This window comes from Catellatospora vulcania (genome assembly GCF_009720385.1).
Lineage (GTDB): Bacteria > Actinomycetota > Actinomycetes > Mycobacteriales > Micromonosporaceae > Catellatospora > Catellatospora vulcania.
In genome coordinates this window covers 57672-113423 of record NZ_WARX01000035.1, presented here as the reverse complement: position 1 = coordinate 113423, position 55752 = coordinate 57672, and the positions used below count along the sequence as shown (strand labels likewise).

Genomic DNA, 55752 nt, shown 5'->3' with positions numbered 1-55752 from the left:
GTCGCGGTGAGCGCGTCGGCGATGCCGCCGGCCCAGCCGCGGATCGCGTCCCAGTCCCGGAAGTCGCCCTCGGGCGCGCGCAGCGCCACGACCAGGGCCTGCTCGGCGATGCTGAGGCGGCTGTGCTCCAGCCGCCCGGCGAACACCTTGTGCTCGCGGGCTCCGGTGGCCTCGGCGATGGCGGTGACGTCGACCGGGTCCTCGTCGGGCATCGGCGGGTCGCCGACCGGGCCGCTGGAGAACAGCCACACCGGCCGCGCCGCCAGCACCGCGGCGTGGCTCTGCACGAACCAGCGGGCCGGTTGCAGCCAGTGCCCGGAGTACACCGCGCTGCCGATGACGAACGCGTCGAAGCCGTCGACCTGCACCGACGGGTCGATCTCCACCGCTTCGGCCTCGAACCCGCGCTCCTGGAGCACCTTGGCGACGGCGTCGGCGATCTCGGCGGTCGCCTCGTACTTCGACGCCGCGGCCACCAGTACGCGGCGCGGCGGGCCGGTGTGGCCGGTCAGCGCCTCGGGCAGCTCCTCCAGCTGGGCCATGACCAGGCGCTGCAAGGGCGGCTCCAGCAGCGGCGGCGCGGTGGTCGGGGCGGTGGCGGGAGCGGGAGCGGTGGTCATGCGGGAGTCCGCTCCAGGTCGGCGTCGGCCTGCGCGAGCAGCCGCTGTCCCAGCTCCACCAGGGCACGGCCGGCGGCCAGTTCGTCGCCGATCTCCGGCACGTCCTCGTCGAACCGGTTGCGGGCCGCGCTGCCGTCGCCGCGCAGCGTGGGCGTCGCGTCGGTGGTGAGGAGGGCGTGCGCCCGCGTACGGCCGGAGCCGTCGTCGTCGATGGCGATGTCGACGGTCCAGTGCTTCGTGCTCATCGGTCCGGCCTCCCGGCAGTGACGTGCCGACACGCCGTCAGGTCGCGTGCCGCCCCTGCCATTGTCGCCCTCGCGGCGCTCGGCTTGGGCCGGTTGGCCTGCACAAAGGCGTTTCGGGCGGATCGGTGCCGCCGCGCCCGGCCGCGTGGTGGCGGCGGAACGGGCCCGTGCTCACTATGGTGGGCGTGTGTCCAGCGAACAGGTGTACGCCGGCGTGTTCGGCACCGTCCTCGGCATCGCGCTGCTTGTGGCCGCCATCCGCTGGATGTTCGGCAGACGGTGACGCGGCCCTGGTGAGGTAAAGAATGGCTGACATCGGCTACGCTCGGTCGTGCCCGGTGGTGTCAAGAATTCTTTACATCACGGGCCGACCGGGAGGGACCCCGCCATGACCTCGTGCAAACCCGCGCCCACGGCCGACGACGACCGCGTCCCGACCACCTTCGAGGAACGCAACACCTGGTGGATGGCGGTCCTGGTGCCCGTCACGACCCTGGCCTACTTCGCCGTGGTGGTCCCGCGGCTGTGGCGGCAGCCCGCGGCGGAGATCGCCTGGGTGACGCCGATGCTGTGGGCCATCGGCGCGACCATCGTCGGCTCGATCCTCGGCTCGATCGTGTCGGCCATGCTCGCCCGGGACAACCACACCGAGACCGATGTCCGCGACCGGCAGATCGTCCGCCACGGCGACCGCATCGCCCAGGCCGTGCTCGGGGTCGGGGCCGGCGCGGTGCTGGTGCTGGCCATGGTGCGGGCAGACCAGTTCTGGATCGGCAACGTCCTGTTCCTGCTCGGGGCCGTCGGCACGACCTGGGGCGCCGTCGCGAAGATCCGTGCGTACCGCGGGGCGTTCCATGGTTAAGCCCACCCGCGTCACCAACCGCATCCGGGTGCTGCGCCTCGAACACGGCGAGATGACCCAGGCCGAGCTGGCCGAACGGGTCGGCGTCACCCGGCAGACCGTGATCGCCATCGAGCAGGGGCGCTACTCGCCGTCGCTGGAGATGGCGTTCCAGATCGCCCGGGTGTTCAAACTGCCGCTCGACGACGTGTTCCAGTACCCCGGGGACGCCGACTGACGGTGGCCGTGGCCTGCGGCGTGCCGGGTGGTGGCATCATGGCCCGATGGCTGCTGAGGATCCCGCGGAACGACGCTGGCGTTTCATGCGCGGCTGCGACCGGATCCTGTCCGGGCACCGCACACCGTCCCTGCGGGAAAGGCTCGCGGACCTCGCCGCCGTCGACTACGACGGCCTCGACGGCCGCCCCGACTTCTACGGCGGCGGCCCGGTCACGGCGCTGGAGCGGCGGGTCGCCGGGCTGCTCGGCAAACCCGACGCGGTGTTCTTCCCGACCGGCACCATGGCCCAGCAGGTGGCGCTGCGCTGCTGGGCCGAGCGCACCGGCAACCGGGCGGTGGCCCTGCACCCGCTCGGGCACCTGGAGGTGCACGAGCGCAAGGCGTACCAGACGCTGACCGGGCTGCGCGGCGTGTGGCCGACCACCGAACCGCGCCAGCCCACCGCGCAGGAGGTACGCGACCTCGACGAGCCCTTCGGCACGCTGCTCGTCGAGCTGCCGCTGCGCGACGCCGGTTTCGTGCTGCCCACCTGGGACGAGCTGAACGCCCTGGTCGCGGCGGCCCGCTCGCGCGGGGCGAAGGTGCACTTCGACGGGGCCCGGCTCTGGGAGTCGGTGTTCCACCTGGGCCGCGACCTGCCGACCGTGGCGGGGCTGGCCGACAGCGTCTACGTCTCGCTGTACAAGACGCTCGGCGGGCTGTCCGGCGCGCTGCTGGCCGGGACCGAGGACTTCACCGCGCAGGCGCGCGCCTGGCGGCACCGCTACGGCGGGCAGCTCTTCCAGCAGTGGCCCATGGTGCTGGCCGCGCTCGCCGGGCTCGACCGCGAGCTGCCCCGCCTGAGCGAGTACGTCGCCCACGCCAAGACCGTCGCCGCGGCGCTGGCGGAGCTGCCCGGCGCGCGGGTGTTCCCGCACGAGCCGCACACCCACCAGTTCCAGCTGTGGCTGCCCGGCCCGGCCGCGGCGCTCAACCAGGCCGTGCTGACCCTGGCCGAGCAGCAGAAGACCTGGTTCGCCAACTCGTTCACCGACCGGTCCCCGGGCCTGGCGATGACCGAGGTCACCGTGGCCGCCCCGGCGCTGGAGTGGACCGCCGCCGACGTCACCGCGGCCGGGCTCGCCCTGCTCGAACTCGCCGCCGCGGCAGAGGGCTGAGAGACTGGCCGTGATGCTCACGACGCTGCTCGACGAAGTGGCCCGGCTGCGCGCGGCCCGGCCGGGCCGGCTGCTGGTCGGCATCGCCGGCGCGCCCGGCGCGGGCAAGTCCACCCTCGCCCTGGAACTCGCCGCCGAACTCGACCACACCGTGGTCGTGCCGATGGACGGGTTCCACCTGGCCAACACGGAGCTGCGGCGGCTCGGCCGGGCCGACCGCAAGGGCGCGCCGGACACCTTCGACGCGGCCGGCTACGCCGCGCTGCTGCGCCGCCTGCGGGAGACGACCGGCGAGACGGTTTACGCGCCGACGTTCGACCACGTGCTCAACGAGCCCGTCGCCGGGGCGATCCCCGTCCCGCCGGACACCGAGGTGATCGTCACCGAGGGCAACTACCTGCTGCTGGACACCCCGCCCTGGGAACGCGTCCGGCAGCTGCTCGACCTCGCGGTCTACCTGTCGGCTGACGACGGGCCGCGGGTCGACGGCCTGCTCGCCCGCCAGCACGCCAAAGGCCTGGACCCCGCCGCCGCCCACGACTGGGTGCACCGCAGCGACGAGGCCAACGCCCGCCTCGTAGAGGCCACCGCGCACCGCGCCGACCTGCGCCTGCACCGCACCTGACCGGCACCGCGCCTGACCGGCACCGCGCGCGCCAGTCCGGCCACGGCCCGATGATCGTCCGACTTGCCCGGCAGGTGTGCGTATCTCGACTCCGCATACGACCGTCTGCCTGGGAAGTCGGACGATCGCGGAACCCGGAGCCGATGCTCAGGCGACATTCAGGGTGGGTCGACGGTTCGCCGAGGTAGCGCTGCCAACGTGGTCCCATGACCACCATGGAGCAGGACTTTTCGCAGGCAGGACCCGGCGTGGGGGTGGAGCCCGGAGCCGCTGCGCGAGCTGCCGAGCCGTACGACGCGGAGCCCGCGACAGCGGAGCCTGAGGCCGCGTCGCACGACGGCGCCGGGCGTACGGCGCCCTGGCGGCAGTGGGGGCCGCCCGCCCTGCTGCTGGTGGCGACGGCCGCGCTGTACCTGATCGGGCTGTCGCGGTCGGGGTGGGCCAACCCGTACTACTCGGCCGCCGCGCAGGCCGCGTCCGCCGACTGGAAGGCGTTCTTCTTCGGCTCGCTGGACGCGTCGAACTTCATCACCGTCGACAAGACCCCGGCCGCGCTGTGGCTGATGGGCCTGTCGGCCCGGGTGTTCGGGGTGAACTCGTTCGCGCTGCTGCTGCCCCAGGCGCTGTGCGGCGTCGCCGCGGTCGGGCTGCTGTACGACACCGTGCGCCGCTGGGCCGGGCAGGCGGCGGGGCTGATCGCGGGCGCGGTCATGGCGACGACGCCGGTCGCGGTGATGATGTTCCGCTTCAACAACCCCGACGCGCTGCTGGTCGTGATGCTGGTGCTCGGCGCGTGGGCGCTGTCGCGCGCGATGGAGCGCGGGCAGACCCGCTGGCTGCTGCTCGCCGGGGGCGCGGTCGGCTTCGCGTACCTGGCCAAGATGCTCCAGGCGGTGCTGGTGCTCCCCGCGTTCGGCCTCGTCTACCTGCTGTTCGGGCCGCCGAAGCTGGGCCGGCGGCTGTGGCAGCTCGCCGCCGCGGCCGGGGCGATGGTCGCCGCCGCCGGCTGGTGGGTGCTGATCGTCGAGCTGTGGCCCGCGGACTCGCGTCCCTACATCGGCGGCACGCAGGACAACAGCATCCTGGAGCTGACCCTGGGCTACAACGGCGTCGGCCGGCTCACCGGCGAGGAGGTCGGCAGCGTCGGCGGCGCAGGCGGCTGGGGCGAGACCGGCTGGCTGCGGCTGTTCGGGACGGATTTGGGCGGCCAGTCGACGTGGCTGTTCCCGGCCGCGCTGCTGCTGCTCGCGGCCGGGGTCTACGCGACGTGGCGGCGCCCGCGCACCGACCGGGTGCGGGCCGGGTTCCTGCTGTGGGGCGGCTGGCTGCTGGTCACCGCGGCGGTGTTCAGCTTCATGGCCGGCATCTTCCACGCCTACTACACCGTCGCGCTGGCCCCGGCGATCGGCGCGCTGACCGGCGCGGGCGCGGTGCTGCTGTGGCGGCTGCGCGAGGCGGCCTGGGCGCGGGCGGTCGCGGCGCTGGTCGTGGCGGGCACCGGCTGGTGGTCGTACACCCTGCTGGGGTTCAGTCCCGACTTCGTGCCGTGGCTGCGCTGGGCGGTGCTCATCGGCGGGCTGGCCCTGGGCTGCCTGATGCCGGCGGCGACACTGCTGCCCGCGACGCTGCGGTCGGTCTGGGCACGCCGGGCCGTGGTCAGCCTCGCGCTGGCGGTGGGTCTGGCCGGACCCGGGGCGTACGCGCTGCAGACGGCGGCCTCGGCGCACACCGGCGCGATCCCCACCGCGGGACCGGCGGTGACCGGCGGCACGGGCGGATTCCCCGGCCGGGGCGGCAATCCGGGTGGCTTCGGCGGCGGTCCCGGCGGCATGCGTGGTCAGAACGGCGGCGTGGCACCCGGTCAGACCGGCACCGCACCGGGCGGGTCCGCTCCCGACGGCGCCGCGCCGAACGGCACCGGCCAGCACAGTGCGGGCCAGAACAGTGCCGGCCAGAACGGCACGGGCCAGGCCGGCGGTGTCACCGGGCAGGCCGGGCGCGGGCAGCGGCCCGGTGGCACGGGCGGTCGCGGCGGCATGGGCGGGCTGCTCGGGGCGAGCACGCCGAACGCCGAGCTGAAGCAGGCCCTGGTGGCCGATGCCGACCGCTACGACTGGGTCGCCGCGACCGTCGGCGCGAACAACGCCGCCGGGCTGCAGCTCGGCACCGGCCTGCCGGTGATGGCGATCGGCGGGTTCAACGGCTCCGACGACGCCCCGTCGCTGGCGCAGTTCCAGCAATGGGTGGGCCAGGGCCGCATTCACTGGTTCGTCGGCGGCTCCGGGTTCGGCGCGGGCTCCGGCAGTGCGGTCTCGGCGCAGATCGCGACCTGGGTGACCGGGCACTACCAGGCCTCCACCGTCGGCGGGCAGACCGTGTACGACCTCACGAAGCAGGCGTCATGACCGCCCCGACACTGGCCCGCCGCGCCCCGGTCACGCCCGGCCCGGCCGCCCCGCTGCTCGACCTGGTGGTGCCCGTCTACAACGAGCAGACCGATCTCGAACCGTGCGTACGGCGGCTGCACGACTACCTCGCCGCGCACCTGCCCTACCGGTTCCGCATCACGGTGACCGACAACGCCAGCGTGGACGCCACCCCGCAGGTCGCCGCGCGGCTCGCGGCCGAACTGCCCGAGGTCAGGGTGGTCCGCCTGGAGCAGAAGGGCCGCGGCTGGGCGCTGCACCACGTCTGGTCCACCTCGGACGCGGCGGTGCTGGCCTACCTCGACGTGGACCTGTCCACCGACCTGGCGGCACTGCCGCCGCTGCTCGCCCCGCTCGTGTCCGGCCACTCCGACCTGGCCATCGGCACCCGCCTGGCCGCCCAGTCCCGGGTGGTACGCGGCGCGAAACGCGAGGTCATCTCCCGCTGCTACAACCTGCTGCTGCGCGGGACGCTGGCCGCGTCGTTCTCCGACGCGCAGTGCGGGTTCAAGGCGATCCGCGCCGACGTGGCCCGTGAGCTGCTGCCGCTGGTCGAGGACACCGGCTGGTTCTTCGACACCGAGCTGCTGGTGCTGGCCCAGAACGCGGGGGCTCGCATCCACGAGGTGCCGGTGGACTGGGTCGACGATCCGGACAGCCGCGTCGACATCGTCGCCACCGTGCTGGCCGACCTGCGCGGGGTGGCCCGGCTGGGTCGGGCGCTGCTGACCGGCTCGCTGCCGCTGGCCCGGCTGCGCGAGCAACTCGGCCGCACACCGTCGACCCCGCCCGCCGACCCGCACGGCCGCCTGCTGCGGCAGGTGGTGCGGTTCGGGTTGGTGGGCCTGGCCAGCACGCTCGCGTACCTGCTGCTGTTCGCGCTGGCCCGGCCGGGGCTCGGGGCGCAGGCCGCGAACCTGGTGGCGCTGCTGGTGACCGTGGTCGCGAACACCTCGGCGAACCGGCGGCTGACGTTCGGCATCCGCGGGTCCGCCGACCGGTTGCGCCACCAGGCGCAGGGCCTGCTGGTGTTCGGGCTCGGCCTGGTGCTGACCAGCGGCTCGCTGGCCCTGCTGCACCTGGCCCCGGGCCCGGCCGGATCCGGGGTCGAGGCCGCCGTGCTGGTCGGCGCGAACCTGGCCGCCACGCTGGCCCGGTTCACCCTGCTGCGGGCATGGGTGTTCCGGGCCCGGTGACTACTGGCCGAGGCGGGCGCGTTCCAGGGCGTACTGCTGGTCGGTCAGCTCGTCGCGGTGGTGCCGCCGGCTGAGCATGGCGGCCTGGTCGGCGGCCCGCCCGGTGGACAGCATGGCGCGGCGCGCGGGCCAGCCGCGCGGGTTGAGGGTGGCGGTCGAGGCCGGGCGGACGTCCACATGGTGCGGCAGTGCGCGCACGCGGCGGCGGTGGAGCTGGGCGATGGCTACGACGAGCAGCGCGGCGGTGGCGATGATCAGGGCGGGCATCGGTCCTCCTGTCGACGTGTCTCTCACGGTAACAACGAAAGGAATACGCCGCGGCCCGCCGATGCGGTGGTGCCGTACGCGCGGTCCGCGCCGAGGCCGAGGGTGATATGCGGCTTATGCCTGGCTGATCCGCTAGCCTGCCAGGGTGCATTCGAAGCTCAGCGAGCGGCAGCGGCGCATCCTCGAAGTGATCTCCGACGGCGTGGCCGGCAACGGCTATCCGCCGACCCTGCGCGAGATCGGCCGGGCGGTGGGCCTGTCGGCGTCCTCATCGGTCGCCTACCACCTGCGCGAGCTGGAGGAGAAGGGGCTGCTGCAACGCGACCGGGGACGGCCGCGGGCGCTGCGCCTGCGGCTGCCGCTCGACGACGACGGCATCCCCCGCCAGCGGGGGGCTGCGGTGCAGGTGCCGCTGCTCGGCACGATCGCCGCCGGCGGGCCGATCCTGGCCGAGGAGTCCCTGGAGGAGACGCTGACGCTGTCGCGGGACCTGGTCGGCCACGGCACGCTGTTCTCGCTGCGGGTGCGCGGCGACTCGATGGTCGACGCGGCGATCTGCGACGGCGACGTGGTGGTGATCCGCCAGCAGCCGACCGCGTACAGCGGGGAGATCGTGGCGGCGATGATCGACGGCGAGGCGACGGTGAAGGTGTACCGGGTCAGCCGCGGGCATGTCGAGCTGGTGCCGTGCAACCCGGCGTACGACCCGATCCCCGGCGACGACGCGGTCGTGCTGGGCAAGGTGGTGGCGGTCGTACGCCGGGTGCGGTAGTCAGCCGTTCAGGCGGGCGCGCTCGGCGGCGTACTGCTCGTCGGTCAGCTCGCCCCGCTGACGGCGGCGTTCGAGGGTGCTCAGCGCCTCCGCGACCTGCTCGGGGGTGAGCGCAGCCGGTGCGGCCGGGTACTGGCCGCCCGGGTGGGCGGGGTATCCGACCGGGGCGCCGTAGGGGCCGGTCTTGAGGCGGGGCACGCGGCGGAACCAGGCGTTGGCTGCGGGCATGGCCAGCAGCACCGCGACGGCGATCATGGCCAGCATGCCGAAGGTGAACAGCGCCAGGCTGGTGTGCCGGTACCAGTCCGGGTACGCCTCGGGCAGGCGCTGTGCGAACACGTGGACCCCGGTGCGGTCGCGGCTGTTGGCGTTGACGTAGGCGACGCTGCTGAACGACGGCGTGCCCGCCGAGCCGAGCCCGCACACGTTGCACAGCAGCGCGAAACCGACGGCGACCCAGGTCAGGATCCGGCCGACGAAACTGCCGCGGGCGACCGCGGCGGCCATCGCCAGCACCACCACGGCCGAGACGATGGTCAGACCCGCGGCGACGACCGGCATCACGCTGACGATCCCGCTCAGGAACGACCAGGCCGCGGGGGAGACACCGGACTCCTCCATCGCCGCTCGCACCCGATCCGGGTACTCGCCGGACCCGGCAATGATCATGATCGCGTCGATCAGGTAGGCGGCGGCCACGGCGGCCAGCAGCCAGGTCGCCGCGGTCACCGCCGCCGGTCGGAGCCTGGTGGCGGGCGCGGGGTGGGGCGCGGCGGCGTCGGTCAAGGTTTCCTCCCGTGGACAGGGCCGCGACAGTAACAGCCAACCACCAGCCGGGATGCCCTGCCGCCGGGACGCATCCATTGTGTTAACTGTCGAGATGCGAGCCTGGGAGGACGAGTACGCCGAGTTCGCCACCGCGCTGGCCCCCGCGCTGCGGCGGCAGGCGCGCCAGCGGTGCGGCGACTGGGCGGTGGCCGAGGAACTCGTCCGGCGTACCCTGCTGCGGCTGTACCGGCGCTGGCCCTCGCTGGGGTTCGAGCCGCCCGAGGCGTACGCCCAGCGGACCCTGCTGCGGGCGCTGCGCCGGCACCGGCCCGGCGAACCGGCCGAAGGTCTGGAACCGCCGCTGGGCTTGGCCACGGCGGAGCTGGTCACCGCCGGACGGCGGCTGCGCCGCCGCGACCTCGCGGTCAGCGCGCTGCTGACGGTCGCGCTCGCGGCCGGGGTCGGGTTCGCGGTGCTCGTGCTGCGGCCCGATCCGGGCGGCACGCCGCCACCCGAGGAGGTCGACTGCATGGCCGGGGTGCCCGGTCCGACCCCGCTGCCGTCGCTGACCCGCTCGCCGGTGCCGCCCGCGCCGCCGCAGGCCGGGGGTCGGGCCGGGGTCGACCGGTTCGCGGTGCTGTCCGGCGCGATGCCGCTGGCCCAGGCCGAGCCGGTCACCACGGACAAGGAGCTGACCGAGCGTTTCGCCTGCCTGGCCGCCGAACTGATGCTCACCCGGGTCAACCCGCTCGGCCTGCGCCGCAGTGACCTGGGCCTGGCCGACGGCGGGGACACCCGCGAACTAGCCCCGCTACCCGACCCGGCGCTGGCCCCCGGCGCGCTGACGGTGAGCCTGCAACTGGTCAACGGCAACGGCTATGGCACCCTGACCATCTCGGTGGCGCCGACCACGTACGTCCCCGACCTCAGCCACTGCGAACGCCTGACCTGGTGCGGCTTCAGCACCGAACTGGACAACGGCGCGATCCTGGAGCAGTACGGCGTCCGCGAGCAACCCGAGGACCGCCGCGCCGGCTTCGCCCTCGGCCCCGACGCCCAACTCTGGACCGTGACCGTCTACACCGGCCACTCCCTGGTCATCGTCACCATCACCAACACCCCCGACCCCTTCGCCGCCCAACCCGCCAGCCAGCGCAACCCCGCCCTGGGCATGTCCATCACCCAATTCGCCGCCGACCCCCGCCTAGCCCTCTTCGACACCCCCATCACCCGCTGACCCGCCGCATCGCGGCGCGTTGATCATGAACTTATGGCACGGCTCGACGGCGTGTCATGGCCACAACTTCATGATCAACTAGTCAGCGGGTGGGCCAGTAGGGGTCGGGGGAGTGGATGAGGGCGGCTGCGCCGACGAGGCCGGCGTCGCCGCCGAGGTGAGCGGGGCGTACGGCGATGTCCTGGAGGAAGCCGAGGCGGCCGTAGCGGGCCAGGGCGTCCTTGAGCGGAGGGAAGAGCAGGTCCGCGGCGTTGGCGACGCCGCCGCCGATGACCACCTGGTTCAGGTCGCACATCGCGGCGGCCGAGACGATGCCGGCCGCGAGCGCGTCCGCGGACCGGGTGTACGCCCGCAGCGCCACCACGTCCCCGGAGCGCGCCGCGCCGGCCAGGTCGCGGGCGGTGCCGTCGCCGGTCGGCCGCCAGCCTTCCCGCAGCGCGTGCCGCACCATGCTCGGCCCGCTCGCGATGGCCTCCACACAGCCGCGGCTGCCGCACGGGCAGTCGTCGCCGTCCAGGTCGACGACCATGTGACCGACATGCCCGGCGTTGCCGGACCTCCCGGTGAAGGGCCGCCCGCCGTGCACGAGCCCGCCGCCGACGCCGGTCGACACCACGAGTACCAGCAGGTCGTCGTGGCCCCGGCCCGCGCCGCGCCAGTGCTCGCCGATCGCCGCGCACACGCCGTCGCCGGCCAGCCGCACCGGCACCCCGGGCACCTGCGCGGCGAGTCGGTCCACCAGCGGGAAGCCGCGCCAGGCCGTGATGTTGACCGGGCTCACCGTCGCCCCGGCCAGGTCGAACGGCCCGGCGGTGCTGGTGCCGACCCCGATCACGGGACGGTCGGCGGCCGCCTTGAGCAGTCCGTCGAGCATCGCCGACAGGCCGGCCCACACCTGCTCGCCCGCGTCCGGGCCCGGGGCCGGGCGCGGGGTGGGGATGCGGTCGGCGGCCAGCACGGTCCCGTCGGCGTCGACGAGCCCGGCGGCCATCTTGGTGCCGCCGATGTCGACGGCGAGAGCGAGCGGTCCGGCAGCGCGGTGCGGCATGGGGGCTCCTGGAGGAGGCGGGCGTTGAGGAGAGTATGACAACGTTGTCCAAGGTTCGCCGCCCCGCCCTCGACAACCAGGTACCGTTCCTGCCGTGACGAGCGAGCGCAACGAACCCCCGGCGCGGGCCGGCCGGCGCCCCACCATGGTCGACGTGGCCCGGCTCGCCGGAGTCAGCCTCAAGACCGTCTCCCGGGTGGTCAACGGCGAGCCGCACGTGCAGCGCGCCATGGCCGATCGGGTCCTCGCCGCCGTCGCCGAACTCGGCTTCCAGCGCAACCACATGGCCAGCGCGCTGCGGGCCGGCCGGGCCAGCGCCACCATCGGCCTGGTCATCGAAGAGCTGACGAACCCGTTCTACTCCACCATCGCCCACGTCACCGCCGAGATGGCCCGCGACCGCGACACCCTGCTGCTGTCGGCCTCCTCCGAGGAGGACCCCGTCCGCGAGGAGCAGCTGCTGCGCGACCTGTGCTCACGGCGCGTCGACGGGCTGCTCGTCGTGCCCGCCGGCTGCGACCACTCGTTCCTGAACTCGCAGGTCGAGATGGGCATCCCGGTGGTGTTCCTGGACCGGCCCGGCACCAACATCGAGGCCGACGCGGTGCTGCTGGACAACCGCGGCGGCGCGCGCAGCGGCGTACGCAGACTCGTCGCCGACGGCCACCGCCGCATCGGCGTGCTGCTGGACTCCGTCGACGTGCACACCATGCGCGAACGCCTGGCCGGGGCGCAGGACGCCCTCGCCGACGCCGGCATCGGCTACGACGGCGCGCTGGTCCGCGGCGGCGTACGCGACCCGGCCACGGCCGCGACAGCCGTCGCCGACATGCTCACCCAGCCGGACCCGCCGACCGCGTTCCTCGCCCTGAACAACCGCATCACCGTCGGGGCCGTCCAGGAGCTGTGGCGGCGGGGCAGCGACGCGGGCCTGGTCGGGTTCGACGACTTCGAGCTGTCTCACCTCATGCCGCGGCCGCTGACGGTCATCGGGTACGACACCCGTGAGCTGGCCCGCCGGGCCACCCAGCTGCTGTTCGCCCGTATCGACGGGGACCGCTCACGGCCGCGTACCGTCGTGCTGCCCACGGAACTGCTCGAACGTGGTCTGACCCCGGCGCGTACGCCCCGCTGAAGGCGCGGCGCCTGCTTCGGCCGGGATCATGTCCCGTTCCCGCTGCTCGCGCCGCCCTGTGCGTTAGGAAGGGCACCTTCTACAACGCGGAGCGTCAAGACGGTGCCCTTCCTCCGATCGGTCAGGCGGCGGCGGTGCGGAAGACGGGGTAGTAGCCGCCGGAGTGGCCGGTGGCCATCGGGTGGTACGAGATGCTGAGGCTCGCGAAGTTGAGGGCGTGCAGCCACTTGTCGCCGCTGCACAGCTGGTGGCCGACGAAGATGGAGCGCACGTCGGCGAAGACGAACCCGTGCCGCCCGGCGGCGGTGCGGGTGAGGTCGTCGACCAGGTTGATGCCTTCGTTGATCTTCGCGTGGGAGGTGGCGCTGAGCCCGACGCACGTGGTGCCGAGCTGGTAGAAGACCGGGTAGCCGAGGACCACGACGCGGGCGTTGGGCGCGCGGGCGCGGATCGCGTTGTACACGGTGTCGAGCAGGCCGGGCAGCGACGAGCGCGCCTTGTCCTCGGCGGCCTGCACGGCGGCGACGCACTGCGTGGTGCCCTGGAGGGCGCAGGTCTTCATGATGTTGGCGAAGCCGACGTCGTTGCCGCCGACGGAGATGCTGACCAGCGTGGTGGAGCTGCTGAGGGCGGACAGCTGCGAGCTGGTGACGCTGGTGGTGGTCGCGCCGGAGCAGGCGACGAAGGCGTACGAGGCGGGGGCGTTGGCGGCGGCCCAGAGCGCGGGGTAGGCCTTCGTGCTGCGCTGGCACGCGCCGCTCTCGGACGTGTAGCTGCCGGCGCCGACGCCGGAGGCGTAGGAGTCGCCGAGGGCGACGTAGCGGACGGTGGAAGCTGCCTGGGCGGGGGTTGCCGCCAGGGCGACCATCACGGTGAAGGCGGTGGCGAGGCTCGCCGTGAAGGTCAGTAGGCGCGATCGGGTCAAGTCGTCCTCCGGGTCAGGGGCGATCGATCGCATATGGATATCAGCTGAAACGGCTGTTGTGAAGATCTCAATTCGCAAGTGTTGCAAGATGTTTCGAGGGTCTGGCGCGAGTGCCCATCGATGGCTACATTGGATCCGTTTGCCCAGCCAGTGAGCGTGTTCGAGGGCTTGGCCACCGGCGTGCCACGGAGCGTCACGGTGCTCCACTCATGAGCCTGTGGCGTGCTGGGGCGGCCGCCGTCGGTCAACTTCTTGCAGAATGCGGCGAGCGGGTGAGGCCGATGCGTGTGTACGGCGGATGGTTAGGCTGGCCGCCATGCAGATCATCGAAGGGGCCGGACGGTGGACGCCGCCGCCGGCCGGCACGGCCAACGACTGGGTCGAGCACCTGAAGGTGCCGGACCTGTCCGTGGGCACCTATTGCATTCCGGCGGGCGGGGTCGACGACCAGAGCCCGCACACCGAGGACGAGGTCTACGTGGTCACCGCGGGCCGGGCCCGGATCGTGACACCGGGCGGCGAGGCCGCGGTCGGCCCCGGTTCGGTCGTTTTCGTACCGGGGCTGGAGGAGCACCGGTTCGTGGACGTCACCGAGGACCTGACCCTGCTGGTGTTCTTCGGCCCCGCCTACGGCTCGCGCGGGGACGGCACGCGGGTATGACCGCTGCGGGGCCGCGCGGTCCTGCCCGCCCGTGGTGTACTGCCACGCATGTCTCGGGGGCGTCTGGCGGTCTGTGCGGCGGTGCTCGTGGTGGCTCTGGCGGCTGGGTTCGCCGTCTACCGCCGGGGACACGAGCAGCCCCCGTACGGTCCTGAGGGGCTGGGATTCGCCGTCACCGCGGAGCTGCTGCCGTCCGGCGAGCAGCCCGACGGCGAGTACCACGGCGTGCAGTTCTCCACCGGTGAGGGATGGATGGCTGTCGGTGGGCGGCTCACGTGGCGGCCCGCGCCGGAAAGCAGCACCGACTGGCACGACAACGGCTGGTTCATGATCTTCGTGGTGGACAAGCGCGTCCAGCTCAAGCCGAACCACGTCTGGGGTGTCTCCTCGACCGGGATCCGGGTCGTCGCGGGTGGCGACGCTGTGCAGAACCGGGTGGCGGAGGAGTATCCGTGGCTGCGCGCTGCCGGCGACATCAAGGTCGACGACAACACCTGGCTGGGAACCGGGACCTGCCTGTCGACCTCGCCCGCCACGGGGGAGGTCACGTTCGTCGCGGCCTTCCCGCCGGTCCCGGACGGCGAGCCGGAGCGGCGGCCCGTGGCCGCCGCCCCGATCGCGTTGTCCGACATCATGATTGCGGTGGCTTACATCGGCACCGGCCGGCAGGTTTACTGGGCCGAGCGGGTGTACGGCTGACTACAGCCCCACCTCGGACTCGGTAAGCGGCGGGCCGGGCTGCACGGGCACCTGCGGTCCGGCGGCCAGCGCCGCAGCCAGCTCGTCGACCTTGCGCCACACCGCCGGGTCGTCCCAGTAGCCGGTGTGCCGCCGGGCCAGCGGCAGCGGCTGGCCGTAGATGTACCAGCAGGTCTCCGGGTCGGGCAGCAGCACGTCCACGGCGGACTCGGGCTTGGCGGCCAGCGCCGCGCCGCCGATGAAGTCGGTGTCGTAGTAGAAGTTGCGCCAGGCCCGCAGCCGCGGCTCCAGCGAGCGCAGCACGGAGTCGGTGAAGTACGCCGGGAACGCCCATCCGTACAGGGTGCGCAGCGGCGAGCCGAACGTGACCAGCGCGTACTGCCCCTCGGCGGGCAGGTTGTCGCGTTGCAGCAGGGCCGCCGCGGCGATGATGCTGCCCTGGCTGTGCGCCGCCACGACGACCTTGCCGCCGTTGCTGTGCAGCCGCCACAGCCGCCGCTGCACCTCGGGCACGGCGCGCTCGGCGTACGACGGCGGGGCCAGCGGGTGGAACGCGCGCGGCCAGAACGTGCACACGTCCCAGATCACGCCGATGCGGCGGCGGCTGGCCAGGTTGGTCCAGCCGCGCCGCAGCAGCAGCACGACCAGGATCGGCAGCGCGGCGGTCAGGTAGCTGCCCGCGGTGACCGTCCACTGCGTGCCCCAGGGCAGCCGGTGGAACACCCAGTAGCGGACCTGGATCGCGATCAGCAGGATCAGGCCGACGATCGCCATGGCGGTGAGCAGCCGGTCGATGTGGCGGGGCATCTGCGCGACCACCCGGGCCCGCACCACGCTCGCGATCCAGCGCCGCTGCCCGGCCGCGTTGTCGTACCAGTCGGGCTCGGCGCCGGGCTGCGGATAGCGGTCGACGGCGTAGAACTTCTCGGCCTGCGCGCGGGCCTTGCGGCTCGCGCCCGCGCGCCAGTACGCGATCAGCTCGAAGACGCCGAACAGCACGATGATGGCCAGCGGCACCAGGGTCAGGTACTGGTGCAGCGTGGTGATGATCGGGTACACGTACAGCTCGCCGGGCTGCGGCGCGACCACCGGGATCAGCGTCAGCGAGTTCACCTCGCCGAACAGGTCGGTGATGCGCAGCATCGCGCCCAGCATCACCGCGTTGAGCAGCGCGATGCTGACGGCGAGCACCACGAACGGGCCGAAGATGAAGAAGATGCCCCGCTTCCAGCCGCCCAGCAGCGTGGACACCAGGGTCAGCCCGAGCGCGCCGAAGATGCCGCCGAAGGCGAAGTTGATGGTGTACCGCATGTTGGGCAGGTAACCCCAGGGCCGCCCCATCTCGGGCTGCGCCAGCAGGAACACGGCCGCGGTGACCAGCGCGCCGACGGCCAGGGCGATCAGCAGCCCGGCCGCCCACCGGCGGCACTCGTCCAGCGCGGTCACCACCAGCGCGCCGAGCACGGCCGCGCCGCCGAGGACGAGCGTGGCGTACATCGCCCACCGGGCCTCCATCCTCGGAATGTCACCGTCGTAGAACATGCCGTGCCCGGTGTAGCCCAGCGCCAGCGCGATGAACGCCAGCGCCGCCGCGACGTGCGCGCAGCCCAGGTCGAACGCGCTGCGGCGGCCGTCCCAGAAGGCGCGGTCGGCCAGGGTCAGCTTCGGCTGGGCGGCGCTGGTCGCGGCGCGCGGCGGCTTGTTCCCCACCTGGTACGGCGGGTCCACCTCCTCGTACCGGTTGATGCTGCGCAGGGTCAGCACCGCCAGGAAGGCCACGAACAGCACCGGCACCAGCGCGCCGATCAGCACCCGCCGCCCGGCGTGCTCGGCCAGCAGCGGGCTGCGCAGCCAGCTCAGCAGCCAGTTGTCACCGGCGCAGTCGTCGCGCCCGCCGCACTGGTAGGCCAGCAGCTCCATGGTGCCCATCGCCATGACCAGCACGACGTTCACGGTGATGCCGAGCGCGGTCCAGCGCACGAACGTGCGGTGCAGCCGGAACCGCCAGCCCGAGCCGTGGGTCTTCGGCGTGCACATCCACCCCGCCAGGTTCGCCATCGCGAACGGCAGCAGCAGCAGCCACAGCACCCGCGACCCGCTGCGCGAGGTGAGCCCGCCCCACGAGTACGCCTCGACGTGGCGGGCGGGCAGGTCGGCGGTGCGGTAGAAGCCGGCGATGCGGTCGCCGGAGACCTGCTGCGGGGCGAGGTCGCCGAGCAGGTCCTCCGCGGTGGTGCCGCCGACGCCGTGCAGGCGCAGCTCGGTCACCCCGGACAGGTCGACAGGAGGAGGGATCAGGCCGGACGGGCGGTCCACCGGCGCGGCGTCGTAGCGGGGTACGGGCATGGGGACACCTTGTTGCGGGGCAACGGGTCTGGCAACCGTCCGAATCGGCATACCGCGGGTCGCGAGCGCGACAGGTCGGCGGCCGATCACCCGATGGGGGAGGATGGCGGCATGGCACGCGCTGTGGCGATCGACTGCGATCCCGGTATCGACGACATGATGGCGCTGCTCACCGTCTGCGCCAGCCCCGAACTCGACCTGCGCGGCGTCACCACCGTCGGCGGCAACGTCGGCATCGAGCTGACCACCCGCAACGCCCGGTCCGTGCTGAGCCTGGCCGGGCGCGGCGACGTCCCGGTCGCCGCGGGCGCGGCCCGTTCGCTGGTACGCGTACCCGTCAGCGAGAAGCGGGGCGCCCACGGCGACGGCGGGCTCGGCGGCATCACGCTGCCCGAACCGCCCGGCACGGCCGATCTCCGCCCCGCCGCCGAGTTCCTCGCCGCCACGGTGGCCGCCGCACCGGGACCGCTGACCCTGTTCGCGGTCGGTCCGCTGACGAACGTGGCCCTGTTCTACGCGCTGTACCCGCAGGTCGCGGCGCGGCTCGACCGGCTCGTGGTGATGGGCGGGTCGATCGGCGCGGGCAACATGACCCCCGCCGCGGAGTTCAACGTGTGGTTCGACCCGGAGGCCGCGCACCGGGTGCTGACCGATCCCGGCGTGCCCGTGCCGACCACCCTGGTGCCGCTGGACGTCACCCGCCGCACCGGGCTCGTCGACGCGGACATCGCCGTGCTCGCCCGGTCCGGCCCGATCGGCGCGCTCACCGCGCGGGCGCTGGGCGGCTACCGGCACGGCCTCGGCGCGGTGACCCCGGTGCACGACGCGGTCGCCGTGCTGGCTGTCCTGCATCCCGAGCTGATCACGACGCGGCCCGCGCGGGTTCACGTCGACGCGGGATACGGCCCCAGCCGGGGCGGCACCGTGGTGGATCTGGAACCCGCCGACGGGCCGACGGTCGACGTGGTCGTCGACGCGGACGTGCACGCGGTGGTCGAGGCGCTGCTCGATCGGGTGACCAGCCTCGACCAGCAGGTTTAGGGACGGCCGTGGCGCGGTAGCCGTGGTGCATGGACGAGGACCGCACCACTTCACGCGCCGAGAAGCTGCTGCCCGAGGAACTGGCCGTCGGCAGCGCCGATCCCCAGGCCCAGGCGGAGGCGATCCTGGCCGAGTCGGACATCCGCACCCTGCGCGCCCAGCACGGACCCGACCTCTACACCGAACGCCGCACCTCCGAAGAGGCCGCCGAGTAACCCCGGGCCGTTCCGAACGGCCTCGGGCGCTCCGCCGCTTGCGTTACTCATAGACGTTGACCTATCCAGATGACTCCGACCGCCGATTTGTCATCCAGATCGGCCGACGTCTATTGGTGCGGGTGTATGGGGGCTGGGGTCAGCGCGGTGGGGTGAACTCGGCTCGGACGCCGAGGAGGCGGACCGGGCGATCGGCGGAGAATTCGGCGAGGGCGGCCAGGGCGGCGTGCTCGATCGCGGCCGGGTCGGTGGTCGGCGCGTCGAGGGTGTGGCCGTGGGTGCGGGTGGTGAAGGGGGCGTAGCGCACCTTCACCACCACCCGTCCCACCAGCCGCTCCTGCGCCACCGCCGCGTCGGCGACCTGCACGGCCAGTGCCAGCACCTCCTGGCGTACCTCGGTCCAGTCGTCCAGGTCGGTCTGGAACGTGGTCTCCTTGCCCAGCGAGCGCGCCACGTACGGCGCACCGGTCACCGGGGTGTCGTCCTCGCCGTGGGCGAGCCGGACCAGCCACGGGCCGGTGGCCGGGCCGAACGTGGCGGCCAGTTCCTGCGGGTCGGCCGCAGCCAGCTCGGCGACGGTGTGCAGGCCGTGTGCGGCCAGCCGTTTCGCCGTCTTCGTGCCGACGCCCCAGAGCGCGTCGGTGGGCCGGTCGCCCATCACGTCGTCCCAGTTCGCGCGGGTCAGCCGGTACACGCCCGAGGGTTTGCCGAACCCGGTGGCGAGTTTGGCCCGCAGCCGGTTGTCGCCGATGCCGACGGTGCAGTCGAGACCGGTCGCGTCCCGCACCCGCCGTTGCAGGTCGCGGGCGGCGGCCTCCGGGTCGCCGGTGTCCGGGGCGAGGAACGCCTCGTCCCAGCCGAGCACCTCGACCACCGCGCCGCTGTCCCGCAGGGCTGCCATGACCAGCGCCGACGCCTGCTCGTACGCGGCGGAGTCGACGGGCAGGAACACCGCGTCCGGGCACTTGCGGGCGGCGACGCGCAGCGGTTGGCCCGAGTGCACGCCGAACTCGCGGGCCTCGTACGAGGCGGTGCTGACCACGCCGCGCTTGGTCGGGTCGCCGTCCCCGCCGACCACCACCGGCCGCCCGCGCAGCTCCGGACGGCGCAGCACCTCGACCGCGGCCACGAACTGGTCCAGGTCCACGTGCAGCACCCAGCCGGTCACCGTCCCATCGTCGCCCGGTCGGGCTGCCGACCGGCGCGAACCGGCAGATAATGGGTAAGGGAGTGATCATGGGGGGTGGTCGGGTGTCCCGGTCCGATCGCCGGCCTTTGCCGGCCCTGGCGCTGGGCGTCGTCGCGCTGCTCGCGGCAGGGTTCGTGAGCGCGCAGACAGCGGCCGCCCCGCCCGACACGCGGCCGTGGCCGCCACCCCGGCCCGCGGTGTCCGACACCCTGCGGGCACTGCCGCAGCCGTCGCACCCGCTGTGGGCTCTGCCGCAGTCGTCGCACCCGCTGCGGGCACTGCTGCCGGAACGGCCGTGGCCGCCGCACCCACCCGCAGCACCCTGACTGCCCGCTGCCCGCCGCCCGCCGCCCGCTCCGACAGGCAAAGGAAGGGCACCTTCTTAACGGACGTCCGTTAAGAAGGTGCCCTTCCTCGCAGGTGTACGGATGCGGTCCACTTTGTTGCCTGGTGTTACCGGTGATCCATCCTGGATACTGCCAAGACTCAGATGATCTCCGATGGCAAGGCGGCACATGCCCCGACCAAAGGTTGTCGCACCCGACCGAGCATCCCTCCGACTCGCCGTCGACCTGGGTGACGCGCCCACGTCGCAGGAACTGATCGAGACCGTCCGCGCCCTGACCCACGTGTACGAGATCGGCATGCTCGCCGAAGCCGCGCGCTCCGACTCGCGGTTCCGGGACGACGCGCTGACCCTGCTGCGCATCAGCGAGCGGACCTGGCCCGCCGCCGCCCCACGCGGCGACGACGACCACGAGACGTTGCGCGACCTGGCGTGGCAGCGCTACGAGGACTCGGCCAACCGGATCGTCTGGGCCAACCCGCTGTGCGTGGCCGAGATGGCGATGGACGGCCTGCTCCACCTCACCCTCACCCACGCCGCCGACACGCTGCCGTGGGCCCGCTACGGCGACGCCGCGCTCGCGGGCGTCGAGGCGGCGGTGCGGGAGATCCAGGATTTCGCGTCGTTCGTCGAGCGGCACCGGACCGCACCGGGTCATCCGCGACGGCAGGCCGAGCGGGACCGCGCCGGGTTCGCCCGCCCGCCCCGGCAGTCCGGGCCCGACCCGGGGCTGCAGCGCGAGCAGGACGGGTTCCTGCAAAGGCTGGCCGCCGACGGGTTCTTCCACCCGTACGGCAATGAGACCGCGCGGCTGATCGTGGCGGAGGACCGGGACAAGCTGGAGCGCTCGCTGGGATTTCTCAGCCGCCGGGGGGTTCGGATCAGCGACGAGGACTGACCGTCGCCGGGTCCGGCAGCTCCGCCGCACCGGGAGTGGGTGCGGTGGGGCAGGGTGTGGCGGTTCGGCGGTGCCGGCGGGTGAGCAGCGGCGTGGCGGCCAGCAGCGTGCCGGCCGCGGCGACGCCGAGGACGAGCCGGTGGTCGAGCAGTTCGACCGCGCCCGCACCGAGCGCGATGGTCAGCGCCGTCGGCGCGAACACCACCGTGTTCGCCGTCGCGGCGACGCGCCCGATCAGCTCCGCGGGCGTGTGCCGCTGCACGGCCGTCATCGCGGCGATGACCGTCCACGGCAGACCGACCCCGATCAGCACCCTGGCCAGGGCGACCACCGGCGTCGACGGTACCGACTGCAGGGCCAGGCCCAGCGCGGACAGGGCGGCGCCCCACCACGCCGCGGCGGGCTCACCGCGGCGGTCCAGCACCCGCCCGCACAGCAGCCCGCCCGCGACCGACCCGGCGCCCTGCGCGGCGGCGAGCACCCCGGCGAACTCGGGCGCCCGCCCCAGATCCCCGACGATGACCAGGTACGCCGCCGCGTTGGACAGCCCCGACATCGCCACCGCCGCCGACCCCGTCCCCACCAGCGCGCGCAGCGGCGCGTGCCGCCGGAGAAAGCCCATGCCCACGCGGGTACGCCGCAGCAGCGAGCCGTCCCCAGGGGCGGCGACGGGCAGCGGGCCGGGCCGGAGCGCCGCGTAGCAGCCGGCGGCCACGCCCAGCGCCAGCGCGGACAGCACAGCCACCGACGAGCCGCCGTGCAGCGTGAACAGTGCCGCCCCGGCCGGCGGCGCGACCAGTTTCATGCCCTCCTGCACGCTCATCCGCAGGCTGTTCACGCCGCCGAGCCGGTCGGCGGGCACCGCCGCCTGGAGCACGGCGGCCTCGCCCGCGTCGAGCAGCACGAAGGCGACGCCGTAGCCGAGCATCACCGCGAAGATCAGCCAGGTCTGCGCGGGTCCGCGTACGGCGAGCAGGGTGAGCAGGAGTGCGGCCATCGCGGCGCTGGTCGTGACCAGCAGTCGCTGCCGGGGCAGCCGGTCGACCAGGGCGCCCAGCACCGGGCCGGCCAGTGACGGCAGGTAGACGCACAGGCCGCACAGCGCGGCGAGGCTCGCCGAGCCGGTCAGCGTGAGCACCCACACCGAGGCGGCCAGCGACATCGCCGTGCTGCCGAACCCCGAGGTGAGGGTCACGCCGAGGAACAGCCGTGCGTTCCGGTCACCGAGCACCGCCGTCGTGCCGCCCATACGTTTCCTCCCTGAAGTTGAGCCGGAGTGGCTCATCATGGGTGGGGTGTACGGGCCTGTCAATGTGGACGTCAGCGGGCCTTACCCCGGTCTGCGGCACCCGGAGTGGCGGCACGGTAGGCCTGGCGCAGCCGGCCCACGGCGACCCGCAGCAGCACCGGACGGCCGTCCAGATCGACTGCGGAGAGGTCGTCGACAGCGTGCTCTACCAGCGAATACAGCGCTCCTGCCGGGGCGTCGACCGCCGCGGTGAGGCCCGTCCGAACCAGTGCGGCGCAGGGCTCGACGCCGTCCCAGGAGGGGTCCGCTGCCATCTGCCCGGCCGCGGCGCGGGCGGCCGAGCGCAGTTCGGCGACGAGCGTGGTGTCAACGCAATGTTGACAATCGCCAGATTGCGCGGCCACCTGCGCGGCCAGCCGCGTCGCGCGCTGCTCGGCGGCCTGGCGGGTGCGCAGGCCGAGCGCCGCCGCGACCCGCGCCCAGCTCACCCCGCGGCGGCGGGCCGCGGCCAGCAGGTCCCGCTCCGCGTGGTCGATCGCGGCGCGCAGGTCGCGCAGATCCGCCAGCGCGCCCACGATCTCGTGCGGGCCGGCGCCCGCGGCCGCCAGGACGCGCCGGTGCAGGTCCAGCCCGATGGCCCCGGCGTGGTGACGGTGCAGGTCACTGACCGGAGCCGACGTGCCCGCCCGACGGCGGTGCAGATCACCGGTAGAGGAGGGCGTGCCGGCCTGATGGCGGTGCGGATCACCGTCGGAGGAGGGCGTGCCGGCCTGACGGCGGTGCGGATCACCGTCGGAGGAGGGCGTGCCGGCCCGATAGTGGGCGTCGGCGGCGGGGGAGGGGGTCACGCGGTCATGGTCGGCGGCCGTTCGGCGCGCTGTCAACACAGCGTTGACAGCTCAGCGGGCGAGCCGCCGGACCTCCTCGGCCAGCAGCCGGGCCAGGCCGGTCCGCCGCCACTCGTCGGTGATGCCGCGGCTGGGCACCTCCACCGTCATCAGCAGGTAGAGGTAGAGGCGGTACAGGGCGAGCCGGCGCCGGGCCGGGGCGTCGAACGCCACCGGCGCGCCGGTCGCGGCGGCGTAACCGCGTGCGAACGGGTGCTCCGGCTCGTCCTCGACGCGGCGCAGCAGCAGGGGCGACACGAAGTCGACGAGTGGGTCGCCGTACAGGTAGCGCTCGCCGTCGACCAGGCCGGTGAGGCGGCCGCCCGCGGCGAGCACGTTGCCGTCCCACAGGTCGAAGTGGACCAGTGCGGGCCGGTCGACCTCGTCCAGCTCGGGACTGTCCGCGACCGCCGCGCGGATCAGGTCCGCGTCCACGGGCAGGGCCACCTGCCAGGTCGCCGCGTCGGCGAGCAGTGCCTCGACCATCGAAGACAACGCCGCGCGCCAGGTCGCCGCCTGCGGCCGGGGGCCGGGGTAGCCGAAGTGGCCGCCGGTCACGGTGTGCACCCGGGCGACGGCGGATCCGAGCTGCTCGCGTACCGCGTCGTGGTCGCCGCCGCGGTCGGCCGACAGCGGCGTGCCGGGCAGGAACGTGGTGAACAGCCAGCCGTCGCCGTGGTGCAGCACGCGCGGGGTGGGCACGTCCGGCACCCGCTCGGCCACCAGCCGGAAGTACGCCGTCTCGCAGGCGATCATGCCGTGCTCGTACGTGAGCAGCGGCACCTGCGGGGACGGTCCGACCTTGAGCACGACGTCGCGACCGTCGGACAGGCGTGCCCGCCACACCGCCGCGAACCCGCCGCCGGACAGCTCCGTGGCATCGGCGACGGTGACGCCGGACCCGAAGGCCGCTCGCACCTTCGCCGCGACGTCGCCGGGAGTCAGCTCAGGCTGCGTGGGGCTGCGCATCCGCGAGATTGTGCCACGGTCGTGGAACGTCGAGCCGACCAGCGCGTTGCGCAACGCGCGTGCCGGGCCGGGGCCGCCGTCCGGTGTGACTGCCGACGGCGGATCGGGCGACCGGCGCAGTCGGCTCGCCGTCCACAAAGCCCAGTGAACCACTGTATGCAGTACTGCGCATACATCCGTATGGCCAGTCTATGAACTTTGTGTTATCGAGGTGCTGCGGAGCGTAGCCCGGTCAGCGGTGCCGGACCCAGACGTTGGGTTCGGCGTACACGCCGGTGTCGGCCTCGCGGTCGACGCGCAGGGTGCTCAGCCCGTCGGGGATGACATAGTCGCCCGAGTCGGGCAGCCGCAGGCCGGTCCAGCTCTCCCAATCGGCCACCGAACCCGTGATGACCTGCGAGCGGGGCGCGGCGGCCAGCACCCGCGCGCCCATCCGGACATGGGTGCGCAGCCACGGGTCCTGCGGCAGCCCGTCGGGGCGGGTCCACGCCTGGTAGCGCTCGATCGGGGTGAGCGGGTAGCGGGCCTTGTGCGTCGGCCGGACCGGGCAGATCACCTGGGCGCGACCCCGCCGTGCGGCGTCCTCGCACAGCGCGGTGAGCAGCTTCGCGGCCAGGCCCGCGCCCTGCCGGTCGGGGTGCACCTGCGCGGCGAGCACGGCATGCGTGTCCGGGACACGTCCCGCGTCGTACGCGGCCAGGGCGCGGGCGAGGCTGTCGTTGTACCCGGCGGGCAGGTCGGACACCTCGCCGTTCCAGCACAGCGGCACCGCCCAGCCGGCGGCCACCGGCTCGTCGCCGTCCAGCACCACCAGTTCCAGATCGGCGAACAACTCGCGGACGCGTCCGATGTGCCGCCCGGTCTCCTGGTCGTGGAAGATGAACTCCGGCCAGCCTCCCGCGAACAGCCGCGCCAGCTGCTCGGGCGAGCGCGGGCGGGCGTGCAGGGGCTCCGTGGTGAGGCTCACCGGCCGAGGCTAAACCCGGGCGGGCGCCGTGTTGATCACAGGGTGGCGCAGTCCGGGGTGGCCCTCGGGCAGCGAGCGGCGCATCACGTACCAGCTGACGGCCAGGCAGGCCGCGACCACCGGCCAGGTCAGCGCGACGGTGGAGAACGCCAGCGCGGCGGCCTGGCCCGCCCAGTAGAGCGGCAGCCACACCGCGAGCCGCACGATGTACTGCAGCACCCACACCCAGCTGGCCCGGCTGTACGCGCGCAGCAGCGCCGGGTCGCGCCGCCAGGAGCCGCGCTGGCCGAGCACGCCGCCGACGACCACGCCGAGCAGCGGCCACCGCAGCACGATGCTGACCGCCCAGGCCAGCGCGCTGGCGGCGTTGGTGGCGATGCGGATCAGGAAGAACGCCTCGGGGCGGTCGGTGTACAGCGCGATCAGCGCGGCGACGACCACGCCGAGCAGGCCGAGCAGCACCGCCCCGAGCTTGTCGCCGCGCAGCACCCGCCACAGCCCGATCACCGCGGTGACCGCGACCGCCGCGCCGACGCCCCACTCGATGGACCGGTCACCGGCCACGAAGGCGATGCCGAAGGCAAGCGGGCCCAGCGTGGCGTCGAGGGCGGCGCGACGTCCGCCGAGCAGGTCGGCGAAGCTCTCACCGGCGGGGTCGGGCCGGGTGGCGGTCACAAGATCTCCAGCGGTCGTCGGGTTAGGTGAGCCTAGCCTGTTCGGTATCGGGCGGGAAGCTGCCGCGTACTGCGCTGGGACATTCCGCCCCGACCTGGTAGGAAGATCCTTATGCGTACGCCCGCCACTGACGAGGTTATCGACCTCTGCCGCGACCTGATCCGCATCGACACCACCAACACGGGTGATCTGGCCACCAGCGCGGGGGAGCGGGGCGCCGCCGAGTACGTCGCGACCAAGCTCAGCGAGGTCGGCCTCGACCCGCAGCTGCTGGAGAGCCGGCCAGGCCGGGCCAGCGTGGTCACCCGCATCCCCGGCGCGGACTCCTCGCGCGGGGCGCTGCTGGTGCACGGGCACCTGGACGTGGTGCCGGCCGAAGCGAGCGAGTGGTCGGTGCACCCCTTCTCGGGGGAGATCAAGGACAACTTCATCTGGGGTCGCGGCGCGGTCGACATGAAGGACTTCGACGCGATGACGCTGGCCGTGGTGCGCGACTGGCAGCGGACCGGGTACGTCCCGCCCCGCGACATCGTGCTCGCGTACACCGCAGACGAGGAGGCCGGCAGCGACTGGGGCGCGGCGTTCCTGGTCAACGAGCATGCCGACCTGTTCGAGGGCTGCACCGAGGCGATCGGCGAGGTCGGCGGCTTCTCCTACACGGTCAGCAACGACCTGCGCCTCTACATGATCCAGACGGCTGAGAAGGGCATCGACTGGCTGCGCGTGCACGCCACCGGACGCCCCGGCCACGGCTCGTTCGTGCACGACGACAACGCCGTGACGGCGCTGTGCGAGGCCGTCGCCCGGGTCGGCCGGCACCGCTTCCCGGTCGTGGTGACCCCGACCGTGCGGGCTTTCCTGGAGGAGGTCGGCGAGGCGCTGCACATCGAGATCGACCCGGACGACCCCGAGGCCGCCATCGCCAAGCTCGGCCCGATCGCCACCATGATCGGCGCCACGATCCGCAACACCGCGAATCCGACCCGCCTTTCCGCCGGGTACAAGGACAACGTCATCCCGGGCCGGGCGAGCGCGACGATCGACTGCCGGACCCTGCCGGGGCAGTTCGAGCTGTTCCGCGAGCAGCTGGCGGAGGTGCTCGGGCCGGATCTGGAGATAGAGTCGATTCACCGCCAGCCCGCGCTGGAGACCGGGTTCGACGGGGCGCTGGTGGATGCGATGGCACTGGCGCTCAAGGCCGAGGACCCGGGCGCGCACGCAGTCCCGTACATGCTTTCGGGTGGCACCGACGCCAAGTCGTTCGCCCGGCTCGGTATCCGCTGCTTCGGATTCGCCCCGCTGCGCCTGCCGCCGGACCTGAACTTCTCCGCGTTGTTCCATGGCATCGACGAGCGCGTGCCGGTGGAGGGACTACAGTTCGGCGTGCGGGTACTGGACAGGTTCCTGCGGCAGAGTTAGGCCCGGTCGTGCGCGGCCGGGAACCGGCCTGTCTCGTCGTATGAAGGAGTAACCGAGTAATGAGCGACAACCACGCCGCCGTCGAGGCCGCGCTGGAAGACATGATCACCGCCGCCCGGGCGCACCTGGCCGCTGTACGCGACGCCAAGGGTGAGGTCGACAGCGATGACGTCTGGCGTGCCTACGTGGCGTTCAACAACGCCGCCGTCACCTACGACGACGCCCTCTCGGAGACGTACGGCGAGCCGCTGCCCTGGGAGGTCGAGCCGATCGACCTGGAGAAGGCCGACCGGTTCATGGCCGACCTCGTCGCCGCCGAGCAGGCCCCGACCGACCCGCACCCGAAGGTGATCTCGGTCCGCCAGCGTCGTGACTACCTGATCCCGAGCGTGTCCGCGCTGATCAACGCGGCCGAGCTGGCCCGCCGTGAGGCCGGTCTCAGCGACGCCGACTCCGAGCCGGTGGCCTCGGTCGCCGACGCCGTGCTGGAGCTGCTGCAGAGCTCCGACGGCTCGCTCGCCGCGCTGGACATCCCGGAGCTGGAGCCGCTGGACGGCATCGTCACCGTCGCCGAGGTGGACAAGTCCCTGGAGCCCGACGACTTCGAGGAGTCCGACGCCAACGGCCCGTTCACGCTGGGCGCCTCCGACAAGCTGGTGGCCCGCCTGGACGAGCACCTGAACGGCGACATCCTGGAGGACCAGGACTGACGTCCTGATCCCGTCGACTGCGGCGCGTACCCGGAACGGGTGCGCGCCGCCTGCGTTTCCGGCCGCCGGGTCGACGCGGTGTGCGGACACGCGTCGCTGTCCCGCCGGGGTCGGCAGGCGGGAGGGCGGCCAGGTCCGGCGGTCAGGCGGAGAGGCCGGGCAGGGGGAAGGCCCGCAGCGGCCGGCGGAGCAGCACCTTGCGGGTGCCGTCCTTCATCAGCTGCACGCGGGCCAGTTCCCAGCCGCCGTACTCAGCCTGGATCGCGAGCCGCACCGCGGCGGTCAACCGATCTACATCCGGAGGTAACCGCAGCGGTGCGTATTCGTAGTCCATAGAGCGATGGTGCACCTGTGTCCCAGGTCAGGCAAGCATTGCGGGGATCCCATCTGGCCGCATTGCGCCCGTTCGAGCGCTGATTACAGCAGAACATCCCGTTCCGAGTCGCCGTCCGCCGTCTTGATCCACCGAGTTGCCAGGCAGTCGGGCGAAAGGCGGGTCAAGATACGCACACCTGCCGGGCAGGTCGGTGGATCAAGGGCGGGCGGAACGGTGGGGCTAGTCGAGTTCGGGGTAGCCGAGGGGGATGGCGGAGACGTCGTCGAGGGCGCGGGAGATCTCCGGCGGGAGCTGGATGTCCTCGACCTGGAGTGCCGCGACGAGCTGGCCGACGTTACGTGCGCCGAGGATCGGCGCGGTCACCCCGGGGCGGTCGCGTACCCAGGCCAGCGCGACCTCGGCGGCCGACACGCCCAGGCCGTCGGCCGCGGTCGCCACCGCCTCGACGATCGCCGAGCAGCGCGGTTGCAGGTAGGGCAGCACCGACCGCTCGAAGTGCGGCGACGCGGCCCGCGAGTCGGCCGGGCGGCCGTGGCGGTACTTGCCGGTCAGCACTCCGCGGCCCAGCGGCGACCAGGGCAGCACGCCCAGCCCCAGCGCCGCGGCCGCGGGCAGCACCTCCCGCTCGATGCCGCGCTGCAGCAGCGAGTACTCCATCTGGGTGGCGACGATCGGGGCCCGGCCGGGCCAGGCCTGCTGCCAGGTCACCGCGCGGCCGGTCTGCCAGCCTGAGAAGTTCGACACACCGGCGTAGCGGGCCTTGCCGGAGCTGACCGCGTGGTCCAGGGCCGCGAGGGTCTCCTCCCAGGGGGTGTCCGGGTCGTGCCCGTGCACCTGCCAGAGGTCCACATACGACACACCGAGGTTGCGCAGCGTGGTGTCGAGGGTGCGCAGCAGGTGCCCGCGCGAGCCGTCGTGGCGGCGTCCGGCCCGCGCCCGCAGCCCGGCCTTGGCGACGATCAGCACCTCGTCGCGGGACACCATGGCGTCCAGCAGCGTGCCCAGCACCGCTTCGGCCTCGCCGTCGGCGTACACGTCGGCGGTGTCGAGCAGCGTGCCACCGGCGTCCACATACGCCTTGAGCTGCGCACCCGCGTCGTCCGGATCGGTGTCCAGACCCCAGGTCATGGTGCCCAGGGCGAGGCGGGAGACCACCAGCCCGCTACGGCCCAGCGGTCGTTGCTGCATGGGTGAACTGTATTCGGCTTGACGCCGCGACGGGGATCGGCGGGTGTCGCGCGGAACGGGCGGGAAACGGGGCCGGGCCGGTTTACCGAGCCCGCTTTGAGGGAAATGGGCTGTGGTTGAGGTGCACGGTCGACCCAGCCCCCAGGAGCGCCGAACCATCATGTGGAGCAGTACGGCCGGTGGCAGTCCGGCTGACCCGGCCGCCGTCCGTCCCCGCAGTCCCTACATCGACACGCTGCGCGCCGCCGCCATCGTCCGGGTGTTCCTGCAGCACACCGTGCCACTGGGGGCGCTGACCACGCTGCTGCCCGCGATGTGGGTCATGTTCGGCCTCGCCGGCTACCTGACCGCGGTGTCGCTGCGGCGCGGCGGGGCGGCGCGCACCGTGCGTTCGCGGTTGCGCCGGCTGCTGCCGCCGCTGTGGATGCTGGGCGCGATCGGGGTTCCGTTGATGCTGCTGCACGGCTGGCACCCGTTCACCTGGAGCGAGCTCCTTCCGTGGGTGTTCCCGCTGGTGAATCCGCCGGGCAGCGAGTGGGGCGCGGCGCTGGTCGTCGCGCTGTGGTACCTGCGCGTCTACCTGTGGTTCCTGCTGCTCTCCCCGGTGCTGCGCTGGCTGTTCGAGCGTGCGCCGGTGGCGACGCTGCTGGCCCCGCTCGGGGCGGCCGTGCTGCTGTCGACCGTGCTCAGGCTGCCGAGCTCCCCGGTCACCGACGTGGTCTGGAGCACCGCCGCGTACGGGACCGCGTGGGTGCTCGGGTACGCCCGCGAGTCCGGGCTGCTGGACCGGCTGTCCTGGCCCGCCTGCCTGGCCGCCGCGGGGGCGCTGGGCGTGGCCGCCCTGCTGCGGGCCGTCGCCGATCGGGAAGGGCTGCACGACCAGCTGGTGCCGGTGCTGTGGGGCACCGCGGTGGTGCTGCTGGCGCTGCGCGCCCGGCCACGGCTGGCCTGGCTTTCCGCGGCTGCGCCGCTGCGCCGGGTGGTCGCGCTGCTCAACGCGCGGGCGGTGACCGTCTACGTGTGGCAGTTGCCGATGGTGGCCGTCGGCCTGTGGCTGCTCGGCGGGCTGGCCGGGCCGCCGGTGCTCACCGTCGCGGTCACGGCGGTGCTGACGGCAGGCGCCGTGCTGTGTTTCGGCTGGGTCGAGGACCTCGCGGCGAAGCGGCCGCCGGCGCTGCTGCCGGCCGTTCCCGCTGCTCGCTGCGCGACCGTCGACGGGGTGCGAGCGCCCGCAGGCGTGCCGGCGGCCTGAGACCGGGGTCTCCTTCCCAAGATTCTTACCACTCGGTAACGTTGGGCCACCGCCGCCGACGCGGCCCGGCCAACGGAGGTCACCATGCGACTCGGTCTCAACATCGGCTATCTGACGCCGTGGTCCACGCCCGAAAGCCTGCTGGCCCTGGCTCGGGAGGCCGACCAGCTCGGCTTCTCGGTGGTCTGGGCGGCCGAGGCGTACGGCTCGGACTCGCCGACGCTGCTCTCCTGGATCGCCGCGCAGACCGAGCGCATCGACATCGGCAGCGCCGTCATGCAGATCCCCGGCCGCACCCCCGCCGCCACCGCGATGACCGCCGCCACCCTCGACACCCTGTCGGGCGGCCGCTTCCGCCTGGGCCTGGGCGTGTCCGGCCCGCAGGTCTCCGAAGGCTGGCACGGCGTGCGCTTCGCCAAGCCGCTGGCGCGCACCCGCGAGTACGTCGACGTGGTCAAGCTCGCCCTGTCGCGCAAGCAGGTCACCTACTCCGGCGAGTTCCACACCCTGCCGCTGCCCGACGGTCCCGGCAAGGCACTGCGCCTGAACTTCCACCCGCTGCGCACCGAGATCCCGGTCTACCTCGCCGCGGTCGGCCCGAAAAACCTGGAACTGGCGGGCGAGATCGCCGACGGCTGGCTCGCCGTGTTCTACGCGCCCGAGTTCGCCGAGGAACAACTGGCGCAGATCGCCGCCGGTCGGGCAAAGGTGGGCAAGACCCTCGACGGCTTCGACATCGTGCCCAGCGTGCCCGTCGTCATCGGTGACGACGTCGAGATGTGCGCCGAACTCGTGCGCGCCTACGCCGCGCTGTACGTCGGCGGCATGGGCAGCCGCCAGCAGAACTTCTACAACCAGCTGGCCACCCGCATGGGCTACGGCGAGGCCGCCGCGCAGGTCCAGGAGCTGTACCTGGCCGGCCGCCAGCGCGACGCCGCCGCGGCGATCCCGATGGAGTTCATCGACCGCACCTCATTGCTGGGTCCCAAGGATCGCATCGCGCGACGCCTGCGTGACTACGCCGATTCGGGCGTGACTACGCTGTCGCTGGCGCTGTTCGTGGCAGACGCCGACTCCGGCAGGGAGACCTTGCGTACGGTGGCCGAAGCGTACGCGGAGAGCGGACTGGGAGACTAAGTGGAGATCGAGATCTGGCAGGCGATCGTGCTGGGCATCGTGGAGGGAATCACCGAATTCCTCCCGATCTCCTCCACCGGACACCTGACCATCACCGAAAAGCTGATGGGCCTGCCGATCGACGATCCCGCCGTCACCGCCTTCACCGCCGTGATCCAGATCGGAGCGATCGCGGCGGTGCTGGTGTACTTCTTCAAGGACATCGGCCGCCTGGCCGGGGCCTGGTTCAAGGGCCTGTTCTCGGCCGAGGCGCGCCAGATCTTCGACTACAAGTTCGCCTGGTACGTCATCGCGGGCTCGATCCCGATCGGCATCGTCGGCTTCCTCGGCCGGGACCTCATCACCGGTCCGCTGCGCAGCATGTGGTTCGTGGCCGGCTCGCTGATCCTGTGGAGCGGCGTGATGGCCTTCGCCGAGTACGCCGCCACCCAGACCCGCGGCGAGAAGCAGCTGCGCCTGGTCGACACGCTCGTCATCGGCTTCGCACAGTGCCTGGCCCTGATTCCGGGCGTGTCCCGGTCCGGCGCGACCATCACCACCGGTCTGCTGCGGGACATCGACCGGGTCACCGCCACCCGGCTGTCGTTCTTCCTCGGGGTGCCGGCGCTCGTCGCGGCCGGCATCTACGAGCTGCCCGAGGCGCTGGGCAGCCCCACCGTGACCGCCGCCTCGCTGATCGTCGGCACGGTCGTCAGCTTCCTGGTGGCGTACGCCTCGATCGCCTGGCTGCTCAAGTTCGTCGCACATCACTCGCTGATGGCTTTCGTCTGGTATCGGGTGATCCTCGGCGGTGCGATCATCGCATTGCTCGCCACGAACACCATCTCGGCCACCTAGGCTGGCGGGCGTGGCCACGCTACTGCTGTTGCGGCACGGACGCACGACCGCCAACGCCGACGGCATCCTCGCCGGGGACCTGCCCGTCGAGCTGGACGAGCTGGGCGTCGCCCAGGCCGAACAGGCCCGGGGGCGGCTGGCCGGGTTGCCGCTGGCCGTCGTGGTGACCAGCCCGCTGGTCCGCTGCAGGCAGACCCTGGCACTCGCGCTGCCCGGCGTCGCCCCAGTGCCCGACGAGGGCCTGCGCGAATGCGGCTACGGCGAGTGGTCGGGGCGCTCGCTCAAGGAACTCGCGGACAACCCGCTGTGGTCGACCGTGCAGCATCATCCGGCCGCGGTGGTCTTCCCGGGCGGGGAGGCCATGGCGGCCATGGCCAACCGCGCCGTGACCGCCGTACGCGCCTGGGACGCCCGGATCACCGAGTCCCACGGCCATGACGCGGTGTGGCTGGCGTGCAGCCACGGTGACGTGATCAAGGCGATCGTGGCGGACGCGCTGGGCATGCACCTGGACCTGTTCCAGCGCATCTCGGTCGAGCCGTCCTCGGTGACCGCGATCCGCTACACCCCGCAGCGGCCGTTCGTCCTCCGCGTCAACGACACCGGCACCCCGGTCTCCGCCCTGCTGCACAAGCACCGCCCGCCGGCCGAGGAGACCGCCGAGAGCGACGCCGTCCTCGGCGGCGGCGCCTGACCCTGGGCGCGCCCGCCCGTCTCGCCCTTTAATGGACATTGGCCTATCTGATCGAATTCGATCTACAAAAACTCGATCAGATAGGCCAATGTCTATATGGTGCGGGGTCGCGCCGCCAGCCGACCGCGGGGTCGAGGCGGTGGCGGGGCGGCTGTCAGAGGGGCCGGTCGGGCCGGGGTAGCGGAGTCGCCGCGCGGGTGTGCAGGCCGTCCAGCGTGACGTGCAGGATGCGGCGCCAGGCGGGCTCGGGTACGACCGGAGCGATCCGGCCGAGGGCGACCAGCAGCAGGGAGACGTCCTCGGCCGTGATGTCGGGGCGCAGCTCGCCGGACTCGTGCGCGGCGCGGACCAGCTCCGCGATCAGCGGGCCGACCTGCTGGCGGCAGTGCTGGCGGGCAGTGTTGCCGGCCTGGCCGGGCAGCGCCTGGCAGTAGGCGTCGAGCAGCCCCGGGGAGGCGGTCTGCCGGGTCAGCGCGTCCGCGAGGAAGCGGCCCAGATCGGGCCACGCCCGGCCGGTCAGCGCCGCCGACGCCGCAGCGGCCCAGGACGTGAACACATGCTCCAGCGCCGCGTCGAGCAGCGCCTCCTTGGTGGGGAAGTGGCGGTAGAGGGTGCCCATGCCGACCTCGGCCCGGCGCGCGATCTCGCGTACGTCCACGTCGCTGCCGCGCTCGGCGATCAGCCCGGCCGCGGCGTCGAGCAGCCGGCCGCGGTTGCGGGCGGCGTCGCTGCGGGTGGCAGCCGCCGGTGCGGCAGCCGCCGGTGCGGCGGGCACCGGGGAGGCGGCCGGGCGTGACGTCATGCACACACCCTACCGGAGCAACTGCTCCGCTTCGGTGCTACCGTCGGGGAGGAGGCGGAGCAAGTGCTCCGTTTCACGCCGGACCGGGTTCACCGGCCACGGCCGGCGAGACCGTGCCAGGTCTCGCCGGCCACCGGCCCGGCCCGCCGGTGCCCGTACGAGCCAGAAGGACGGCCGCAATGACGATCCCGCTCTCCATCCTCGACCTGGCCCGCATCGGCCCCGGCGAGACCGCGCGCGACAGCATCGCGGCCAGCGTCGAGCTCGCCCGCACCGCCGAGCAGCACGGCTACCGGCGCGTCTGGTACGCCGAGCACCACAACATGCCGACCATCGCGTCCTCGGCGCCTGCCGTGCTGATCGCGCACATCGGCACGTTCACCAGCTCGATCAGGCTCGGCGCGGGCGGCGTCATGCTGCCCAACCACACCCCGCTGACCATCGCCGAGCAGTACGGCACCCTCGACGCCATGTACCCGGGACGCATCGACCTGGGCCTCGGCCGCGCACCCGGCTCGGACCAGAACACCATGCGCGCGCTGCGGCGCGACGCGCAGTCGGCCGAGGGCTTCCCGCAGGACGTGCTGGAACTGCAGGCCTACCTGGCCGGGAAGTCGCGGATCCCGGGCGTGGACGCGGTGCCGGGCAAGGGCTCGCAGATCCCGCTGTACATCCTCGGCTCGTCGCTGTTCGGGGCGACGCTGGCCGCCGCGCTCGGCCTGCCGTACGCGTTCGCCTCGCACTTCGCGCCGCAGGCCCTGGAGGCGGCGGTGGCGGCGTACCGGCGCGAGTTCCGGCCGTCCGAGCAGCTCGACCGGCCGCATGTGATCGCCGGGATCAACGTCGCCGCGGCGGACACCGCGGCCGCGGCCCGGGAGCAGTTCCAGGGCACCCGGCGGGCGTTCGCGACCGGACTGTTCGGGCGCGGGCAGACCTTCACCGACGAGCAGGCCGACCAGCTCCTGGCCCAGGGCGCGGGCGCGCACGTCGATCAGATGCTGCAGTACTCCGCCATCGGCACGCCCGGCGAGGTGCGCGACTACCTCGACGCGTTCGTCCGGCAGGTCGGCGTCGACGAGCTGATCGTCGCCCACCACGCCACCGGCGAGGCCCGCCTGCGCTCGGTCGCCCTGCTGGCAGAAGCCACGCAAGCCGCCCACGCCTGACCGCCCCGCCCATGCCGTGCGCGGTGATGATCGTCCGACTTGCCCGGCACCTGTGCGTATCTTGACCCGCCATACGCCCGGTTGCCTGGCAAGCCGGACGATCATGGGGGCCGGGGCTAGGTGTCCAGGCGCAGGGCCAGGTACAGGTCCACGCGGTCGGTGAAGCGGTCGAGGTCGCGGCCGGTCAGGTCGGCGATGCGGCGTACCCGGTAGCGCAGCGTGTTGACGTGCAGGTGCATCGCGCTCGCGCAGCGCGTCCAAGAGCCGTCGCAGGCCAGGAACGTCTGCAGGGTGCGGACCAAATCCGCGTGGTGGTCGGCGTCGTACGCGCGCAGCGGCGCGAGCAGCCGGTCCGCGAACGCCTGCCGCACCGCCCGGGGGACACCCGCGAGCAGCAGATCATGCGAGGCCAGCTCGTCGCTGCCGACGACGGACACCCGTTCCTGCCGGTCGACCGCGTACCGGTGGGCGTGTCTGGCCTGGGACAACGCCCCGGCCAGCGCGGCGACGCCGGCCGCGGGCTCACTCACCCCGGCCGCGAACCGCAGTCCCCGCGTCGCAGTCGTCAGATGCCGTGCCGCCTCCCGCAGCCCGCCGACCCCGTCCACCCCCGCGACCACCGCCACCACCTCGCCCGCCAGCACGGCGACAGCCGCCCCCGGCACCATCTCCTCCACTACCGCGACGGCTTCGCCGTCCGCGTCGTGCAGTTTCGGGGAAACTGCACGCTTCACCAACCCGTTTCGTGCAGTTTCCCCGAAACTGCCGGGGCCGGAGGCGGTGGGGGGAGTGGGGGGAGTGGGGGTGGAGGAGGGGAGGGAGGCGGCGAGGACGGTGTATGGGCCGGTGGTGGGTAGGCCGCAGGCGTGGAGGGCGGCGGTGATCTCGGCGGGGTCGGTGGCGGAGGTCAGGACGTCGGCGAGTTGGGCGGCGAGCCGGCGTTCGATGCGGCGGGCGCGTTCGGAGCGGGCCGCGTCCAGGGCGGTCAGCTCGACGAGTTCTTCGAGCAGGGCAGGGTCGGCGCAGGCGATGAAGCGGGTGCCGGGCGTCGCGGCGGGTGCGGGCGCGTCGAGGTGGAACTCCCGGTCGCCGATCCGGCAGCGGGCGGGCAGGGAGTCCGCGCGCAGGAACGCCGTCGCGAGCCGCCGCCCGACGGCCAGGTCGTGCGGGGTGCCGGCGGGGTCGCCGGCGATGACGCGGCCCGTGCAGCTGAGCACCCAGGCTCCGGTGGCGGGCCACACCTCGGCCAGGTCGGCCCCGGCGGCGAGGGTGGCGACCAGGCCGCGGCGGCGGCTGCGGGCGGCCACCGCCCCGGCTTCGCGCTCGGCCCAGAGCACCGTGTTGATCCGTTCGGTCACCTCGCGGAACGACACCTCGGCGGGCACCGCGAACAGCGGCAGCCGGTGCCGCCGGCACGCCTCGACCAGGTCGGCCGGGACCGGCCCGAGCAGCGCCTCGCCCGCGCCGAGCGCGGCGACCCCGGCCCCCGCCAGCGCCGCGACGAACAGCTCGGAGTCGGCGGGCTCGCGCCGCCACATCATTCCGGTCAGCACGACCTCGCCGCCCGCGAGGTAGCGGCCGGGGTCGAGCAGGTCCGTGGTGTACGCGAGATGGGCGGGGCGGTCCAGCTCGCCTTCCCCGGCGAGCACCGGCAGCCGGACACCCGGCTGTTCCAGCACGTCACGTAGCCGCATGCGTACCGCCTTTGTCGTAACCTCCAAAGAGCCTAGCCAGGCTTTGTTGCAGTTTCGGTCCTTCTCACCCTTCAGCGCCAGGGGGCGGGGCAGTTGACTCATTCCATGTCGCCGGCCGAGTTCAACGCTCTGCCCGCCCCCGACGCCGAACGCGAGTTGCTGACCTGCAACGCGTCGAGTGCGTGGGCGCGGGCGGTGGCGGCGGGGCGGCCCTATGCGGGCATCGGCGAGCTGCGCGAGGTGGCCGCCGGTGCGGTCGCGGCGCTGCCCTGGCCGGACGTGCAGCAGGCCCTCGACGCCCACCCGCGCATCGGCGAGCGGGCCGCGGGCGCGACCCGCGAGGCGGCCTGGTCGCGGCGTGAGCAGTCCGGGGCGGCGTCGGCCGACGAGCAGACCGCGGCGGAGCTGGTCGAGGCCAATCGGGCGTACGAGGACCGCTTCGGCCACGTGTTCCTGATCTTCGCGAGTGGAAAGACGGCGGAGGAGATGCTCGCGGCGGCCCGGCGGCGGCTGGCCAACGACGAGGCCGCCGAGCGCGACGTGGTACGCCGCGAGCTGACGGCGATCACCTTGTTGCGCCTTGATCGGTTGTTCGGGACATGAGCGAGCAGGTATGAGAGCGGAGCGGTTGATGACGGGACGCACCGGATGACCCTGTCGACCCATGTGCTGGACACCTGCCGGGGTGAGCCCGCCGCGGACGTGCAGGTGACGTTGCAGCGGCTGGGGCAGTACGGGTGGGTCGTCGTGGCGACCGGGACCACGAACACCGACGGGCGGCTGGCCGACTGGGTGCCGGCCGAGCAGTGGCTGGTGGGCCGGTACGGGCTGCGCTTCGACGTCGCCGCGTACCAGGGACTGGGCAGTTTCTTCCCCGAGGTGACCGTGGTCTTCGACGTCACCGACACCGACCGGCACCTGCACGTGCCGCTGCTGCTGAGCAAGTTCGGCTACACCACCTACCGGGGGTCCTGATGACGATCCGCCTGGGCCCCAACCGGTACGGCAAGGCCGAGTGCCGGCTGGTCACCGTGGTCCGCGACGGCGAGCGCCACGAGCTGACCGACCTGAACGTCAGCACCTGCCTGGCGGGCCGCCTCGACGCGACGCACCTGACCGGCGACAACGCCGACGTGCTGCCGACCGACACGCAGAAGAACACGGTGTACGCGTTCGCCCGCGACGGGTTCGCGAGCATCGAGCAGTTCGGCCTGCGGCTGGCCCGCCACTTCGTCACCGGGCAGGACCCGATCGAACGGGCCCAGGTGCACATCGAGGCGTACGGCTGGCGGCGGCTGGGCGGCCACTCGTTCGCCCGCGCCGGGGACGAGGTGCGCACGGCGACGCTGACCGCGACCGCGGAGCAGTCCTGGGTGGTCGGCGGGCTGCACGGGCTGACGCTGCTGAACACGACCGGATCGATGTTCAAGGGCTTCCCGCGCGACCGGTACACGACGCTGCCCGAGGCCGACGACCGCATCCTGGCCACGGCCGTGGACGCCCGCTGGCGTTTCGCCTCGACGGACGTCGACTGGAACGCCGCGTTCGAGGCGGTCCGGGACGGCCTGGTCGGCGCGTTCGTCGACACGTACAGCCGCTCGCTGCAGCAGACGCTGTACGCGATGGGGGAGCGGGTCCTGGAACGGGTGCCCGAGGTCGCCGAGGTGCGGCTGGCGCTGCCGAACCGGCACCACTTCCTGGTCGACCTGTCGCCGTTCGGGCTGGACAACCCCGACGCGGTGTACTTCGCCGCCGACCGGCCGTACGGCCTGATCGAGGGCACGGTGCTACGCGACGGCGCGCCGTCGTCCGGACTAGCGTGGGACCTGGGAGCGGCCTGATGGACTTTCTGACGCCGCCGACCTGGGCCGACGCCTTGGCGATCCGGGCGGAACGGCCGGACGCGGTGCCGATCGCCGGTGGCACCGACGTGATGGTCGAGCTGAACTTCCACCGGCGGCGGCCGGGCGTGCTGCTGGACCTGACCCGCATCGGCGACCTGACGACGTGGGCGATGGACGGGGAGCTGCTGCGCATCGGGGCGGGCGTCTCGTACACCCGGATCATCGAGGAACTGGGCGACCGCCTGCCGGGGCTGGCCATGGCCTCCCGGACGGTCGGGTCGCCGCAGATCCGCAACCGGGGCACCGTCGGCGGCAACCTCGGCTCGGCCTCGCCCGCAGGCGACGCCCACCCGCCGCTGCTGGCGGCCGGTGCGCAGGTCGAGCTGGCCTCGGTGCGCGGCACCCGGCTGGTGCCGATCGACGAGTTCTTCACCGGCCCCAAACGCAGCGTGCTGGCGCCGGACGAGCTGATCGCCGCAGTATGGGTGCGGCCCGCCGACGGCCCCGAGCAGTTCTCGAAGATCGGCACCCGCAACGCGATGGTGATCGCGGTCAGCTCGTTCGCGCTCGCGCTGCACCCCGGCCGCCGGGAGGTCGGCACCGGGATCGGCTCGGCCGCGCCCACGCCGCGCCGGGCCGCCGAGGCGGAGCTGTACGCCGCCGGGCAGCTCCCCTGGGACACGCTCGCCGGGCTTGAACCCGACGTGGCGCGGCGCTTCGGCGAGCTGGTCGCCGCGGCGGCCTCGCCGATCGACGACGTGCGCGGCACCGCCGCGTACCGCCGCCACGCGCTGGCCGTGCTGGCCCAGCGCACCCTGACCTGGGCCTGGAGGGATCTATGCGGGTGACCTGCACGGTCAACGGGACGCCCCGGACCGCCGACGACGTCTGGGAGGGCGAGAGCCTGCTCTACGTGCTGCGTGAGCGGCTCGGCCTGCCCGGCAGCAAGAACGCCTGCGAGCAGGGCGAATGCGGCTCGTGCACGGTGTACCTGGACGGGACCGCGGTCTGCGCCTGCCTGGTCGCCGCGGGCCAGGCCACCGGGCGCGACGTGCGCACCGTCGAGGGCCTGGCCCCCGAGGGCGAGCTGGACCCCGTGCAGCGGGCGTTCCTGCAGACCGGGGCGGTGCAGTGCGGCTTCTGCACGCCGGGGCTGATCGTCTCGGTGCACGACCTGCTGGCGCGCGTCCCGCACCCGAGCGACCCCGAGATCCGCGAGGCCCTCGCCGGCAACCTGTGCCGCTGCACCGGCTACGAAAAGATCATGGATGCGGTGCGCCTGGCCGCGAGCGAGGCGGGGACGCGATGAGGACCGTCATCAACGGCTGTGCGATCGCGACCGTCGACGCGGCGGGCGCGGAGTACCTGCGCGGGCACCTCGTCGTCGACGGCGACCGGATCACCGAGGTCGGCGCGGGAGACTTCGACGGGCCCGCCGACCAGGTCATCGACGGCCGGGGCTGCCTGGCCACGCCCGGCCTGGTCAACACCCACCACCACCTCTACCAGTGGGCGACCCGCGGGCTGGCCCAGCAGAGCAACCTGTTCGACTGGCTGGTCGAGCTGTACCCGGTGTGGGCCGGGCTCGATGACGAACTCGTCTATGTCACGACCACCGCGGGCCTGGGCGCGCTCGCGCTGTCGGGCTGCACCACCGCCGCCGACCACCACTACGTGTTCCCGCGCGGCTCCGGTGACTTGATCGGGACGCAGGTCGAGGCGGCCGCGTCGGTCGGCGTACGGCTGCACGCCTGCCGCGGCTCGATGGACCTCGGCGCGTCGCAGGGCGGGCTGCCGCCGGACAACATCGTCGAGTCGACCGGCGCCGCGCTGGCCGCGACCGCCGCCGCGATCGAGCAGCACCACGATCCGTCCCCGTCCGCGATGGTGCGCGTCGCGGTCGCGCCGTGCTCGCCGTTCTCGGTCACCTCCGACCTGATGCGCGAGGCCGCCTCGCTGGCCCGCGCGCACGGCGTACGCCTGCACACGCACCTGGCCGAGACGGTCGAGGAGGACGAGTTCTGCCGCGACCGCTTCGGCTGCACGCCCGTGGAGTACGCCGAGAAGCTCGGCTGGCTAGGCGACGACGTGTGGCTGGCGCACGGCGTGCACCTCGACGACGCCGCGGTGGCCCGGCTCGGGGCCACCGGCACCGGCGTGGCGCACTGCCCCAGCTCCAACGCCCGCCTCGGCGCGGGCACCGCCCGGGTGCGCGACCTGCTCGACGCGGGTGTGCCGGTCGGCCTGGGCGTCGACGGCGCGGCCTCGCAGGAGGCCGGTGAGCTGGGCCCGGAACTGCGCCAGGCGATGCTGGCAGCGCGCCTGCGCGGCGGCCCGGCCGCGCTGACCGCCCGCGAGGCGCTCGCCCTGGCCACCACCGGCGGGGCCCGCTGCCTGGGCCGCGACGGCGAACTCGGCATCCTGGAGCCCGGCAGGCTCGCCGACATCGCGCTGTGGCGCATCGACGACCTCGGCCACGCCGGCATCGAGGACCCCGTCGCCGCCCTCGTCTTCGGCCCACCCGCCAAGGTCGAAGCCCTGCTCGTCGGCGGCGACGTCGTCGTCCGCCACGGCCGCCTCGTCCACACCGACTCCGACTCCCTCGCCCGCGACCTCACCCGCGTCAGCCGCACCCTCCTCCGAAAGGCCGGCCGATGACCACGTCGCCGTCGCCGTCGCCCGCGCCGCGCCCGCGCGCCCCCCACCTGCCGCAACTCTTAAAGAGTCGCGCCTTCCAGGACGTGCCGAAGCCGCGACTCTTTAAGAGTTGCGCCAGGGGTGGGGCGGGGGTGGCGGGGTGACGACGTCGGTGCATGTGGGGTTGGCGGCCACCGTGACGGGTGGGGTGGGGGCGTCACCGCAGCGGCCGGATGGGCGGCTGAAGGTGATGGGGGAGTTCGCGTTCTCGTCGGATCTGTGGGCCGACGACATGCTGTGGGGGGCGACGCTGCGCAGCCCGCATCCGCGGGCGCGGATCACGGGGCTGGATCTCGGTCCGGCGCTGCGGATTCCGGGCGTGTACGCGGTGCTCACCCATGAGGACGTGCCGGGCCGGCGGCTGTACGGGCTGGAGCACGTGGATCAGCCGGTGCTGGCCGCCGACGAGGTCCGCTACCAGGGTGAGCCGATCGTGGTGGTGGCCGCCGACCACCCGGAGACCGCGCGCCGCGCCGTCGCGGCGATCGGGATCACGTACGAGGTGCTCGACCCGGTCACCGACCCCGAGGCGGCGCTGCACGACGACCGCGCGCCCCGGGTGCACGCCGACCGGCCCAACCTGCTGCGCCACGTGCCGATCCGCCGCGGCGACCCGCACGCCGCCGCCGCGGTCGTGGTGACCGGGGAGTACGAGGTCGGCATGCAGGACCAGGCGTTCCTCGGCCCGGAGTCGGGGCTGGCCGTGCCCGCCGAGGACGGCGGAATCGACCTGTACATCGCCACCCAGTGGCTGCACGTGGACCAGCAGCAGGTCGCCGCATGCCTGGGCCTGGCCGCGGACAAGGTGCGGCTCACCCTGGCCGGGGTCGGCGGCGCGTTCGGCGCGCGCGAGGACCTGTCCATGCAGGTCCACGCCTGCATGCTGGCGCTGCGCACCGGCCGCCCGGTGAAGATGGTGTACGGCCGCGAGGAGTCGTTCTTCGGCCACGTGCACCGGCACCCGGCCCGGCTGCGCTACGAGCACGGCGCGGACGCCGACGGCCGCCTCGTCTACGTGAAGGCCCGCATCCTGCTCGACGGCGGCGCGTACGCGTCCAGCTCCGGGGCGGTCGTGGCCAACGCGGCGACGCTGGGCGTCGGTCCCTACGACGTGCCGAACGTGGTGATGGACGCCTACGGGCTCTACACGAACAACCCGCCGTGCGGGGCGATGCGCGGCTTCGGGGCGGTGCAGGCGTGTTTCGCGTACGAGTCGCAGATGGACAAGCTCGCCGCGGCGCTGGGCCTCGACCCGGTCGAGGTGCGCGTGCGCAACGCCCTGCACACCGGCGACCGGATGCCCACCGGCCAGGTCGTCGAAGGCCCGGCCCCGGTCGCGGAGCTGCTCCGCCTGGTCCAGTCCAAGCCACCGGCCGGTCCGGCCGACTTCCCGCCCGGCGGCACCGCGAACACCACCCACGGCGAGGGCGTGGTCCGCGGCGTCGGCTACGGCATCGGCATCAAGAACGTCTGCTTCTCCGAGGGCTTCGACGACTACGCCACCGCCCGGGTCCGGCTGGAACTGGTCGGCGGCCGCCCCGCGGTCCTCGTCCACACCGCCGCCGCCGAGGTCGGCCAGGGGCTGGTCACCGTCCAGGCCCAGATCGTGCGCACCGAACTCGGCGTCGACCAGGTCACCATCGCCCCCGCCGACACGGCCGTCGGCAGCGCCGGCTCCTCGTCGGCCTCCCGCCAGACCTACATGACCGGCGGCGCCGTCCGCGCCGCCTGCCAAGCCATCCGCACCCGGCTGCTGGACCGGACCGACGGCATCCCGGACGGGCTGCGGCTGGTGGACGGGCAGGTCGTGGACACCGACGGGACCGTCGTCGCGGACATCGCCGAGCTGCTCGGGGACGAGGCGATCGAGGAGACCGTGCAGTGGCGGCACCGGCCGACCCAGGCGCTCGACCCGGAGACGGGCCAGGGCGACGCGCACGTGCAGTACGCCTTCGCCGCGCACCGGGCCACCGTCGACGTCGACCTCGACCTCGGCCTGGTGAAGGTCGTCGAGATCGTCACCGCGCAGGACGTCGGCAAGGCGGTCAACCCGGTCGCGGTCACCGGCCAGATCCACGGCGGCACCGCCCAGGGTCTCGGCCTGGCCCTGATGGAGGAGATCCAGCTTGTCGACGGGAAGGTGCGCAATCCGTCCTTCACCGACTATCTGCTCCCTACGATCATGGACATGCCGCCGATGACAGTGGACGTGCTCGAACTGGCCGACCCGCACTCGCCGTACGGCCTGCGCGGGGTCGGCGAGCCGCCCACGATCTCGTCCACACCGGCCGTCGTCGCGGCGATCCGGGCGGCCACCGGGGCCGCGCTGACCAGGGTGCCGGTCCGGCCCGAACACATCGTGGGGGTATGAGTGACCGAGATCCTGACGCCTGAGGCGGTCGCGTTCGTCACCGAGCTGCAGCGCCGCTTCCGGCCCCGCCGCGACGAGCTGCTCGCGGCGCGCGCGGCCCGGCAGGCCGAGATCGATCGCACCGGCACGCTGGACTTCCTGCCGGAGACCGCGCACATTCGCGACGGCGAGTGGTCCGTGGCCAAGGCTCCGGACGACCTGGTCGACCGCCGGGTCGAGATCACCGGCCCGACCGACCGCAAGATGACCATCAACGCGCTGAACTCGGGCGCGAAGGTGTGGCTGGCCGACCTGGAGGACGCCAACACCCCGCACTGGGCCAACGTCGTCGGCGGCCAGCAGAGCCTGTACGAGGCCGTCCGCCGGACGATCAGCCTCCAGCAGGGCGACAAGCTCTACGCGCTGCACCCCGGCCCGCTGCCGACCATTGTGGTGCGGCCCCGCGGCTGGCACCTCGACGAGCGCCACTTCGAGGTCGACGGGGAGCCCGGCGTCGCCGCGCTGGTCGACTTCGGCCTGCACTTCTTCCACAACGCCGCCGAGCTGCTGGCCCGGGGCAGCGGCCCGTACTTCTACCTGCCCAAGATGGAGAGCCACCTCGAAGCGAGACTGTGGCAGGACGTGTTCACGGCCGCGCAGGAGCTGCTGGGCATCCCGTACGGCAGCATCCGGGCCACCGTGCTCATCGAGACGATCACGGCCGCGTTCGAGATGGACGAGATCCTGTGGGAGCTGCGCGACCACGCCAGCGGCCTGAACGCGGGGCGCTGGGACTACCTGTTCAGCCTGATCAAGAAGTTCCGCGGCTTTCCGGCGTACACGCTGCCCGACCGGGGGCAGGTGACGATGGCCGCGCCGTTCCTGCGGGCGTACGCGCAGCTGCTGGTCAAGACGTGTCACCGCCGCGGCGCGTACGCGATGGGGGGCATGGCGGCGTTCATCCCGAACCGGCGCGACCCGGGCGTCACCGCGACCGCGCTGGCCAAGGTGCGCCAGGACAAGGAACGCGAGGCCGCCGACGGCTTCGACGGCTCCTGGGTGGCGCACCCCGACCTGGTGCCGATCTGCCTGGAGGTCTTCGACAAGGTCCTCGACGGCGCCCCGAACCAGCTCTCCCGGCAGCGCCCGGACGTGCGGGTGACCCCGCACGACCTGCTCGACGTGCGCACCACGCCCGGTGAGATCACGCTGGCCGGCGTACGCGCCAACATCGACGTCGGCATCCGCTACATCCAGTCGTGGCTGAGCGGCAACGGCGCGGCCGCGATCAACAACCTGATGGAGGACGCCGCCACCGCGGAGATCTCCCGCTCGCAGCTGTGGCAGTGGATGCACAACGGCGCGGACCTCGCCGACGGCACCCCCATCACCCGTGACCTGCTGGAACAGCTGATCGAGGCGGAGATGGACACGCTGGGGCCCGACTACGGCCCCGCCCGCAAGATCTTCGAGCAGGTCGCGCTGTCCGACGACTTCGTGGAGTTCCTGACCCTGCCGGCCGGGGAGCTGATCGACTGATGAAGCCCGCCGAAGCCGGGGAGTTCCTCGGCGCGCCGCGCGACGGGGTGGTCCACCTGCCGGCCCGGGAACTGGACCGCAGGCTGGCCGTGGCCGACGGGCAGCTGCGCGACCGCTATCCGGGTGAGCCGACCGGCCGCCAGCCGCTGCACACCGTGTACGTGCCCGCCGACCTGATACGCACCGGCCTGGCGTTGCGCTGGGGCGAGCAGGCCCTCGCCGCGCTGGCCGAGCACGGGCTGCCCTACCCGGAGGAACTGCACGAGCGGATCGGCCGCAAACTGTCCACGGAGCCGATCGAGGACCTGCGGGTGGACTTCGAGGACGGCTACGGCCGCCGCGAGGACGCCACCGAGGACGCGCACGCCCGCAGCGTCGCCGCGTTCCTGTCCGCCCGCCCGGCCCCGTTCACCGGGGTACGGATCAAGAGCCTGGAGGCCGACACCCGGCCCCGGGCGCTGCGCACCCTGGAACGGCTGCTCGACGCGCTGGGCACGATCCCGCCGAACTTCGTGATCACGCTGCCGAAGGTCAGCTCGGTGGACCAGGTCGAGGCGCTGGTCTCGCTGTGCCGCCAGCTCGAACCGGCCGCGGGTCAGCTGCGCTTCGAACTGCAGGTGGAGATGCCACAGGCGATCATGGGACCGGACGGGACCTGCCCGCTGCCCGCGATGATCCACGCGTCGCAGGGGCGCTGCGTGGGGCTGCACTACGGCACGTACGACTACTCGGCGGCACTCGGTATAGCGGCGGCGTGTCAGTCGATGGAGCATCCGGCCGCCGACCATGCCAAGCAGGTCATGCAGGTCGCCGCGGCGGGAACGGGCGTGCGCGTGGTCGACGGCTCCACCAACGTGCTGCCGGTCGGCGACACCGCGGCCGTGCACGCCGCCTGGGCGCTGCACCTGCGCCTGGTCCGCCGCAGCCTGGAACGCGGCTTCTACCAGGGCTGGGACCTGCATCCGGCGCAGCTGCCGACGCGCTACGCGGCCGCGTACGGCTTCTTCCGCGAGGGGGCTCCGTCGGCCGCGGCCCGGCTGCGGGCCTGGCTCGACGGGCGCGACAGCGCAGCCCAACGCGACAGCGGCGCACGCGGCACCGGCTACCTGGACGAACCCGCGACCGCGCGGGCGCTGTCGGGATTCCTGCGACGCGCCGTGGCCTGCGGCGCTCTTGATATCGGCGAATTCGGAGTCGATCGATCTATGCTGGACCCGCTGTGAACTACGACCTCATTCTGCGCTCGCACCGGACACTGACCCCGGACGGCGAACGGCCCGCCGACGTCGGCATCCGTGACGGCGTCATCGCCGCGGTCGTCGGATTCCAGGCGCTGTCCGGCGACGACGTCATCGACCTGGGCGAGTGCGCGCTGCTGCCCGGCCTGGTCGACACCCACGTGCACGTCAACGAGCCCGGCCGCACCCAGTGGGAGGGCTTCGACAGCGCCACCCGGGCCGCCGCCGCGGGCGGCGTCACCACCATCGTCGACATGCCGCTGAACTCGGTCCCGCCGACCGTCGACGTGCAGGCGCTGCACGTCAAGCGGGCCGCCGCCGTCGAGCAGTGCTTCGTCGACGTCGGCTTCTGGGGCGGCGCCGTGCCCGGCAACGCGGGGCAGCTGCGCGCGCTGCACGACCAGGGCGTGCTCGGGTTCAAGGCGTTCCTCATCGACTCGGGTGTGCCCGAGTTCCCGCCGCTCGACCCGGCCGGGCTCGAAGAGGCGCTCGGCGCGGTCGACGCGCTGTTCGTGCTGCACGCCGAGGACCCGTCCCTGGTCACGCCCGCGCACGGCAAGCACTTCGCCGACTTCGTGGCCTCGCGCCCGCCGCGGGCCGAGCGCCGGGCCGTCGCCGCCGTGATCGAGGCGGCCGAGCGCACCGGGGCGCGGGTGCACATCCTGCACCTGGCCGCCGCCGACGCGCTGCCGCTGATCGCCGCGGCCCGCCGGGAGGGCGTCCGTATCACCGCCGAGACCTGCCCGCACTACCTGGTGCTCGACGAGTCCGAGGTGCCCGACGGCGCGACGCAGTACAAGTGCTGCCCGCCGATCCGCGACAAGTCGCATCAGGACGCGTTGTGGCAGGCGCTGGCCGACGGACTGATCGACTGCGTGGTGTCCGACCACTCGCCGTGCCCGCCCGAGCTGAAGGCGGGCGACTTCGGCACCGCCTGGGGCGGCATCGCGTCCGTGCAGCTCGGGCTGCCGCTGATGTGGACCGCGGCGGCGCGGCGCGGGCACAGCCTCGCCGACGTGGTGCGCTGGATGGCCGGCAACACCGCCGACCTGGTCGGCCTGCCCGGCAAGGGCCGCATCGCCGTGGGCGCGGACGCGGACCTGGTCGCCTTCGACGCCGACGCCGAGTTCACCGTCGACGCGAGCCGGCTGCTGCACCGCCACCACGTGTCGCCGTACGACGGCCGGACCCTGCGCGGCGTCGTCCGCGACACCTGGCTGCGTGGCCGCCTGGCCGGGGTGGAACCGATCGGACGCCTGCTGCGGCCGGGAGGCGGGGCATGAGCGCGAAAGCAGTCGGTCCTCGGCCGCCTGCTGCGACCCGGCAGCGCATGAGCGCGGGAGGCGTCGCACCGATCCCGGCGGAGGACTGCGGGCAGGTGACGCAGTGAGCTTCGAGGAGCTGCTCGACCTGGCCTCGCGGGCCGTCGGCGGCAGTGTCGTGGCCGCCAACGACGAGTTCTTCGCCGAGCGCGACAACCTGGTCAACCCGTGGGCGCCGACCTTCACCCCGCGCACCTTCGGCGCGAAGGGCCAGGTGTACGACGGCTGGGAGACCCGCCGCCGCCGCGAACCCGGCCACGACCACGCGGTGCTCCGGCTCGGCGCACCCGGCCACGTGCACGGCGTCGTCGTCGACACCGCGTTCTTCACCGGCAACTACCCGCCCGAGGCGTCCGTCGAGGGCTGCCGGGCCGACGGCTACCCCTCGCCCGCCGAGCTGGCCCGCGCGGACTGGTTCCCGCTGGTCGAGCGTGCGCCGCTACAGGGCGACACCCGCAACCGCTTCGCGGTCGACGCCGGGCGGCTGGTCACCCACGTCCGGCTGACCATCCACCCCGACGGCGGGGTGGCCCGGCTGCGCGTACACGGCGTCCCCGCCCCTGACCCGCGCCTGCTGCCCGACACGGTCGACCTGGCCGCTGCCGAGCTGGGCGGCCGGGTCGTCGACTGCAGCGACCGCTTCTACGGCTCGCCCGGCAACCTGCTGCTGCCGGGCCTGGCGGCCAGCATGGGCGAGGGCTGGGAGACCCGGCGGCGGCGCGACGACGGCAACGACTGGGTCCAGGTGCGCCTGGCCGCCCCGGGCGTGATCGCGCTGGCCGAGCTGGACACCTCACACTTCAAAGGCAACGCCCCCGGCTGGGCGGCGCTGACCGGGCCCGGCGGCGAACCGCTGCTGGCGCGCACCAGGCTGCAGCCCGACACCCGCCACCGGTTCCGGCTGTCGCACGACGGCCCGGTCGACGGGGCACGCCTGGACATCTACCCCGACGGCGGCATGGCCCGGCTGCGCCTGTACGGCAGCCTGACGCCCGCAGCCCGGGAGGGGCTCGCCGCACCGTGGACGGATCAGGAGGCTGGGGAGGGCTGAGTATGGCGGTCGGGGGATTGCTGCTCGCGGCGGGGGCCGGGCGGCGGTACGGGATGCCCAAGGCGCTGGCCGTGGTGCCGGGCGACGGGGTGCTGATGGTGCAGCACGCGCTGCGGACGCTGCGCGACGGCGAGTGCGACCCGGTCGTGGTCGTGCTCGGTGCGGGGGCGGCCCGCGCTCCGGCGCTGCCCGGGGCGCTCGTGGTGATCAACAAGGAGTGGCGTACCGGCATGGGCTCGTCCCTGCGCGCCGGGTTGGCGGCGCTGCCGCCGCAGGTGGACGCTGTAGTGGTGCTGCTGGTGGACACACCGGGGATCACCGCCGAGGCGGTGCGCCGGGTCGGCGCGGGCGCGAAACCGGACACACTGCGGGTGGCCACCTACGGCGGGGACGGGGGGCATCCGGTGCTGCTGGGACGCGACCACTGGGCCGGGGCGGCCGAGCTCGCCGTGGGCGACGTCGGGGCCCGGCCCTACCTGGCCCGGCACGAGGTGGAAACGGTGCCCTGCGACGACGTCTCCGACGGCGCGGACCTGGACGTGCCCCGTGCGTGACGTGCTCGACGACCTGTTCCGGGCCTGGGCCGCCGGTGGCGTGTCCGGCGTGGCGACCGTCGTGCGGACCTGGCAGTCCGCGCCCCGGCGGCCCGGCGCGTCGATGCTCGTCGCACCGGGTGGGGAGGCCGTCGGCAGCGTGTCCGGCGGCTGCGTCGAGGGGGCCGTGTACGAGCTGGCCACCGACGTCGCCGCGGACCCGGGGGCGCGGCCGGTGCTGCAGCGCTACGGCGTCAGCGACGACGACGCGTACGCCATCGGCCTGACCTGCGGCGGCATCATCGAGGTGTTCGTCGAGCAGGTGTCACGCGAGACGTTCCCGCAGCTCGGCGAAGTCGTGGCGGCGGTCCGGGCGGGCCGCCCGGTGGCCGTGGCGACCTGCATCGCGCCCGCCGACTCGCCCCGCCACGGGCAGCGGCTGATCATCGAGGAGGGCGGCGCCAGCGGCTCGTTCGGCTCCGCCCGGCTCGACGCCGCCGTCGCCGACGACGCCCGCGGGCTGCTGGCCGCCGGGCGCACCGGCATGCTGCACTACGGCCCCGACGGCGAGCGCCGCGGCGACGAGCTGGCCGTGTTCGTCAACTCGTACGCCCCGCCCGCCCGGATGATCGTGTTCGGGGCGATCGACTTCGCCGCCGCGGTGGCCCGCATCGGCTCGTTCCTGGGCTACCACGTGACGGTCTGCGACGCCCGCGCCGTGTTCGCGACCCCTAAGCGCTTCCCGTCCGCCGACGACGTCGTCGTCGAATGGCCGCACCGCTACCTGGAGGGCGAGGTCGACGCGGGGCGCGTCGACGGGCGCACCGTGCTGTGCGTGCTCACCCACGACCCGAAGTTCGACGTGCCACTGCTGGAGCTGGCCCTGCGGCTGCCCGTGGCGTACGTCGGCGCGATGGGTTCCCGCCGCACCCACTCCGATCGGCTGGCCCGGCTGCGCGAGGAGGGCCTGACCGAGTCCGAGCTGGGCCGGCTGCGCTCGCCGATCGGCCTGGACCTGGGCGCGCGCACCCCGGAGGAGACCGCGGTCAGCATCGCCGCCGAGATCGTGGCGCTGCACTGGGGCGGCACCGGTGCGGTGCTGTCCGACGTGGACGGCCCCATCCACCGCGCGGGCCCGCTGGGCCGCTGAACATCCTCCCCACCGGCCGGCGCACACCGCTCCCGCTCGCCCGCCGCGACAGCCGTGGGTCAGCCGCCGTGCGCGTCGCGGTAGGCCTGCACCACGTCGGTGCGGAGGCGGCCGCGCGCGTTGACCTCGATGCCGTTGTCCCGGGCCCAGGCGCGCACCTCGGCCGCGCCGGGCAGCTCACGGCTGCCGTCCGTCCCGTCCGGCGGCAGCGCGTCCGGCGGCAGCGCGACGGGCGGGTCCGGCCGCTGCGGGGAAGGCCCGGTGGGGTCGCCGGTCGGCAGCGGCGGGTCCGGTCGGTGCCGCACCATGGCCTCGTACGCCGGCGCCAGGGCTTTCGCGAAGTCCATGCCGCCGATAACGATGCCCACCGGCCCCAGCCGGGCCAGCAGCCGGGACGCCGCGTCGGGATCGGCGGGCGGCGGCGGGGGCAGCGGCCCACCGGCCCAGAAGCCGCGCAGCTCGTCCGGTTCGTAGACCTCGGCAGCGCCGGTGTCGCCTGCCTGCTCGGCCCGGTGCGTCCGCAGGTCGTCCAGCAGCCCGGCCCGGGGCAGGCCGCGCCAGTGCAGGATCGTGAACGGGTCGGCGTCGAACTGCTCGGCCAGCAGGAAGCAGACCGCGGCGGCGTGCTTGCAGGGGTTGCCCCAGTCCGGGCAGGAACACTCCAGGTCCAGCTGGTGCGCGGACGGGAACAGCGACAGGCCCAGCGGGGACAGCACCTGCTCGATGTCCTCGGGCATCCGCCCGGCCAGCAGCTCCGCGCTGAACACCGCCTGCTGCGCCAGCGCGGCTACCACGCGACCGCACTGCGCGGGCGTGAAAGGCGGCGCGGCGACGGTCACCGCGTACGGCTGGAGCCGTGACCCCTGCACCGTCGCGGACACGGCCCCGGGCGCGATCGTGAGCGACAGCACCTGGCCCGACCGCGCGTACGACTTGCCGCGGGCCAGCCGGCTCGCCGTCTCCGGCGACTCGATCGCCGCCAGGAAGCGCCGCGACCACCAGGTGGTGGCGACGTCGCCGCGCCGGCTGCGGGCCTGGATGCCGTCGGCGGGCAGCCGGGGCTTGGCCACCGGGAACCCGCGCCATCCGCCGCCTTCGCCACCCGCCGTCCGGCTGCCCCGGTCGCCGCTCGACTCCCCGGACCCGTGGTGATCCTGGTCGCCGCCGTGCCGGTCGTCCTGGTCGTGATCGCTGTCGCCGAACCCGTCGTCAGGTGCCCCGTCGTCGAACCCGTCTTCGAACCCGTCGTCAGGTGCCCCGTGGTCGAACCCGTCGTCGTGCGGGCCGTCGGCGAAGCCCTCGGCATGCTGCGGTGTCGCGGCTGCGCGTCTGCGCCGTCCCGTCATGTGCCCCCTCCTACTCGGCGACCGCGTCGCGGGTCAGCGCGACGAGATCGCGCAGCGCGTCGGTGGACAGCTCGGTCAGCCACGCCTCACCGCTGCCGACGGTCGCCTCGGCCAGGGCCTTCTTCTGCTCCAGCACCGCGTCGATGCGCTCCTCGAGGGTGCCCGCGCACATCAGCTTGCGCACCTGCACGTTCCGGCGCTGCCCGATGCGGAACGCCCGGTCGGTGGCCTGGTTCTCGACCGCCGGGTTCCACCACCGGTCGACGTGGATGACGTGGTTGGCCGCGGTCAGGTTCAGCCCGACGCCGCCGGCCTTGAGCGACAGCACGAACAAGCCTGGCCCGCCCTCGCCCTGGAACGCGGCGACCATGCCGTCACGGGCCTTGCGGTCCACCGCCCCGTGCAGGAACGGCACGGGCTGCCCGAAGACCGCCGACAGGTGCTCGGACAGCATCCCGCCGAACTCGGCGAACTGGGTGAACAGCAGCGCCTTCTCGCCGGCGGCGAGCACCTCCTCGCAGATCTCCTCGACCCGCGCGACCTTGCCCGAGCGCCCGGCGATCCGCGAGCCGTCCTTCAGCAGCTGCGCGGGGTGGTTGCAGACCTGCTTCAGCTTCGTCAGCGTGCCCAGGATCAGCCCCCGGCGGTCGATGCCGTCGGCCTGCTCGATCCGGCGCAGCATGTCGTCGAGCACCGCCTGGTACAGCGTCGCCTGCTCGCGGGTCAGGTTGCAGGCAACCGTCATCTCGATCTTGTCGGGCAGGTCGGAGATGATGCTCGGGTCGGTCTTGACCCGGCGCAGCATGAACGCCCCGGTCACCCGGCGCAGCCGGGCCGCCGCCTGCTCGTCGCCGTCGCGCTCGATCGGCACGGCGAAGCGCCGCTTGAACGACTCCGCGCTGCCCAGCAGGCCCGGGTTGGCGAACTCCATGATCGAGTGCAGGTCGGCCAGCCGGTTCTCGACCGGGGTGCCGGTCAGCGCGATGCGCCGCGAGGCGGGCAGCGCCCGGATCGCCCGCGACTGCTTGGCCGCCGCGTTCTTGATCGCCTGCGCCTCGTCGACCACGATGCGCCGCCAGCCCACCTCGGCCAGCTCCCGCTGATCCCGCAGCGCCAGGCTGTAGGTGGTCAGCACCAGGTCCACGCCCGCGACCGCGGCACCGAACTGCTCGCCGGTCAGCCGCTCCGCGCCGTGGTGCACGTGCACCGTCAGCTTCGGCGCGAACCGCGCCGCCTCCCGCTGCCAGTTCGCGACCAGCGACATCGGGCAGACCAGCAGGGTCGGGCCGAGTCCCGGGGCCTGCCGGCGTTCGCGTTCCAGCAGCGCCAGGACCTGGATGGTCTTGCCCAGGCCCATGTCGTCGGCCAGCACCGCCCCCGAGCCGAGCGCGTCCATGAACGACAGCCAGCCCAGACCGCGCTCCTGGTACGGGCGCAACTGCGCGCCGAACCCGTCGGGAGTCGGCAGCGCCTGGAAGCCGCCGCCCGGTCCGCCGGCCAGCAGCTCGCCGAGCCAGCCGGTGGCGGCGACCCCGACCATCGGCAGCCCGGTCTCGGCGCCCTCGCCGAGCAGGCCCGCCCGCAGCACGTCGCGCGCGGTCATGGGCCGCCGCTGGGACCTGCCGAGTTGCTTGAGCCCGGCCGCGAGCCGGGCCTGGTCCACCTCGACCCACTGCCCGCGTATCCGGACCAGCGGTGACTTCGCCTCGGCCAGCGCGGCCAGCTCCTGCTCGGTGAGCACGTCGTCGCCGAGGGCCACCTGCCAGGCGTACTCGACGAGTTGGTCCATGCCGAGCTGGGACTCCTTGGCGACGATGCCGGGCTGCGGCGGGGTCTGCGCGTTCAGGCGCAGCCCGAGCCGCGGCCGCGGGCCGCTCCACCAGGCGGGCAGCAGCACACCGAGGCCCGCGGCGGCCAGCCCCGAAGCGTGCCGGCGCAGGAAGATCAGCGCGTCCTCGCCGTCCAGCGCCATGCCGACCGGGGCCGCCTGCCGCAGCGCCCGCGCCAGCGGCGGGTAGTGCTGCGCGGCCCGGCCGAGACCGGCCAGCAGTTCGGCCTGCGGGTCGAGGCCGGCCTCGGCGAACAGGAGCGCGTTGCCGTCGAGCCGCCACACCTCGGCCGCCCCGGCGACCAGCGACGGGTCCTCGTGCGACTGCAGCAGCAGCTCCAGCCGCCAGATGCCCGCCTCGTCCGCGTCGCCGGCGGTCTGTGCCGCGACGCCCGGCCGGACCGCGCTGCCGGGTCCGGCGTCGTCGCCGGGGGCGACCAGGCGCAGGCAGGTGCGGACCAGGCCGCCGCTGCGAGACCCGCCGGTCCGCCACGCGGCCAGGGAGCGTGCCAGCCGGCTCGCCTCGTGCGGGTCGATCTGGTCGGCTTCGATCACGTTGTCGGCGGAGGTGAGCGCCGTGAGCACCTGCGCGGCGGCGTGCGTCTGACGGGTCACCCGGCCCCGCCGGTCGGGCAGCACGGCCGCGCCCAGACCCGACACCGCCTGATTGGCCAGCGCGTCCACCATCGAGTCGAGCGCCGCGTCGAACACCCCGTCGATCGGGGCCAGGGCCACCTCGTCGTCGTACAGCCAGCAGCGCAGCGCCGGTGGCATCGCCGCGAGCAGCGGGATGCGTACCGCAGCGACCTGCAACGACGACGCCGCACGCCAGTCGGCGAACCAGAACCCGCTGTCTTCGTCCCAGGTCAGCGCCGGAGTCACCAGCCCGCTGCCGACCAGGTGCGCGGCGGCGCGGGCCAGCGCGGTCGCGAAGCGCACGGTGGAGCCGCCGATCGGGGCGAGGCCGGGCAGCAGCCGCAGCGCCGCGGTGGCGTCCATCCGCAGGGTCGGGACGACGAACGGGGCCAGCCGCTCCGGGTCGGGGCCCGTGCCGAGGTCCGCCGACGGCGCCGGCCGTCCGGCGTGGGCGGGCAGGGCCAGGACCGACCAGCCCGCCTGGTCGCCGCCGTCCGGGTCGCCGATCGCGCCCAGCGCCGCGGCCAGGCGGTCGGCGGGCACCGCGAACGGATGCGGCTGCGGCCGGTCCGTGCGCCGTTCCCGCTGCGCGGGCAGCACCGCATGCAGGTCAGCGTCCTCGGCCCAGAACTCCCAGCTGCCGTCGGCGGTGTACACGCAGTGCGCTACCAACACGCGCGGACCTCCGGGTTCTCCGACGAGCAGACCGCCGCCGATCCTCTCACGCCTGCGGCCGCGACCCCGCCCGCGCACCACCCCCACCAGCCGCAACGCCGGTCGCACCCGGGCCGCGGGCTACGATGGCCGGATGTCGATCGACGTGACGGACGCGCCCGAGCGCGAACGGTTCGAGGCCCGCGACAGCGCGGAGCAGACGGTGGCCGGGTTCATGACGTACCAGCTCACCGGCAATGTCATCGTGTTCACCCACACCGAGGTCGCCCCGGCGTACGAGGGCCAGGGCGTCGGCAGCAAACTGGCCCGCACGGTGCTGGACGACTCCCGGGCCAAGGGCCGCACCGTGGTGCCGATCTGCCCGTTCCTGGCCGGCTGGCTGGACAAGCACCCCGAGTACGCCGACATCACCGCCCAGGGCACCAAGAAGATCAAATAGGCGCGTCCGTTCTCGTATCGACCCACGCCGCTGTCCGATAGGCGATGGGCGCATTGTGCCGCCTCCGGGCGCTGCCTAGCGTCCCCCGCACAGGCACCCGGCCAGGAGGCGGCGATGAGCGGCACCACAGCGCAGCACCACGGGCTCCCGCGCCGCCGCGTCCTCACCGGGGCGACCGCGGCCGCGGTCGCGGCCGGGCTGGCGCCGGCCGCCGGGCTCGCGGC

At 73.5% G+C, this 55752-nt stretch carries 56 protein-coding genes (2 of these 56 running past the window's edge); 37 read left to right on the top strand and 19 right to left on the bottom strand.

Annotation, left to right across the window (positions count from 1 at the left end):
* Window positions 1-620 carry the 5' portion of a flavodoxin domain-containing protein gene (locus F6W97_RS38245; protein ID WP_230687318.1) on the bottom strand. It extends 40 nt beyond the left edge of the window, so only the first 620 of its 660 coding nucleotides appear in the window; its start codon is at window positions 618-620; its stop codon lies off the left edge, out of view.
* A complete protein-coding gene (locus tag F6W97_RS38240; protein ID WP_155375478.1) occupies window positions 617-865 on the bottom strand; it encodes a dsRBD fold-containing protein in 249 nt (82 codons plus the stop codon). Before F6W97_RS38240 ends, F6W97_RS38245 begins: the two co-directional genes overlap by 4 nt.
* Before the next feature lie 388 nt (window positions 866-1253).
* On the opposite strand from F6W97_RS38240, the gene F6W97_RS38235 reads away from it, so the two are divergent.
* The 6 genes from F6W97_RS38235 (at window position 1254) to F6W97_RS38210 (ending at window position 7350) form a co-directional block, all read left to right on the top strand.
* Complete coding sequence (locus F6W97_RS38235; RefSeq protein ID WP_230687317.1) at window positions 1254-1727, top strand: hypothetical protein; 474 nt, start codon at window positions 1254-1256, stop codon at window positions 1725-1727.
* Entirely contained in the window at window positions 1720-1944 is a 225-nt protein-coding gene (locus F6W97_RS38230) for a helix-turn-helix transcriptional regulator (RefSeq protein ID WP_155375477.1), read from the top strand. The genes F6W97_RS38235 and F6W97_RS38230 overlap by 8 nt, the downstream gene beginning before the upstream one ends.
* 46 nt (window positions 1945-1990) lie before the next feature.
* Entirely contained in the window at window positions 1991-3103 is a 1113-nt protein-coding gene (locus tag F6W97_RS38225) for a threonine aldolase family protein (RefSeq protein ID WP_155375476.1), read from the top strand.
* 13 nt (window positions 3104-3116) lie between these two features.
* Entirely contained in the window at window positions 3117-3728 is a 612-nt protein-coding gene (locus F6W97_RS38220; RefSeq protein WP_155375475.1) for a nucleoside/nucleotide kinase family protein, read from the top strand.
* Between the two features lie 206 nt (window positions 3729-3934).
* A complete protein-coding gene (locus tag F6W97_RS38215; protein WP_155375474.1) occupies window positions 3935-6133 on the top strand; it encodes a glycosyltransferase family 39 protein in 2199 nt (732 codons plus the stop codon).
* Window positions 6130-7350 carry a bifunctional glycosyltransferase family 2/GtrA family protein gene (locus F6W97_RS38210; RefSeq protein ID WP_155375473.1) on the top strand — a complete coding sequence of 407 codons (1221 nt, stop codon included), beginning with the start codon at window positions 6130-6132 and terminating at the stop codon, window positions 7348-7350. The genes F6W97_RS38215 and F6W97_RS38210 overlap by 4 nt, the downstream gene beginning before the upstream one ends.
* Here F6W97_RS38210 and F6W97_RS38205 read toward each other — a convergent pair whose 3' ends face one another.
* Window positions 7351-7617, bottom strand: a complete 267-nt coding sequence (locus tag F6W97_RS38205; protein ID WP_155375472.1) for a hypothetical protein — start codon at window positions 7615-7617, stop codon at window positions 7351-7353.
* Between the two features lie 145 nt (window positions 7618-7762).
* Between F6W97_RS38205 and lexA the strand changes: the two genes are divergently transcribed.
* A complete protein-coding gene (lexA, locus tag F6W97_RS38200) occupies window positions 7763-8389 on the top strand; it encodes a transcriptional repressor LexA (RefSeq protein ID WP_155375471.1) in 627 nt (208 codons plus the stop codon).
* Here lexA and F6W97_RS38195 read toward each other — a convergent pair whose 3' ends face one another.
* Entirely contained in the window at window positions 8390-9175 is a 786-nt protein-coding gene (locus F6W97_RS38195; RefSeq protein WP_155375470.1) for an SHOCT domain-containing protein, read from the bottom strand.
* A gap of 94 nt (window positions 9176-9269) precedes the next feature.
* Between F6W97_RS38195 and F6W97_RS38190 the strand changes: the two genes are divergently transcribed.
* Window positions 9270-10394 (top strand): sigma factor, encoded by a 1125-nt coding sequence (locus F6W97_RS38190; protein WP_196279519.1) that lies wholly within the window; start codon window positions 9270-9272, stop codon window positions 10392-10394.
* 82 nt (window positions 10395-10476) lie between these two features.
* On the opposite strand, the gene F6W97_RS38185 is transcribed toward F6W97_RS38190, so the two are convergent.
* Window positions 10477-11442 (bottom strand): ROK family protein, encoded by a 966-nt coding sequence (locus tag F6W97_RS38185; RefSeq protein ID WP_155375468.1) that lies wholly within the window; start codon window positions 11440-11442, stop codon window positions 10477-10479.
* 145 nt (window positions 11443-11587) lie between these two features.
* Between F6W97_RS38185 and F6W97_RS38180 the strand changes: the two genes are divergently transcribed.
* Window positions 11588-12577, top strand: coding sequence for a LacI family DNA-binding transcriptional regulator (locus F6W97_RS38180; RefSeq protein WP_155375489.1), 990 nt, complete (start codon window positions 11588-11590; stop codon window positions 12575-12577).
* A 121-nt stretch (window positions 12578-12698) separates the two neighbouring features.
* Here F6W97_RS38180 and F6W97_RS38175 read toward each other — a convergent pair whose 3' ends face one another.
* Window positions 12699-13502: an SGNH/GDSL hydrolase family protein gene (locus tag F6W97_RS38175; RefSeq protein WP_155375467.1), complete on the bottom strand. Its 804-nt coding sequence runs from the start codon at window positions 13500-13502 to the stop codon at window positions 12699-12701.
* 316 nt (window positions 13503-13818) lie between these two features.
* On the opposite strand from F6W97_RS38175, the gene F6W97_RS38170 reads away from it, so the two are divergent.
* Complete coding sequence (locus F6W97_RS38170) at window positions 13819-14163, top strand: cupin domain-containing protein (RefSeq protein WP_155375466.1); 345 nt, start codon at window positions 13819-13821, stop codon at window positions 14161-14163.
* 48 nt (window positions 14164-14211) lie between these two features.
* Entirely contained in the window at window positions 14212-14862 is a 651-nt protein-coding gene (locus F6W97_RS38165; protein WP_155375465.1) for a hypothetical protein, read from the top strand.
* Here the strand turns inward: F6W97_RS38165 and F6W97_RS38160 are convergent, their stop codons facing one another.
* The gene (locus tag F6W97_RS38160; protein WP_155375464.1) at window positions 14863-17208 is read right to left on the bottom strand and encodes a ZIP family metal transporter; all 2346 of its coding nucleotides are present in this window, start codon (window positions 17206-17208) and stop codon (window positions 14863-14865) included.
* A gap of 111 nt (window positions 17209-17319) precedes the next feature.
* Between F6W97_RS38160 and F6W97_RS38155 the strand changes: the two genes are divergently transcribed.
* Window positions 17320-18249 (top strand): nucleoside hydrolase, encoded by a 930-nt coding sequence (locus F6W97_RS38155; RefSeq protein WP_155375463.1) that lies wholly within the window; start codon window positions 17320-17322, stop codon window positions 18247-18249.
* A gap of 29 nt (window positions 18250-18278) precedes the next feature.
* Window positions 18279-18464, top strand: coding sequence for a hypothetical protein (locus F6W97_RS38150; RefSeq protein ID WP_155375462.1), 186 nt, complete (start codon window positions 18279-18281; stop codon window positions 18462-18464).
* 139 nt (window positions 18465-18603) lie between these two features.
* Here F6W97_RS38150 and F6W97_RS38145 read toward each other — a convergent pair whose 3' ends face one another.
* Window positions 18604-19632, bottom strand: a complete 1029-nt coding sequence (locus F6W97_RS38145; RefSeq protein ID WP_155375461.1) for a DNA polymerase IV — start codon at window positions 19630-19632, stop codon at window positions 18604-18606.
* 83 nt (window positions 19633-19715) lie between these two features.
* On the opposite strand from F6W97_RS38145, the gene F6W97_RS38140 reads away from it, so the two are divergent.
* Together F6W97_RS38140 and F6W97_RS38135 are read left to right on the top strand one after the other, a co-directional pair.
* The gene (locus F6W97_RS38140; protein WP_155375460.1) at window positions 19716-19979 is read left to right on the top strand and encodes a hypothetical protein; all 264 of its coding nucleotides are present in this window, start codon (window positions 19716-19718) and stop codon (window positions 19977-19979) included.
* A gap of 189 nt (window positions 19980-20168) precedes the next feature.
* Window positions 20169-20897, top strand: coding sequence for a hypothetical protein (locus F6W97_RS38135; RefSeq protein WP_155375459.1), 729 nt, complete (start codon window positions 20169-20171; stop codon window positions 20895-20897).
* Here the strand turns inward: F6W97_RS38135 and F6W97_RS38130 are convergent.
* From F6W97_RS38130 to F6W97_RS38110, 5 genes are all read right to left on the bottom strand, one after another.
* Window positions 20881-22146: an MFS transporter gene (locus F6W97_RS38130; protein WP_196279518.1), complete on the bottom strand. Its 1266-nt coding sequence runs from the start codon at window positions 22144-22146 to the stop codon at window positions 20881-20883. The genes F6W97_RS38135 and F6W97_RS38130 overlap by 17 nt on opposite strands.
* 71 nt (window positions 22147-22217) lie before the next feature.
* Complete coding sequence (locus F6W97_RS38125) at window positions 22218-22994, bottom strand: hypothetical protein (RefSeq protein ID WP_155375457.1); 777 nt, start codon at window positions 22992-22994, stop codon at window positions 22218-22220.
* 51 nt (window positions 22995-23045) lie between these two features.
* Window positions 23046-24002, bottom strand: coding sequence for a phosphotransferase family protein (locus F6W97_RS38120; protein ID WP_155375456.1), 957 nt, complete (start codon window positions 24000-24002; stop codon window positions 23046-23048).
* Window positions 24003-24234: 232 nt separating this feature from the next.
* Window positions 24235-24969: an N-acetyltransferase gene (locus F6W97_RS38115; RefSeq protein ID WP_155375455.1), complete on the bottom strand. Its 735-nt coding sequence runs from the start codon at window positions 24967-24969 to the stop codon at window positions 24235-24237.
* Between the two features lie 9 nt (window positions 24970-24978).
* Window positions 24979-25644 carry a DUF3159 domain-containing protein gene (locus F6W97_RS38110; protein ID WP_155375454.1) on the bottom strand — a complete coding sequence of 222 codons (666 nt, stop codon included), beginning with the start codon at window positions 25642-25644 and terminating at the stop codon, window positions 24979-24981.
* A 111-nt stretch (window positions 25645-25755) separates the two neighbouring features.
* Between F6W97_RS38110 and F6W97_RS38105 the strand changes: the two genes are divergently transcribed.
* Together F6W97_RS38105 and F6W97_RS38100 are read left to right on the top strand one after the other, a co-directional pair.
* Window positions 25756-27063: a M20/M25/M40 family metallo-hydrolase gene (locus F6W97_RS38105; RefSeq protein ID WP_155375453.1), complete on the top strand. Its 1308-nt coding sequence runs from the start codon at window positions 25756-25758 to the stop codon at window positions 27061-27063.
* Between the two features lie 59 nt (window positions 27064-27122).
* A complete protein-coding gene (locus F6W97_RS38100) occupies window positions 27123-27773 on the top strand; it encodes a hypothetical protein (RefSeq protein WP_155375452.1) in 651 nt (216 codons plus the stop codon).
* A gap of 142 nt (window positions 27774-27915) precedes the next feature.
* Here the strand turns inward: F6W97_RS38100 and F6W97_RS38095 are convergent, their stop codons facing one another.
* Window positions 27916-28107, bottom strand: a complete 192-nt coding sequence (locus F6W97_RS38095) for a DUF5703 family protein (protein WP_155375451.1) — start codon at window positions 28105-28107, stop codon at window positions 27916-27918.
* 222 nt (window positions 28108-28329) lie between these two features.
* Window positions 28330-29298 carry an aldo/keto reductase gene (locus tag F6W97_RS38090; protein ID WP_155375450.1) on the bottom strand — a complete coding sequence of 323 codons (969 nt, stop codon included), beginning with the start codon at window positions 29296-29298 and terminating at the stop codon, window positions 28330-28332.
* Between the two features lie 160 nt (window positions 29299-29458).
* On the opposite strand from F6W97_RS38090, the gene F6W97_RS38085 reads away from it, so the two are divergent.
* The 4 genes from F6W97_RS38085 (at window position 29459) to F6W97_RS38070 (ending at window position 33218) form a co-directional block, all read left to right on the top strand.
* Entirely contained in the window at window positions 29459-30550 is a 1092-nt protein-coding gene (locus F6W97_RS38085) for an acyltransferase family protein (RefSeq protein ID WP_155375449.1), read from the top strand.
* Window positions 30551-30634: 84 nt separating this feature from the next.
* Window positions 30635-31687, top strand: coding sequence for an LLM class F420-dependent oxidoreductase (locus F6W97_RS38080; RefSeq protein WP_155375448.1), 1053 nt, complete (start codon window positions 30635-30637; stop codon window positions 31685-31687).
* A 6-nt stretch (window positions 31688-31693) separates the two neighbouring features.
* Window positions 31694-32524: an undecaprenyl-diphosphate phosphatase gene (locus tag F6W97_RS38075; RefSeq protein WP_155375487.1), complete on the top strand. Its 831-nt coding sequence runs from the start codon at window positions 31694-31696 to the stop codon at window positions 32522-32524.
* Between the two features lies 1 nt (window position 32525).
* Window positions 32526-33218 (top strand): MSMEG_4193 family putative phosphomutase, encoded by a 693-nt coding sequence (locus F6W97_RS38070; RefSeq protein WP_155375488.1) that lies wholly within the window; start codon window positions 32526-32528, stop codon window positions 33216-33218.
* A 154-nt stretch (window positions 33219-33372) separates the two neighbouring features.
* Here the strand turns inward: F6W97_RS38070 and F6W97_RS38065 are convergent, their stop codons facing one another.
* On the bottom strand, window positions 33373-34020 hold the full coding sequence (locus F6W97_RS38065) for a TetR/AcrR family transcriptional regulator (protein ID WP_155375447.1): 648 nt from the start codon (window positions 34018-34020) through the stop codon (window positions 33373-33375).
* Window positions 34021-34199: 179 nt separating this feature from the next.
* Between F6W97_RS38065 and F6W97_RS38060 the strand changes: the two genes are divergently transcribed.
* The gene (locus F6W97_RS38060; RefSeq protein ID WP_155375446.1) at window positions 34200-35186 is read left to right on the top strand and encodes an LLM class flavin-dependent oxidoreductase; all 987 of its coding nucleotides are present in this window, start codon (window positions 34200-34202) and stop codon (window positions 35184-35186) included.
* Between the two features lie 116 nt (window positions 35187-35302).
* Here the strand turns inward: F6W97_RS38060 and F6W97_RS41325 are convergent, their stop codons facing one another.
* Window positions 35303-36880, bottom strand: a complete 1578-nt coding sequence (locus tag F6W97_RS41325) for a PucR family transcriptional regulator (RefSeq protein WP_155375445.1) — start codon at window positions 36878-36880, stop codon at window positions 35303-35305.
* Window positions 36881-36985: 105 nt separating this feature from the next.
* On the opposite strand from F6W97_RS41325, the gene uraD reads away from it, so the two are divergent.
* From uraD to F6W97_RS37990, 13 genes are all read left to right on the top strand, one after another.
* The gene (uraD, locus tag F6W97_RS38050) at window positions 36986-37483 is read left to right on the top strand and encodes a 2-oxo-4-hydroxy-4-carboxy-5-ureidoimidazoline decarboxylase (RefSeq protein ID WP_155375444.1); all 498 of its coding nucleotides are present in this window, start codon (window positions 36986-36988) and stop codon (window positions 37481-37483) included.
* Window positions 37484-37528: 45 nt separating this feature from the next.
* The gene (uraH, locus tag F6W97_RS38045; protein WP_155375443.1) at window positions 37529-37855 is read left to right on the top strand and encodes a hydroxyisourate hydrolase; all 327 of its coding nucleotides are present in this window, start codon (window positions 37529-37531) and stop codon (window positions 37853-37855) included.
* Complete coding sequence (pucL, locus tag F6W97_RS38040) at window positions 37855-38721, top strand: factor-independent urate hydroxylase (RefSeq protein WP_155375442.1); 867 nt, start codon at window positions 37855-37857, stop codon at window positions 38719-38721. Before uraH ends, pucL begins: the two co-directional genes overlap by 1 nt.
* Window positions 38721-39572: an FAD binding domain-containing protein gene (locus F6W97_RS38035; protein WP_155375441.1), complete on the top strand. Its 852-nt coding sequence runs from the start codon at window positions 38721-38723 to the stop codon at window positions 39570-39572. The genes pucL and F6W97_RS38035 overlap by 1 nt, the downstream gene beginning before the upstream one ends.
* The gene (locus F6W97_RS38030; RefSeq protein ID WP_155375440.1) at window positions 39563-40033 is read left to right on the top strand and encodes a (2Fe-2S)-binding protein; all 471 of its coding nucleotides are present in this window, start codon (window positions 39563-39565) and stop codon (window positions 40031-40033) included. Before F6W97_RS38035 ends, F6W97_RS38030 begins: the two co-directional genes overlap by 10 nt.
* Window positions 40030-41382: an 8-oxoguanine deaminase gene (locus F6W97_RS38025; RefSeq protein ID WP_155375439.1), complete on the top strand. Its 1353-nt coding sequence runs from the start codon at window positions 40030-40032 to the stop codon at window positions 41380-41382. Before F6W97_RS38030 ends, F6W97_RS38025 begins: the two co-directional genes overlap by 4 nt.
* Window positions 41383-41521: 139 nt before the next feature.
* On the top strand, window positions 41522-43792 hold the full coding sequence (gene pucD, locus F6W97_RS38020; protein WP_230687316.1) for a xanthine dehydrogenase subunit D: 2271 nt from the start codon (window positions 41522-41524) through the stop codon (window positions 43790-43792).
* A complete protein-coding gene (aceB, locus tag F6W97_RS38015) occupies window positions 43793-45310 on the top strand; it encodes a malate synthase A (protein ID WP_155375438.1) in 1518 nt (505 codons plus the stop codon). It abuts the gene before it with no gap.
* A complete protein-coding gene (locus F6W97_RS38010) occupies window positions 45310-46533 on the top strand; it encodes a DUF6986 family protein (protein WP_155375437.1) in 1224 nt (407 codons plus the stop codon). Before aceB ends, F6W97_RS38010 begins: the two co-directional genes overlap by 1 nt.
* A complete protein-coding gene (gene allB, locus F6W97_RS38005; RefSeq protein ID WP_155375436.1) occupies window positions 46530-47831 on the top strand; it encodes an allantoinase AllB in 1302 nt (433 codons plus the stop codon). The genes F6W97_RS38010 and allB overlap by 4 nt, the downstream gene beginning before the upstream one ends.
* Window positions 47832-47934: 103 nt before the next feature.
* Window positions 47935-48921, top strand: a complete 987-nt coding sequence (gene alc / locus F6W97_RS38000) for an allantoicase (RefSeq protein ID WP_155375435.1) — start codon at window positions 47935-47937, stop codon at window positions 48919-48921.
* 2 nt (window positions 48922-48923) lie between these two features.
* Window positions 48924-49475 carry a nucleotidyltransferase family protein gene (locus F6W97_RS37995; RefSeq protein ID WP_155375434.1) on the top strand — a complete coding sequence of 184 codons (552 nt, stop codon included), beginning with the start codon at window positions 48924-48926 and terminating at the stop codon, window positions 49473-49475.
* A complete protein-coding gene (locus F6W97_RS37990; RefSeq protein WP_155375433.1) occupies window positions 49468-50604 on the top strand; it encodes an XdhC family protein in 1137 nt (378 codons plus the stop codon). The genes F6W97_RS37995 and F6W97_RS37990 overlap by 8 nt, the downstream gene beginning before the upstream one ends.
* 59 nt (window positions 50605-50663) lie before the next feature.
* On the opposite strand, the gene F6W97_RS37985 is transcribed toward F6W97_RS37990, so the two are convergent.
* Together F6W97_RS37985 and F6W97_RS37980 are read right to left on the bottom strand one after the other, a co-directional pair.
* Entirely contained in the window at window positions 50664-51950 is a 1287-nt protein-coding gene (locus tag F6W97_RS37985; RefSeq protein ID WP_155375432.1) for an Lsr2 family DNA-binding protein, read from the bottom strand.
* 10 nt (window positions 51951-51960) lie between these two features.
* On the bottom strand, window positions 51961-55089 hold the full coding sequence (locus F6W97_RS37980; RefSeq protein ID WP_196279517.1) for a DEAD/DEAH box helicase: 3129 nt from the start codon (window positions 55087-55089) through the stop codon (window positions 51961-51963).
* 133 nt (window positions 55090-55222) lie between these two features.
* Between F6W97_RS37980 and F6W97_RS37975 the strand changes: the two genes are divergently transcribed.
* On the top strand, window positions 55223-55528 hold the full coding sequence (locus F6W97_RS37975) for a GNAT family N-acetyltransferase (protein WP_155375431.1): 306 nt from the start codon (window positions 55223-55225) through the stop codon (window positions 55526-55528).
* A 114-nt stretch (window positions 55529-55642) separates the two neighbouring features.
* On the top strand, window positions 55643-55752 hold the 5' end (the start) of the coding sequence (locus F6W97_RS41475; protein WP_155375430.1) for an RCC1 domain-containing protein. Its footprint extends 1102 nt past the window's final position; 110 of the gene's 1212 nt are visible here — the first part of the coding sequence; it begins with the start codon at window positions 55643-55645; its stop codon lies beyond the right edge, outside the window.

Excerpts from the sequence above, each read along its gene's own strand:
- F6W97_RS38035 (WP_155375441.1), top strand. The coding sequence starts at position 38,721 with ATGGACTTTCTGACGCCGCCGACCTGGGCCGACGCCTTGGCGATCCGG.
- F6W97_RS38185 (WP_155375468.1), bottom strand. The coding sequence starts at position 11,442 with ATGCCGCACCGCGCTGCCGGACCGCTCGCTCTCGCCGTCGACATCGGC.
- F6W97_RS38010 (WP_155375437.1), top strand. The coding sequence starts at position 45,310 with ATGAAGCCCGCCGAAGCCGGGGAGTTCCTCGGCGCGCCGCGCGACGGG.
- F6W97_RS37985 (WP_155375432.1), bottom strand. The coding sequence starts at position 51,950 with ATGACGGGACGGCGCAGACGCGCAGCCGCGACACCGCAGCATGCCGAG.
- F6W97_RS38025 (WP_155375439.1), top strand. The coding sequence starts at position 40,030 with ATGAGGACCGTCATCAACGGCTGTGCGATCGCGACCGTCGACGCGGCG.
- F6W97_RS37995 (WP_155375434.1), top strand. The coding sequence starts at position 48,924 with ATGGCGGTCGGGGGATTGCTGCTCGCGGCGGGGGCCGGGCGGCGGTAC.
- F6W97_RS38215 (WP_155375474.1), top strand. The coding sequence starts at position 3,935 with ATGACCACCATGGAGCAGGACTTTTCGCAGGCAGGACCCGGCGTGGGG.
- F6W97_RS38100 (WP_155375452.1), top strand. The coding sequence starts at position 27,123 with ATGAGCGACAACCACGCCGCCGTCGAGGCCGCGCTGGAAGACATGATC.
- F6W97_RS38155 (WP_155375463.1), top strand. The coding sequence starts at position 17,320 with ATGGCACGCGCTGTGGCGATCGACTGCGATCCCGGTATCGACGACATG.
- F6W97_RS38095 (WP_155375451.1), bottom strand. The coding sequence starts at position 28,107 with ATGGACTACGAATACGCACCGCTGCGGTTACCTCCGGATGTAGATCGG.
- F6W97_RS38130 (WP_196279518.1), bottom strand. The coding sequence starts at position 22,146 with ATGGGCGGCACGACGGCGGTGCTCGGTGACCGGAACGCACGGCTGTTC.
- F6W97_RS38085 (WP_155375449.1), top strand. The coding sequence starts at position 29,459 with ATGTGGAGCAGTACGGCCGGTGGCAGTCCGGCTGACCCGGCCGCCGTC.
- F6W97_RS38205 (WP_155375472.1), bottom strand. The coding sequence starts at position 7,617 with ATGCCCGCCCTGATCATCGCCACCGCCGCGCTGCTCGTCGTAGCCATC.
- F6W97_RS38160 (WP_155375464.1), bottom strand. The coding sequence starts at position 17,208 with ATGCCCGTACCCCGCTACGACGCCGCGCCGGTGGACCGCCCGTCCGGC.
- F6W97_RS38235 (WP_230687317.1), top strand. The coding sequence starts at position 1,254 with ATGACCTCGTGCAAACCCGCGCCCACGGCCGACGACGACCGCGTCCCG.
- F6W97_RS38190 (WP_196279519.1), top strand. The coding sequence starts at position 9,270 with ATGCGAGCCTGGGAGGACGAGTACGCCGAGTTCGCCACCGCGCTGGCC.
- F6W97_RS38240 (WP_155375478.1), bottom strand. The coding sequence starts at position 865 with ATGAGCACGAAGCACTGGACCGTCGACATCGCCATCGACGACGACGGC.
- F6W97_RS41325 (WP_155375445.1), bottom strand. The coding sequence starts at position 36,880 with ATGCGGCTACGTGACGTGCTGGAACAGCCGGGTGTCCGGCTGCCGGTG.
- F6W97_RS38065 (WP_155375447.1), bottom strand. The coding sequence starts at position 34,020 with ATGACGTCACGCCCGGCCGCCTCCCCGGTGCCCGCCGCACCGGCGGCT.
- F6W97_RS38180 (WP_155375489.1), top strand. The coding sequence starts at position 11,588 with ATGGTCGACGTGGCCCGGCTCGCCGGAGTCAGCCTCAAGACCGTCTCC.
- F6W97_RS38230 (WP_155375477.1), top strand. The coding sequence starts at position 1,720 with ATGGTTAAGCCCACCCGCGTCACCAACCGCATCCGGGTGCTGCGCCTC.
- pucL (WP_155375442.1), top strand. The coding sequence starts at position 37,855 with ATGACGATCCGCCTGGGCCCCAACCGGTACGGCAAGGCCGAGTGCCGG.
- F6W97_RS38090 (WP_155375450.1), bottom strand. The coding sequence starts at position 29,298 with ATGCAGCAACGACCGCTGGGCCGTAGCGGGCTGGTGGTCTCCCGCCTC.
- F6W97_RS38060 (WP_155375446.1), top strand. The coding sequence starts at position 34,200 with ATGACGATCCCGCTCTCCATCCTCGACCTGGCCCGCATCGGCCCCGGC.
- F6W97_RS38225 (WP_155375476.1), top strand. The coding sequence starts at position 1,991 with ATGGCTGCTGAGGATCCCGCGGAACGACGCTGGCGTTTCATGCGCGGC.
- F6W97_RS38150 (WP_155375462.1), top strand. The coding sequence starts at position 18,279 with ATGGACGAGGACCGCACCACTTCACGCGCCGAGAAGCTGCTGCCCGAG.
- F6W97_RS37975 (WP_155375431.1), top strand. The coding sequence starts at position 55,223 with ATGTCGATCGACGTGACGGACGCGCCCGAGCGCGAACGGTTCGAGGCC.
- F6W97_RS38170 (WP_155375466.1), top strand. The coding sequence starts at position 13,819 with ATGCAGATCATCGAAGGGGCCGGACGGTGGACGCCGCCGCCGGCCGGC.
- uraD (WP_155375444.1), top strand. The coding sequence starts at position 36,986 with ATGTCGCCGGCCGAGTTCAACGCTCTGCCCGCCCCCGACGCCGAACGC.
- F6W97_RS38120 (WP_155375456.1), bottom strand. The coding sequence starts at position 24,002 with ATGCGCAGCCCCACGCAGCCTGAGCTGACTCCCGGCGACGTCGCGGCG.
- F6W97_RS38220 (WP_155375475.1), top strand. The coding sequence starts at position 3,117 with ATGCTCACGACGCTGCTCGACGAAGTGGCCCGGCTGCGCGCGGCCCGG.
- F6W97_RS38135 (WP_155375459.1), top strand. The coding sequence starts at position 20,169 with ATGCCCCGACCAAAGGTTGTCGCACCCGACCGAGCATCCCTCCGACTC.
- F6W97_RS38080 (WP_155375448.1), top strand. The coding sequence starts at position 30,635 with ATGCGACTCGGTCTCAACATCGGCTATCTGACGCCGTGGTCCACGCCC.
- F6W97_RS38030 (WP_155375440.1), top strand. The coding sequence starts at position 39,563 with ATGCGGGTGACCTGCACGGTCAACGGGACGCCCCGGACCGCCGACGAC.
- F6W97_RS38165 (WP_155375465.1), top strand. The coding sequence starts at position 14,212 with ATGTCTCGGGGGCGTCTGGCGGTCTGTGCGGCGGTGCTCGTGGTGGCT.
- uraH (WP_155375443.1), top strand. The coding sequence starts at position 37,529 with ATGACCCTGTCGACCCATGTGCTGGACACCTGCCGGGGTGAGCCCGCC.
- F6W97_RS38210 (WP_155375473.1), top strand. The coding sequence starts at position 6,130 with ATGACCGCCCCGACACTGGCCCGCCGCGCCCCGGTCACGCCCGGCCCG.
- F6W97_RS38105 (WP_155375453.1), top strand. The coding sequence starts at position 25,756 with ATGCGTACGCCCGCCACTGACGAGGTTATCGACCTCTGCCGCGACCTG.